This is a genomic window from Chondromyces crocatus (assembly GCF_001189295.1).
In the GTDB taxonomy this organism is placed as follows: domain Bacteria; phylum Myxococcota_A; class Polyangia; order Polyangiales; family Polyangiaceae; genus Chondromyces; species Chondromyces crocatus.
In genome coordinates, this window is the sequence record NZ_CP012159.1 from 2,989,632 (window position 1) to 3,047,302 (window position 57,671).

The 57,671-nt window shown below is 67.5% G+C and carries 46 protein-coding genes and 2 pseudogenes (2 of these 48 cut by a window edge); 22 read left to right on the forward strand and 26 right to left on the reverse strand.

Features of this window, described 5'->3' with window-relative positions:
- From CMC5_RS11125 to CMC5_RS11155, 6 genes are all read right to left on the reverse strand, one after another.
- A protein-coding gene (locus tag CMC5_RS11125) for a PAS domain-containing protein (RefSeq protein ID WP_050430379.1) crosses the window boundary here: on the reverse strand, nt 1-567 show its start. It extends 567 nt beyond the left edge of the window; 567 of the gene's 1,134 nt are visible here — the first part of the coding sequence; it begins with the start codon at nt 565-567; its stop codon lies beyond the left edge, outside the window.
- On the reverse strand, nt 560-1,717 hold the full coding sequence (locus CMC5_RS11130; RefSeq protein WP_156338448.1) for an STAS domain-containing protein: 1,158 nt from the start codon (nt 1,715-1,717) through the stop codon (nt 560-562). Before CMC5_RS11130 ends, CMC5_RS11125 begins: the two co-directional genes overlap by 8 nt.
- A complete protein-coding gene (locus CMC5_RS11135; RefSeq protein ID WP_050430381.1) occupies nt 1,710-2,843 on the reverse strand; it encodes an STAS domain-containing protein in 1,134 nt (377 codons plus the stop codon). Before CMC5_RS11135 ends, CMC5_RS11130 begins: the two co-directional genes overlap by 8 nt.
- A 257-nt stretch (nt 2,844-3,100) precedes the next feature.
- Entirely contained in the window at nt 3,101-3,493 is a 393-nt protein-coding gene (locus tag CMC5_RS11145) for a hypothetical protein (RefSeq protein WP_050430383.1), read from the reverse strand.
- Nucleotides 3,494-3,899: 406 nt separating this feature from the next.
- Nucleotides 3,900-5,093 carry an NAD(P)/FAD-dependent oxidoreductase gene (locus CMC5_RS11150; protein ID WP_050430384.1) on the reverse strand — a complete coding sequence of 398 codons (1,194 nt, stop codon included), beginning with the start codon at nt 5,091-5,093 and terminating at the stop codon, nt 3,900-3,902.
- Nucleotides 5,093-7,126 (reverse strand): LodA/GoxA family CTQ-dependent oxidase, encoded by a 2,034-nt coding sequence (locus CMC5_RS11155; protein WP_050430385.1) that lies wholly within the window; start codon nt 7,124-7,126, stop codon nt 5,093-5,095. Before CMC5_RS11155 ends, CMC5_RS11150 begins: the two co-directional genes overlap by 1 nt.
- 274 nt (nt 7,127-7,400) lie before the next feature.
- On the opposite strand from CMC5_RS11155, the gene CMC5_RS11160 reads away from it, so the two are divergent.
- Entirely contained in the window at nt 7,401-8,084 is a 684-nt protein-coding gene (locus CMC5_RS11160) for a hypothetical protein (RefSeq protein WP_050430386.1), read from the forward strand.
- A gap of 785 nt (nt 8,085-8,869) precedes the next feature.
- On the opposite strand, the gene CMC5_RS11165 is transcribed toward CMC5_RS11160, so the two are convergent.
- Both CMC5_RS11165 and CMC5_RS11170 read right to left on the reverse strand, forming a co-directional pair.
- Nucleotides 8,870-9,619 (reverse strand): lectin, encoded by a 750-nt coding sequence (locus CMC5_RS11165; RefSeq protein ID WP_050430387.1) that lies wholly within the window; start codon nt 9,617-9,619, stop codon nt 8,870-8,872.
- A gap of 379 nt (nt 9,620-9,998) precedes the next feature.
- A complete protein-coding gene (locus CMC5_RS11170; RefSeq protein WP_050430388.1) occupies nt 9,999-10,499 on the reverse strand; it encodes a zinc ribbon domain-containing protein in 501 nt (166 codons plus the stop codon).
- Between the two features lie 147 nt (nt 10,500-10,646).
- Between CMC5_RS11170 and CMC5_RS11175 the strand changes: the two genes are divergently transcribed.
- From CMC5_RS11175 to CMC5_RS11190, 3 genes are all read left to right on the forward strand, one after another.
- Nucleotides 10,647-11,018: a Uma2 family endonuclease gene (locus CMC5_RS11175; protein WP_281180882.1), complete on the forward strand. Its 372-nt coding sequence runs from the start codon at nt 10,647-10,649 to the stop codon at nt 11,016-11,018.
- Between the two features lie 311 nt (nt 11,019-11,329).
- Nucleotides 11,330-12,553, forward strand: a complete 1,224-nt coding sequence (locus CMC5_RS42320; RefSeq protein ID WP_082362387.1) for a glycoside hydrolase family 19 protein — start codon at nt 11,330-11,332, stop codon at nt 12,551-12,553.
- Between the two features lie 67 nt (nt 12,554-12,620).
- Complete coding sequence (locus tag CMC5_RS11190) at nt 12,621-13,022, forward strand: hypothetical protein (protein ID WP_050430391.1); 402 nt, start codon at nt 12,621-12,623, stop codon at nt 13,020-13,022.
- A gap of 82 nt (nt 13,023-13,104) precedes the next feature.
- Here CMC5_RS11190 and CMC5_RS11195 read toward each other — a convergent pair whose 3' ends face one another.
- Complete coding sequence (locus CMC5_RS11195) at nt 13,105-14,193, reverse strand: Gfo/Idh/MocA family protein (protein ID WP_050430392.1); 1,089 nt, start codon at nt 14,191-14,193, stop codon at nt 13,105-13,107.
- A gap of 113 nt (nt 14,194-14,306) precedes the next feature.
- Between CMC5_RS11195 and CMC5_RS11200 the strand changes: the two genes are divergently transcribed.
- On the forward strand, nt 14,307-15,254 hold the full coding sequence (locus CMC5_RS11200) for a LysR family transcriptional regulator (RefSeq protein WP_050430393.1): 948 nt from the start codon (nt 14,307-14,309) through the stop codon (nt 15,252-15,254).
- A 205-nt stretch (nt 15,255-15,459) separates the two neighbouring features.
- Nucleotides 15,460-16,881: a hypothetical protein gene (locus tag CMC5_RS11205; RefSeq protein WP_218920253.1), complete on the forward strand. Its 1,422-nt coding sequence runs from the start codon at nt 15,460-15,462 to the stop codon at nt 16,879-16,881.
- Nucleotides 16,882-17,049: 168 nt separating this feature from the next.
- Here the strand turns inward: CMC5_RS11205 and CMC5_RS11210 are convergent, their stop codons facing one another.
- The 4 genes from CMC5_RS11210 to CMC5_RS44250 all read right to left on the reverse strand — a co-directional run bounded on the left by CMC5_RS11210 (nt 17,050) and on the right by CMC5_RS44250 (nt 20,987).
- Nucleotides 17,050-18,072 (reverse strand): hypothetical protein, encoded by a 1,023-nt coding sequence (locus CMC5_RS11210; RefSeq protein WP_050430395.1) that lies wholly within the window; start codon nt 18,070-18,072, stop codon nt 17,050-17,052.
- A 231-nt stretch (nt 18,073-18,303) separates the two neighbouring features.
- Nucleotides 18,304-19,038: a hypothetical protein gene (locus CMC5_RS11215; RefSeq protein WP_050430396.1), complete on the reverse strand. Its 735-nt coding sequence runs from the start codon at nt 19,036-19,038 to the stop codon at nt 18,304-18,306.
- Nucleotides 19,039-19,829: 791 nt separating this feature from the next.
- Nucleotides 19,830-20,567, reverse strand: a complete 738-nt coding sequence (locus tag CMC5_RS11220) for a hypothetical protein (protein WP_156338450.1) — start codon at nt 20,565-20,567, stop codon at nt 19,830-19,832.
- A gap of 156 nt (nt 20,568-20,723) precedes the next feature.
- On the reverse strand, nt 20,724-20,987 hold the full coding sequence (locus tag CMC5_RS44250; protein WP_156338451.1) for a hypothetical protein: 264 nt from the start codon (nt 20,985-20,987) through the stop codon (nt 20,724-20,726).
- A gap of 60 nt (nt 20,988-21,047) precedes the next feature.
- On the opposite strand from CMC5_RS44250, the gene CMC5_RS11225 reads away from it, so the two are divergent.
- The 3 genes from CMC5_RS11225 to CMC5_RS11235 all read left to right on the forward strand — a co-directional run bounded on the left by CMC5_RS11225 (nt 21,048) and on the right by CMC5_RS11235 (nt 25,597).
- A complete protein-coding gene (locus CMC5_RS11225) occupies nt 21,048-22,184 on the forward strand; it encodes a hypothetical protein (RefSeq protein ID WP_169796511.1) in 1,137 nt (378 codons plus the stop codon).
- Between the two features lie 68 nt (nt 22,185-22,252).
- A complete protein-coding gene (locus tag CMC5_RS11230; protein WP_050430399.1) occupies nt 22,253-23,701 on the forward strand; it encodes an FHA and sigma-54 interaction domain-containing protein in 1,449 nt (482 codons plus the stop codon).
- Between the two features lie 327 nt (nt 23,702-24,028).
- Nucleotides 24,029-25,597 (forward strand): glycosyl hydrolase family 18 protein, encoded by a 1,569-nt coding sequence (locus tag CMC5_RS11235; RefSeq protein WP_050430400.1) that lies wholly within the window; start codon nt 24,029-24,031, stop codon nt 25,595-25,597.
- Between the two features lie 27 nt (nt 25,598-25,624).
- Here CMC5_RS11235 and CMC5_RS11240 read toward each other — a convergent pair whose 3' ends face one another.
- A complete protein-coding gene (locus tag CMC5_RS11240; RefSeq protein ID WP_050430401.1) occupies nt 25,625-26,299 on the reverse strand; it encodes an oxidoreductase in 675 nt (224 codons plus the stop codon).
- Between the two features lie 301 nt (nt 26,300-26,600).
- Here CMC5_RS11240 and CMC5_RS11245 point away from each other — a divergent pair, with 301 nt between their 5' ends.
- Nucleotides 26,601-28,592 carry a sensor histidine kinase gene (locus CMC5_RS11245; RefSeq protein WP_050430402.1) on the forward strand — a complete coding sequence of 664 codons (1,992 nt, stop codon included), beginning with the start codon at nt 26,601-26,603 and terminating at the stop codon, nt 28,590-28,592.
- A 698-nt stretch (nt 28,593-29,290) separates the two neighbouring features.
- Here the strand turns inward: CMC5_RS11245 and CMC5_RS44255 are convergent.
- The gene (locus CMC5_RS44255; protein ID WP_156338453.1) at nt 29,291-29,938 is read right to left on the reverse strand and encodes a hypothetical protein; all 648 of its coding nucleotides are present in this window, start codon (nt 29,936-29,938) and stop codon (nt 29,291-29,293) included.
- Nucleotides 29,939-30,996: 1,058 nt separating this feature from the next.
- On the opposite strand from CMC5_RS44255, the gene CMC5_RS11255 reads away from it, so the two are divergent.
- The 3 genes from CMC5_RS11255 to CMC5_RS11265 are packed head-to-tail and all read left to right on the forward strand — an operon-like array spanning nt 30,997 to nt 34,948.
- Nucleotides 30,997-32,172, forward strand: a complete 1,176-nt coding sequence (locus CMC5_RS11255; RefSeq protein WP_050430404.1) for a hypothetical protein — start codon at nt 30,997-30,999, stop codon at nt 32,170-32,172.
- Complete coding sequence (locus CMC5_RS11260; protein WP_050430405.1) at nt 32,169-33,602, forward strand: hypothetical protein; 1,434 nt, start codon at nt 32,169-32,171, stop codon at nt 33,600-33,602. Before CMC5_RS11255 ends, CMC5_RS11260 begins: the two co-directional genes overlap by 4 nt.
- Nucleotides 33,599-34,948: an AAA family ATPase gene (locus tag CMC5_RS11265; protein WP_050430406.1), complete on the forward strand. Its 1,350-nt coding sequence runs from the start codon at nt 33,599-33,601 to the stop codon at nt 34,946-34,948. Before CMC5_RS11260 ends, CMC5_RS11265 begins: the two co-directional genes overlap by 4 nt.
- Before the next feature lie 56 nt (nt 34,949-35,004).
- Here CMC5_RS11265 and CMC5_RS11270 read toward each other — a convergent pair whose 3' ends face one another.
- The gene (locus CMC5_RS11270; protein WP_082362388.1) at nt 35,005-36,033 is read right to left on the reverse strand and encodes an extracellular catalytic domain type 1 short-chain-length polyhydroxyalkanoate depolymerase; all 1,029 of its coding nucleotides are present in this window, start codon (nt 36,031-36,033) and stop codon (nt 35,005-35,007) included.
- A gap of 194 nt (nt 36,034-36,227) precedes the next feature.
- On the opposite strand from CMC5_RS11270, the gene CMC5_RS11275 reads away from it, so the two are divergent.
- On the forward strand, nt 36,228-37,058 hold the full coding sequence (locus CMC5_RS11275; protein ID WP_050430408.1) for a sigma-70 family RNA polymerase sigma factor: 831 nt from the start codon (nt 36,228-36,230) through the stop codon (nt 37,056-37,058).
- Nucleotides 37,059-37,102: 44 nt separating this feature from the next.
- On the opposite strand, the gene CMC5_RS11280 is transcribed toward CMC5_RS11275, so the two are convergent.
- Nucleotides 37,103-38,377, reverse strand: a complete 1,275-nt coding sequence (locus CMC5_RS11280; RefSeq protein ID WP_063796255.1) for an MBL fold metallo-hydrolase — start codon at nt 38,375-38,377, stop codon at nt 37,103-37,105.
- Between the two features lie 328 nt (nt 38,378-38,705).
- Between CMC5_RS11280 and CMC5_RS11290 the strand changes: the two genes are divergently transcribed.
- The 4 genes from CMC5_RS11290 (at nt 38,706) to CMC5_RS11305 (ending at nt 41,820) form a co-directional block, all read left to right on the forward strand.
- A complete protein-coding gene (locus CMC5_RS11290) occupies nt 38,706-39,542 on the forward strand; it encodes a sulfite exporter TauE/SafE family protein (RefSeq protein WP_050435848.1) in 837 nt (278 codons plus the stop codon).
- The gene (locus CMC5_RS11295; protein WP_050430410.1) at nt 39,535-39,966 is read left to right on the forward strand and encodes a YeeE/YedE family protein; all 432 of its coding nucleotides are present in this window, start codon (nt 39,535-39,537) and stop codon (nt 39,964-39,966) included. Before CMC5_RS11290 ends, CMC5_RS11295 begins: the two co-directional genes overlap by 8 nt.
- A gap of 68 nt (nt 39,967-40,034) precedes the next feature.
- Entirely contained in the window at nt 40,035-40,499 is a 465-nt protein-coding gene (locus CMC5_RS11300; protein WP_179955519.1) for a YeeE/YedE family protein, read from the forward strand.
- A gap of 4 nt (nt 40,500-40,503) precedes the next feature.
- On the forward strand, nt 40,504-41,820 hold the full coding sequence (locus tag CMC5_RS11305) for a porin family protein (protein ID WP_156338454.1): 1,317 nt from the start codon (nt 40,504-40,506) through the stop codon (nt 41,818-41,820).
- A gap of 51 nt (nt 41,821-41,871) precedes the next feature.
- Here the strand turns inward: CMC5_RS11305 and CMC5_RS11310 are convergent, their stop codons facing one another.
- A complete protein-coding gene (locus CMC5_RS11310) occupies nt 41,872-42,987 on the reverse strand; it encodes a hypothetical protein (protein WP_218920254.1) in 1,116 nt (371 codons plus the stop codon).
- Between the two features lie 211 nt (nt 42,988-43,198).
- The gene (locus tag CMC5_RS11315) at nt 43,199-44,455 is read right to left on the reverse strand and encodes an NHL repeat-containing protein (RefSeq protein ID WP_050430413.1); all 1,257 of its coding nucleotides are present in this window, start codon (nt 44,453-44,455) and stop codon (nt 43,199-43,201) included.
- 93 nt (nt 44,456-44,548) lie between these two features.
- On the opposite strand from CMC5_RS11315, the gene abc-f reads away from it, so the two are divergent.
- The gene (gene abc-f, locus CMC5_RS11320; RefSeq protein WP_050430414.1) at nt 44,549-46,570 is read left to right on the forward strand and encodes a ribosomal protection-like ABC-F family protein; all 2,022 of its coding nucleotides are present in this window, start codon (nt 44,549-44,551) and stop codon (nt 46,568-46,570) included.
- A 575-nt stretch (nt 46,571-47,145) separates the two neighbouring features.
- On the opposite strand, the gene CMC5_RS45750 is transcribed toward abc-f, so the two are convergent.
- Complete coding sequence (locus CMC5_RS45750) at nt 47,146-47,406, reverse strand: transposase (protein WP_169796512.1); 261 nt, start codon at nt 47,404-47,406, stop codon at nt 47,146-47,148.
- Nucleotides 47,407-47,612: 206 nt separating this feature from the next.
- Nucleotides 47,613-47,777 (reverse strand): annotated as a pseudogene (locus tag CMC5_RS49105) (IS630 family transposase); the annotation flags it as partial.
- A gap of 506 nt (nt 47,778-48,283) precedes the next feature.
- Here CMC5_RS49105 and CMC5_RS42335 point away from each other — a divergent pair.
- Nucleotides 48,284-49,603 carry a winged helix DNA-binding protein gene (locus CMC5_RS42335; RefSeq protein ID WP_082362391.1) on the forward strand — a complete coding sequence of 440 codons (1,320 nt, stop codon included), beginning with the start codon at nt 48,284-48,286 and terminating at the stop codon, nt 49,601-49,603.
- Between the two features lie 104 nt (nt 49,604-49,707).
- Nucleotides 49,708-50,724 carry a zinc-dependent alcohol dehydrogenase family protein gene (locus tag CMC5_RS11340; protein ID WP_050430418.1) on the forward strand — a complete coding sequence of 339 codons (1,017 nt, stop codon included), beginning with the start codon at nt 49,708-49,710 and terminating at the stop codon, nt 50,722-50,724.
- Nucleotides 50,725-50,759: 35 nt separating this feature from the next.
- Here CMC5_RS11340 and CMC5_RS11345 read toward each other — a convergent pair whose 3' ends face one another.
- The 4 genes and pseudogenes from CMC5_RS11345 to CMC5_RS49115 form a co-directional block, all read right to left on the reverse strand.
- Nucleotides 50,760-51,293, reverse strand: coding sequence for a hypothetical protein (locus tag CMC5_RS11345; protein WP_050430419.1), 534 nt, complete (start codon nt 51,291-51,293; stop codon nt 50,760-50,762).
- Between the two features lie 123 nt (nt 51,294-51,416).
- Nucleotides 51,417-52,226 (reverse strand): SIR2 family NAD-dependent protein deacylase, encoded by an 810-nt coding sequence (locus CMC5_RS11350; protein ID WP_050430420.1) that lies wholly within the window; start codon nt 52,224-52,226, stop codon nt 51,417-51,419.
- 1 nt (nt 52,227) lies between these two features.
- A complete protein-coding gene (locus tag CMC5_RS49110) occupies nt 52,228-52,797 on the reverse strand; it encodes a WGR domain-containing protein (protein WP_425394832.1) in 570 nt (189 codons plus the stop codon).
- Nucleotides 52,786-53,832: pseudogene (locus tag CMC5_RS49115) on the reverse strand (DNA ligase); the annotation flags it as partial. The pseudogene CMC5_RS49115 and the gene CMC5_RS49110, both read right to left, overlap by 12 nt.
- Nucleotides 53,833-54,285: 453 nt before the next feature.
- On the opposite strand from CMC5_RS49115, the gene CMC5_RS11360 reads away from it, so the two are divergent.
- On the forward strand, nt 54,286-54,966 hold the full coding sequence (locus CMC5_RS11360; protein ID WP_156338457.1) for an NHL repeat-containing protein: 681 nt from the start codon (nt 54,286-54,288) through the stop codon (nt 54,964-54,966).
- 160 nt (nt 54,967-55,126) lie between these two features.
- Here the strand turns inward: CMC5_RS11360 and CMC5_RS11365 are convergent, their stop codons facing one another.
- A protein-coding gene (locus CMC5_RS11365; RefSeq protein WP_050430422.1) for a protein kinase domain-containing protein crosses the window boundary here: on the reverse strand, nt 55,127-57,671 show its 3' portion. 1,391 nt of this gene lie beyond the right edge of the window; only the last 2,545 of its 3,936 coding nucleotides appear in the window; its start codon lies off the right edge, out of view — the gene reads right to left on this strand; its stop codon occupies nt 55,127-55,129.

A 57,671-nucleotide genomic window follows, 5' to 3' on the forward strand; every position in this document is an offset into this window, starting at 1 on the left:
GCCGGTGAGCGAGCGCCGGACATGGCTCGTGACGCCCTCGACGTGGCCATAGAGGTCGAGAATGTTCTTGCCGGTCAGGGTGTGGCGGTCGATGCCGATTGCGCCGAGCAGCCGGCCGTCGTTGTAGATGAACCGGCCCTCCGGATCGAGTACCCAGACGCTGGAGGGGAGGTAGTCGACCATGGCGTCGAAGAGCCGTGCCGTGATGCTCGAGGTGCCGGAGACGGTCCTGGGCCAGAAGCAGCCGTGGATGGTGTCTCCCTGCGGAGCGCGGGCGGCGTGGCACGACAGTGACCGATAGGGCCCGCGCGCGTTGCGGAGCCGGAGGTCGAACCGCGCTGGTGCCGTGCTGTTGCGCGTCTTCGTGAGCGCGTCGGACAGCGTCTCCTGGTCGTCGGGGTGGGCGAGCGCGGCGAGCGTGAGTGGCGCTCCCCGTTCGGCGCCGAGGCTGTGACGGAGGGATCGGCTCATCGACAGGAGCTCGCCGTCGACGCTGGCGATGAAGAGCAGATCGGGGGACGTCTCGAACACGGTGTTCATGGAGTCGGTCGGGCTGGGGTCAGCCATGAGGGAGCCTCCTCGAGCGGTTGGGGGCGAGCGCCGGGGCCATCTGCCGGATGCAGTGGGCGAGGGCCGTGCGCAGGTTGCGGTGGGTGACGATCTGGGAGAGGTCGGCGCCGAGGGCGACGATGGTCTGCGCGACGGTGGGGCGGATGCCGGCGACGATGCCCTCGGCCCCGAGGAGGCGGACGGCGCTGATCAGCCGGATGAGGTAGCCGGCCACCCGGGTGTCGACGACCTCGACGCCGGTGAGGTCGAGGATGGCGAAGCGCGTGCCGCGCTGGCTGATGTGGGTGAGTACGCTCTGCAGGACGTCGGCGGTGCGGATGCTGTCGAGGACACCGAGCATGGGGAGGGTGAGCACGCCGTCCCAGACCTCGATGATGGGCGTGGAGAGGCGGCGGATGACCTCCTGCTGCTGCTCGATCTCGGCGAGGCGCTGACGCATCTCCCGCTCGACCCGTGACATGGCGGAGACGTCGAGGGTGAACCCGAGCACCAGGCTCAGCTTCCCCTGGGCGTCGTGAAGGGGGATGATCCAGTTCTCCCAGGTATAGCCGCCGTGCTCGTTGAAGTAATGGACGGGCTCACCGGCGAGGGCGCGCTTCACGTTGACGGTGACCCCGTCGATGGCGCCATGGAGGGCGAGCATGTTCTGGCCGAGGAAGCTGCCGCGCTCGTAGCCATTGGAGAGGAGGAGCTGGCCGTCGTTGTAGATGTAGTCGCCCGCTGGATCGAGCGCCCACACCGCGGCGGGGAGGTAGTCGAGCATGGCGTCGAAGAGCCGCTCCTTGATGCGCCGGGGTCTCGGGTCTGGCCTGGTCCGGAGGTGCCCGTGGATGGTGTCTCCACCGGGCGTGCTGGCGGCGTGGCACGATAATGGGCGGTATACCCCGCGCGCGTCGCGGAGGCGGAGATCGAACTGCACGGGCTTCTGGCTGCGGCGCAGATGCGAGAGCGCGATGGAGAGCGCGGCCCGGTCGCCGGGATGAGCGAGTGCGGTGAGGGGCAGATCGTTCGCGGGGGCGAGGTCGAGGGTGTCGCGGAGCCCTCGGCTGACGGCGCGGAGTCGCCCGTCGCCAGCAGCGACGAACAGCATGTCCGGGGAGCTGCCGAGGAAGGCGTCGAGTAAATCGGTTGGCGCGGGGTCACTCATGGGGGGACCTCCTCGGCTGGGACGCCGGGCGTGGGGTCATCTGGCGAATGCAGTAGGTGAGGGCGGCGCGCAGGTTGCGGTGGGTGACGATCTGGGACAGGTCGGCGCCGACGGCGACCATGGTCTGGGCGACCGTGGGCCGGATGCCGGAGACGATGCCCTCCGCGCCGAGCAAGCGAATGGCGCTGACGAGCCGGATGATGTAGCCGGCGACGCCGGTGTCGATCATCTCCACGCCCGTGAGATCGAGGATGGCGAAGCTGGCGTGGTCCTGCTCGATGCGGGCGAGGAGCTGCTGCATGACGTCCGCAGTGCGGGAGCTGTCGAGGATGCCGAGCATGGGCAGCGTGAGCACGCCATCCCAGACCTCGATGATGGGGGTGGAGAGCTGGCGAATGATCTCGCGCTGTTGCTCGATCTCCGCAATGCGCTCGCGCAGGGACACCTGGGTCTCGTGGACGCGGGTGATATCCATGCTGAAGCCGAGCGTCATGAACTGTCGCCCGTCGTCGTCGTGAATGGGCACCATCCAGTTGTCGCAGTGGACGCCCATCATCTCGCTGAGGTAATGCGTCGCTCTTCCGGCAAGGGCCTCTCGGACGTGGGTCCGGACGACGTCGGCATCTCCATGGAGTGCGAAGACGTTTTGTCCCACGTACTGGCGCGGCGCGAGCCCCATCGACTGGGTGGTCGCGCCCTCTTGGAGGAGGAACTTCCCCTCTTCATCGAGGGCCCAGATGCCCACGGGGAGGTGGGCGGCGATTGCATCGAACAGCGCCTCTTTGCAGACGGGATCCGCCTCGACGAGGTGCTGGTGCAAGCTGCCGTGAATGGTCGGGCCCTCGTCGGGGCGCGCCATGCGGCACGAGAGATGCCTGGAATGCCCATCGGCTTCCCGGAATCGCGCGCGCAGGGTGACAGGCTCGCTGGATGTCTGAACCCGGGCCCAGGCGGCGTCGAAAACGCCCTGGTCGTCCGGGTGGATGAACGTACGGAGTGGCTGACCTGGTGTGTCGTCGACGCCCAAGGTGTTCTTTAACGCGGTGCTCGTGCGCTCCAACCGGCCATCCAGGTTGGTGATGAACAGCATGGCCGGGCAAACCGAGAAGAATTCCTCGACCGACATGGCGGTTTCCCCTTCACCCCCCCACGGACATCTGGTGCGTGTTCTCGCACCGACGTATTCAAGCTATCAGCAGGGGGGCGTGCTGGGGAAGACGTCGCTCACGTGCAGGACGAGGTCATGGCGTCCATGAGAGAGGCGGTGGGTAGGGTCGAAGAGCTCGGGGGGCTCGATGTCTGGGGCACGCCTACATCGCGCGGGCGCCATGGGGGCGCTGGCCGTGCCGTCGACCATCGCGCACCACCTGAAGAGACACGTGCTCACTTGCTCGGCCAGAAGAGTGCCATGCGTGCGTGGCCGGACTGATAGTCGCACATCGAGAAATGCGCATAGGCGGCCTGAGTACGGGTGAGCTTCTCGGCCGTCTTGCCGTCGAGCATGTCGACGATGGCCTGGAAGTGCGCGTCATATTCGCTGTTGTTCTCGAAGGAGAGCACCTTGCTGCTCCAGGCACCGGACGCTTGAAAAGGGGGAGGCGCCGTCGTCTCCTCGTCGTAGAAGACGACGCCTTTCGAGGACGCTCCCTTCTGATCGGCCATGCCCGTCTTCGCCGTGGCGGCCTGGTGCGGGAGCAGTCCATTGAGTTCGTTCAGCAGGGCGGCTGCGACGTTGCGGCTATCGGAATCGGAATGGTAACGGTATGCCCAGGCCATGGAATGTAGCTCCTTTGTCGTTGTGGTTCAGCCGCTCGACGCAGCTGGAGTCCGGTGCGGCGAAGTGCACGGTCCGTTCCTGCGCCCTGGTTCTCCTGGCGAGAGAGCGCGAGGTCACTGCGGCAGCGCGCGCCGCTTGATGTTGGTGGGGTGGCACCCCTTCGATGTCGGTGCGGTTCATCGGGCGTGAGGACCTTGCGTCTTCGAGGGACGCGGCGCGTCCTGGTGGGAGACAGCAATCGGCCGTGCGGGCCTGCAGCAGGGGAACGCACCCCCGCCGCCCCGCCGTGCAAAGCTCGTCGGGACCCCATCACCGTGCGATTCACGCGGGAAATCAGGCATGCCTCGCCGCTTCGGGCCTGCCGTCATGACGTCAGGAAGCGGGCGAGATCGTCGGCCGTATGGTTCAGGGGAGGCAGGGGTCGAGCGTCGGAGGCAGGGTCGTCGACGTGACGCTGCTGCGGGCTTCGATGGGATCCAGGCAGTAGAGAGGCATGCGCCGGCGCTCCCAGAAGGGAGCGCCAGGGAATCGATGCTCGGTGCGGTAGTGCTGGCGCTGGAGATCGAGGTAAGCGCCGTAAGCATTCTGGAGAACGGCGACGTAGGTGGGCAGGGCGTCGGGGCGGTGAGCGAGGTGGTCGGCGATGGCGTGTCCGGCGTAGTACCCCGACCCCATCGCAGACCCGATCCCGTGGGACGACAGGGGATCGTAGGCCGCCGCAGCGTCGCCCACGGCGAGCCAACCCGCTCCGGTGACGCTGGTGAGGCGCGACGTTTCGGCCCGCTGTGGCTGTGGCGGCGTTGCGAGGCGGTATCCGTGGCCCTCGATGCGTTCGCGTGTCTCTGGCGCCTCTCGGAGCGCGCGCAGGAAGGCTTCACGAGCGGCATCGGCCTCACCGTGGGCGAGACCACGGTCCATGAGGTCCGCGTCGGTCATGAAGGCGACCGCGAGCGCGCCGTCGGCGAGCAGGGCGGAGTACCACCAGCCGTCCGGGGTCGCCTCCACGAGTGTGTACGTGTCCGTGGTCGGCGTGGGGCTTTCGAGACGGGCGGCGACGCCGACGAGGCGGTCGTAACGCACCCGCTGCACACCGAGGCGCCGGGCGACGCTCGCCGCGCGGCCCGTGGCGTCGGCCACGAAGTCGGTGGTCTCGGTGATCCGTGCACCGCCTGGGTCGGTGAGCTCCAGATGAAAGCGTTCTCCCTCGCGTATGCAGCGGTCGAGCCGTGTCCCCCAGCGAAAATCGACGCCGGCAGCCTGCGCGCGCTCCGCGAGGCGCGCCTCGAACAGGCGGCGGTCCACGTGCCACCCATCGCCACGGACGCCCGCGAAGAAGGGTCGCTCCCCGGGCCGGGGTGATCCCCACACGAAGCGGTGTCCACGCGACCGGAGGTGCCCGTCCTGGGTGAGGAGCTGCTCCAGGCCGAGCCGAGCCAGGAGCAGGGTGACGCTGGGGGGAAGGCACTCGCCTGCCTTCGTGGAAGGGCCGAGACGCCCCTCCAGCACGATGGCGCGCACGCCGCGCCGAGCGAGGACGAGGGCGGCCACGGTGCCCGCTGGACCACCCCCCACGATGACGGCGCGGCGTGCGCTGTTCATCAGACGTTCCCGCGGTCGCGGCGGCGCCGAAGGGGGTTGCCGATGATCTCTGCAGGCTCCACCGCGGCGGCCTTGTGGCGTGCGGGGAGAATGGCCGCGCGAAGGGCAGGGGGTGCTCCCCGGGAGACGCTGGTGCTCTCGGCCTTCTGCACCTGGCTCCAGGTGGGATCGTTGACCTCGAACGAGTCGTCACGGCCGAGCTCGACCCACATCTGCTGACCCAGACCGAGACTTGCTCCGTCGGAGGGGGCGTCGACCGCGGTGACGATGCCCATCTTGTCCCACTCCGCGACCATGTGCGCGCGGCGCTCCTGGCTCCCCGTGTCGATGTCGCGCAGCCAGAACTGGCGGTAGGCGAGGTGCTTCATGCGCTGGAGGAGAGGCTGGTTCGCGTCGAGGACGCGGTGGTACGCCTTCACGCTGAGGACCTCGTTCGGGACGCGCGAGGACCAGAAGGAGGGGAGCGCGAGGTAGGTCGAGAGGTCGTAGCCGGCAAGGCAGCTTGCTTCATCGGTCTGCCACGGGACGCCTTGCCAGCGCGTGAGGCTGCCAGGGCCGGCGCCGTCCGTGGGGCCGCCCTTGCCGAGCGCCACCGCCGGGGTGAGGACGGGGCCGAAGTCGTCCTTGGGCATCTGTCCTTCCGGCAGCACGTTGAGGCGGTACGCGAGCGAGGTCTTGTCGTGAACGTTTCTGGGCTGCCACATCGTCGGCACCCGCAGGGTCCAGGTAAGTTCGATCCCGGGGTGGAAGGGGCCGCCCAGGCAGTCCTCCAGGTGCGCCCGATCGATGGCGGCGGGGCGGTCAGCGAGGTCGATGTCGTCGAGGGAGGTGATCTTGGACGGGCCGTCTCCGGTCACGAAATCCCCCTTGGCCCACCGATCGAGCCACTCGTACTGGGTGGTGGTCAGCCCGAGATCGGCGATGTCGGTGCCGCGGAACTCGCCGTAGCCGTCGCCGTAGAAGGGCGGCAGGGCGTCCGGCCGCTGCTCGGGGCGCGCCTCGGGGACCGGGATCTGGGGGCTGCGGAACCACGCGGCCCACTGCTGCCTGAGCTTCTCGTTCTTCGCGTCGGGGCTCGAGAGCTTGTCGAGCAGCGCCTTGCTGGTGAGATCGCTCGGGGAGCCTGCGCCGAAGAGGATGTAGAGCCCGTGGTTCACCCACTGGTTGTCGACGAGGCGCGCGAAGAGGGGGTAGATGTGCTGCCAGAAGACGATCTGAGGCTCCGGCGTGACCCAGCCCTGGCGCAGGTAGAGGTCGTGGACCACGTCCCACATGGTCGTCACGGGGAAGATTCCTGGCGCGTAGTTCGGTGGCGCCACCGCGACCATCGCCGGTTCGGCGTCGTAGTCCTTTCCGCCGACGGTGATCGTGGCCCGTACCGTCCCGTCGGACGTGTCGTCGTACCAGCCCTCGTTGTTGGCGAACGTGCTCGGGAGCTCGCCGTACACCGAGCCCGCCTGACCGCGGCCACCGAGGAAGAGCAGCCGCCCCTGAGCGTCGGTGCGTAGCTCGCCGAGGTAGACCTGCACGACGTCCTGGGGGGCATCCGGGAAGCGGATGAAACCGGAGGCGAACTGGTACGCGCGGCCCGAGACGCCGTTGCCGGTGATGGTGCGGGGACCGGGATCGATGGCGAGCTGCCTGCGCTGATCCCCCTGGATCGCGTCGTTGCGGTGGGTGGTGTCCAGGGCTTCCGCCCCGATGTCCATCGCGTTGTAGAACCTGTACCAGGCCGACTTGCGGTTCACGACGTGGACGCGCCAGGTGATCTGGGCATCGGCCGAGGTGATTTCCTGGACCACGTTGCCGTCGGCGTCGTAGCCGTAGACGCGAAAGCGAGCTACCCCTCGCTTGAGCTGACCATCGGGGGTCTTGAAGCCGCCTTCGGGGGCCGCGGCCACGCCGGGGACCTCGGAGGTGATGTAGTAACCCTCCTCGCCGGGGGCAGCATCGGCTGGCGCGGGGGCGCTGCCGACGCGGGCGATGCCGAGCGCGGGGTGGATGGCGTATCGAACAATCGGTGCATGTGCCATGGGACTCCTTTGGGCGTTGCCGCCGAGGGGCGTCCCGTCAGCACGCGACATGCCATGGCATTGCGGATGGCATGCTCGGCTCGTGCGATGGAGAGGGGGCGAAGGTGCCGTTGCATCACCTGGATGGCGTCACCAGGCCATCCTCGGGACATGCAAGCGGAGGCTCGCAGTGGCCCAGGTCGTGCAATGCCTCGACCTGCGAGAACCCATCGTCGGCCTGAGCGACATCGCCCATGGCGCGACGAGCCATCGTGAACCGTCGAGGAGAATACCCATGCAACCGCAAAACGCTGCGCTCGGGACCGACGAGCAACCGACTCAGCATGCATTCGTCGTGTTCGGCTATGAGCACTCGTACCTGGCGCACTCCGCCATGTTCCAGATGCAGCCCCATGCGTATCAAGCCATTCAGGAGCTGTACCTGGAGCCCGTGCCCGACGCGAGAGCTTACCTGGAGGAGTTTCGTCGGCAGAGCCCACAGACGCTTCTTCTGGGGCTCTCGCTGGAGACGAAGGTGCTCTATGATCTGCTCCGCGATCGGTTTCAGATGCAGCTCTACAAAGAGTCGATCGACGACAAGAACAAGCTCATGGTCGTGACGGCTGTCCCGGGGCGCCTGATGTATTACTTGCCGCTGCACGCCGATGGGCCGGATTACCCCCGGGAGCTGACCTATTTCATCTATGGCCGTGGCGTCGAGACCTTCATGTCGCACGTGATCACGAGGCGTCCCAACTTCCATCACGAAGTGACGCTCGCCGGGACTCCTCCTGGAATCAGCGCCGCGGATCTGGAGCGAGGCGTGGTGGTGACCATCCCCGGGATCCCGGACGGCTTCCATTCGACCGATCCGCTCCCCGAAGCCATTTATCCCATCATTCTTCCGGGAGGGAGTAAGTCCTTCGTGCAGATCTTCCGCCGCGACCGCTTCACGTACCAGGCGCTCAACGGTTCCTGAGCCCGTCGAAGAGGTCGTCCCCGCCTTCCTGCGCTAGCTTGCCCTCCTTCATGCATCGAGCCGCGGACGCTGAGCCCTGACCGGCTCGACGAGGACGCCGCACACGCACGCCTGGCTTGCCGTCTGGTTCGTCCAGTTCAATGCACGTGGCCACCCGGGTGACCCTTCGGCGGGAGCGAAGCCAGCTCCTGCTCCACATGTCCGGAGAGCTGCCGAGGAAGGTGCAGAGACAATCGGCTGGAGCGGACTGCGTTCGACGACACGCGGGGACGACCTACGGAAAAGACCGTCGCCTTCGCGTCGATGCCTCGCGATCCATTGCGTTCGACCAAGGTGCGGCGGTCTTCTCTCAGCTGTCGATCCAATTGGGTGGTGAAAGCATGGCCGGGCGAACCGAGAAGAATTCCTCGATCGACATGGTGGCTTTCCCTTCACACTCCACGGGCATCTGGTGCGCGTTCGCGTATCGACGTATTCAAGCTATCAGCAGGGGAGGAGGGTGGGGAAGAGGATGAGGTGCAGCCCGGGCATCGTGATAGGAGGCCGATGAAAGGCACTGGGAGCCGTCCGAAGGCAGATGGGGAACTGCCTTGGTGAAGACATCAGCGAGGACCAGAGGAGTCGTCTGATCTCCCGCCTGCGCCTACCCTTCACGACCGGATGGATGTGGGAACGGTGAAGCTCGCGCCGAGCATCGTTGCTGGAGCGATACACGCACCTCGGGATGTCGCAATGGCGACACCATGGCAGCAGCGCCGAGGCTCGGGGGCGCTATAGCGCCAGTGTCACCCACGCGGGCGTTGCATCACCTGTTCGAACACGCTGTTCAGAATCGTTCCGCTGTTGAATGTCATGCCCCACCGCTCCATTTCCAGCGAGCTGCGGTGACGGGTCACCTTTTTGTTACGGAAGTCCCGGACTTCGAGCTTGTAATCGAAGGTGATGCCACCGACCCTGGTCGTCGTACCCGTGGCATTGATGTGCGCAATGTGGAGCGTCTCGACACGCTGCGAGACATAGTGCTGATTCGCCGTCGATCCCAGATCCGAGATCCAGTCGCCCAGGTATTTCGTGAGCTGGTCCGGGTTGAGATGGCCACCGCTGAGCCTTCCGAGCGCCAACCCGACCGAAATGAAGACGTTTCGGATGAGATGAAGCTGAGTCTCCTCCCTCACGTCCAGGACCCTGTCGTAATCGACGGCGAAGATGTTGTTCTGCCGGACCCACTGGGCATTGGCCATGATGACCGAGACCTTGTCCATCCAGGCCTGGGGGTCCCTGACGATCTGGAACTCGTGCTCCTTCGTCGCCCCCGCCCTGGCCGCGGTGATGTTGTGAGGTGTCCCGCGTGGTGACAGCTCTCTCTGGAACGTTGCCAGCGCGTCGGCGACGTACCCTCTGCATGCGTCGGGGCTCGCCAGCTCGCACGTGAGCCCGATGTTTCCCAGGCCGCGCGACATGCGTTGAACATCCACCTGGGTGGACCTGGGGGGGGCGAGACCAATCTGGAAGTCGAATGCACCGCCGAAGCTCATGTTGTTTCCTCTTTCGTGTAGAGACGTCGTTTCATCGATGGAACGACGTGGCGTCGCATGAGCATGGGATGTGCCATGGTGTCGGTTGTCACATGTTGCCGCGTGGCGTGCTGCGCGACGAGGCCGCTGGCAGACACTCCAGCAGCGTTCTGCGTCACGGAGGGACACGGCGCTTGCTGATGGGAAGCAGCGGACGGCTGCGTCCGGGAGTGTCCTCCACGAGGTGACGCTCGCCGCGCCTTCTCCAGCCGTCAGGTATCCGTGTGGTGTCGGGATGACCTTCCCCCGAATTCCGGACGAGAACCCCTTCCCACCTTCCTCGTGCGCCCGGCCTGCTCTGAGCCGGCTCGGTCCAGTCGGGTGGTTCTTTGCTCCAGGCTCAATGCACGTGGCCACCCCCCGGGTGACCCTTCGGCGGGAGCGAGGCCAGCTCTTGCTCCACCATGGCCCGGAAGCTCTCGTGGTCTCCTGCAGCGCTCTTCGCGATCTCGAGGGAGCGCTCGAAGTGATGCCTGGCGAGCGGCGCATTGCCCTGTCGCTTGTGGAGCGCACCGAGGTTGTACTGGACGGCGAAGTGGCCCGGGCGAATGCTCTGCGCCCGCTCCATGGCCTGGATGGCGGCCGAGAAGTCGTGCAGCGAGGTGAGGCTGTCGGCGAGGAAGAAGTAGGCGTCGAACAGCTCCGGGTCCTCCGCGATCACCTGGCGAAAGAGTACGATCGCGGCGATGTGGTTCGCGGCCTGGTGGAGTGTCCTCGCGCCGGAGAGCAAGGCCTGAACGTGGTGGGTCGAGGGCTGATGGCGCTGGTTGGAGCGGCCGCAGTAAGAGCAGCTCGGATCGCGGGGGGAGACGGGGGCGCCGCAGAACGTGCAGGTGACCATGACGGGGTGCAGTCTTCGGACGTGGCCTGGTAAGTCAAGGCGCGTCCACGCTCGCGCTCGCCAGAAGGTGCCAGTGACGCCGCTCCCGGTTTCGAGCTGGGACCTCCGTTCTCTCGAGGTCGTGGTGGCCCAGGTGGCTGGTGGATCCTGGACGAACCCGCGCTTCACCTCGGATCCGACGTGCTCGTGCCGGACCTTGCCGGATGGCGCCGTGAGCGTATGCCAGCGCTGCCCGAGGCGGCCTACTTCACGCTGCCGCCCGACTGGGTATGCGAGATCCTGTCCCCCTCCACCGCCGCCCACGACAGGTACGGGAAGCTCCCCGTCTACGCGAAGGCTGACATCCCCTGGGCGTGGCTCATCGACCCCACGGAGCGCGCCCTGGAGGTGCATCACCTCAGCCCACGGGGGCGCTGGGAGGCGGAGCTGGTCATCCGGGGTGACGTCAGCGTGCGCGCCGCGCCTTTCGATGCCATCGAGCTGGACCTCGCCGCCCTCTGGCCCGACGCGAAGCGCTGATCGACGAGGCGCGCGCGCTGGGCCGTCGCACCGACGACGAGGTGGTGCCTGGGGCGCGCTTCACGAGTTCGGGGGCGATCTCCGAGATCGCCCCCTGGTGATTTGTCAGATCGCCTCGGCACCTGCGAAGCCACCTGGCGCGCGGACCTCCCTCTCGAAAACAGCCTGAAATCGCGTGATCGGCGCTCTTCTGGGCGTTGGCCCGCTCTCTGCAATCGAGCCCTTCCGGTCCGCAACGCTGCGCTGAAGCGCCTCCTCCGAGGCCGCCAGCGCGACCTCATCACCCATCGAACGGAAAAGGAAGGCTCCCCATGTCGCGCAAACTCACCATTCCGGGCTCTCTGCTCTCGCTCCTCTTCGCTGCCGCCGCCGTGAACGCGGGCGGGTGCGTGGTGGACCCCTCGGTCGACGAAGACTTCGAGGACTTCGAGAGCCAGGAGTCCGCCGTGTGTGCGGGCGCCCCGAACTGGAGTGAGAACGTCGCTTATGGCGTGGGGACCGTGGTCCAGTTCGGAGGCAAGTCGTACCGCTGCGCGCAAGCCCATACGAGCCTCGCGGGCTGGACGCCGGCGGCGGTGCCGGCGCTCTGGCAGGAGACCGGGACCTGCTCCGGCAGCAGCTCCACCACGACGAGCAGCAGCAGCAGCGGCGGCGGCACTGGCTCCGGCGGCGCGGGCGGTGGCGGCGGCGGATCGTGCAACTACCCGGCATGGCAGCAGGGCCGGATGTACTACCCGGGTGACATCGTGCGCTTCAACGGCTCGCTCTACATCGCCGAGCACGAGAACCCTGGCTACGACCCCACGATCAGCACCTGGTTCTGGGACCCCTACACCTGCTCGGGTGGGACCGGCGGTGGTGGCGGCGGCAGCGGCGGGAGCGGGGGCAGTGGCGGCGGCGGCAATGGCGGCTCCGGGCTCGCTGGCGTCCTCTCGCAGAACGACTTCAACGCCATGTTCCCGAACCGGAACCCCTTCTACACGTACAACGCCCTCGTCGCGGCGGCGGCGACGTTCCCGGCCTTCGCGAACACGGGCAGCCTGGAAACGCGGAAGCGCGAGGTGGCAGCATTCCTCGCCAACGTGTCGCACGAGACGGGAGCGCTCGTGTACATCGAGGAGATCCAGAAGGGCGACTACTGCGACACCTCCTGGGGTCCTCCGGGGTGCAGCTGCGCGCCCGGCAAGCGGTACTTCGGGCGCGGACCGATCCAGCTCTCGTGGAACGGGAACTACTGCGCTGCCGGGAACGCGCTGAACCTGCCGCTCCAGAGCGATCCGGATCTCTTGTCGCGGGACGCGAACGCGGCGTGGAGGACGGGCCTCTGGTTCTGGACCACCCAGAACGGCGCTGGCACCATGACCGCGCACAGCGCGATGGTGAACAGCCGCGGGTTCGGCGAGACGATCCGGACCATCAACGGCGCGCTGGAGTGCAATGGCCGGAACCCGGGCCAGGTCCAGAGCCGGATCAACACGTACCAGAACTTCACCAACCGCCTCGGCGTGTCGCCCGGGAACAACCTGGGCTGCTGAGCCGAGCCCGGTGGTAGACTCCTGGCCGCGAGACGTCGCGAAGGGCCTTGCGGCCAGGAGAACGAGCATGTCCGAAGACGCGGATGAAGCGCGTGCGCTGATCGAGACGTACAGGAAGATCCTCGTCGGCGCGCACAAGAGCTGGGTGCTTTTCGAGTGCGGCACGTGCGTGATCCTGATGGACCCCCAGGGCGACCTGGGTGAGCAAGCGAAGCTTCTCCTCGCGCAGTGGGGCCCCGTCCAGGTGGGGACAGCCTCGGCCGACTTCTCCGTCGTCGAGCTGGAAGCGCACCCCGGGTGGGTGGTCACCTGCCACCACCCGGATGTTCTCAACTACGTCAGCCACGAGGACGAGGACCCTGGGGCGTCCGATCTCCTGGTCGGCATGGCCGGGCGCAGCTACCGCGGTGCCGACGCGGCGTCCTTGCGCATCATCCACGTCGAGGACAAGCGCGCCATGGCGACCTAGTCGACGGACGTCGGCAGGCCCGTCTTGCTCGACGGCGAAGCACGAGCCCCAGCTCCCAGGTGCATTCCGTGTGTCGACGGGGTCACCTCGATGGCGACAAGGACCGACTTTCGATGGCGTCGAGCAGCGCGTGCAGACGCACGGCGTCGTGGAAGCTGGGGGTGTGCTGGGTTCCATCGATCATATCGCGAGCGAAGGCCGCGTAGAGGTTTCCGAGTTCGCGCACGCTGCCGCGCAGGTTGCTGCTCGAGAGCCACTGCAGCCGTTCCGGGATCGGCAACGCGACGAGCGACCCCTGCCCGTGGCGCGCTCCCGCGAGTTCGCCATCGTGGGTTGCGCCAAACGCTTGGTCGTACGTGAGCCGCAGATCGCCATCAGCGCCGGTGATGTCGATGCGAACGCCGTAGCCGCTGCGCTTGCCACCCTCGACGTGCGCCGAGATCACGCCTCCACGGGCGAGCGTGCCGCTGAGCAGCATCTGATCGGGCGCCGTAGACTCCACGTTCTCGCCACTCTCGGTGAGCGTGACCCACGGAAACTGACTGGTCACAACGCTGGAGAACGCGTCGAGTCCTCCCACCGCCGTGAGTATCAAGTCCAGGTAGTGGCCGCCGTAGATGGAGAAGACGCTCGAGAAGTTCTCGCCGGGGATGGTGAATCCAAGCACGCTCGCTCGGCGCTGCGCGAACGTGGGTTCGGTCACGTGCAGGTGCACCGAGCGGACCGTTCCCACGTACCCCTCGGCGATGAGTTCGCGCAGATGGCGACTGCTGCCGGCCATGCGGCGCTGCAACCCGACGACATGGCGCACGCCGGCCCGTTCGGCCGACGCCAGCAGTTGCTCCGAGTCGGCGAGGCGCGTGGTGAGTGGCCACTCGCAGTAGACGTGCTTGCCAGCATCCAGCGCCGCTCGCGTCACGGCGAGGTGATCCGGTGCGCGGTTGTTGACCACCACCAGATCGACGTCGTCACGACCAATGAGCTCGGTTGCATCCGAGCATGCATGCGGGATGGCGAACCTGGCCGCTGCCTCCCGCGCCGTGACCGGCCGTGAGGTCGCGACGGCGACGAGCTCGAACTCGGGTACTTCACGAAGCGCTGGCACGTGACCGTTGCGGGCCCACTCACCGGCGCCAACCAGACCCACACGAATTTTCGATGACTTGCTCAAGGTGTTCTCCTCGCGAACGACTGCGAAGTCGGCTTCGACCAGGAGTACGTAAGGCCTCTCCGATTCGAGAAAAACGACTCGGAGTTTCGTTCATTACGGAGCAAAATTCGCGAATGAGCCCCCAGCCCACGTCGACGGCGTTGCGCCGAAGCCAGAGCTTGAGCGCCATCGAAGTGGTTCTGCAGGTGGCAGAGACGCTCAGCTTCGTCGAGGCTGGACGCCGTCTTGGCCTCTCTGCGTCCGCGGTGGGCAAGAGCATCCGGACGCTCGAGGAGCGTTTCGGCGTGCGGCTGTTCTACCGCACGACGCGGCAGGTCTCGCTGACCGAGGATGGTGCGCGGTTCCTCGTGCGCTGCGAAAGGATCCTCGCTGAACTCGAAGGTGCGGAACTCGAGCTGTCACGCCGACATGCGGCGCCCCGAGGGCGCCTGCGCGTGGCATTGCCGACGGCGAGTGCGTTCTTCTCGCCGCTGCTCGCCGATTTTGCGCGCGAGTATCCTGAGATCGCGCTCGACGTGGAGCTGGGAGATCGCCTCGTCGATCTCGTCCACGAAGGCTTCGACGTCGCGATTCGAACCGGAGAGCCCGACGACTCGCGCTTGTCGTCACGCAAGCTCGCTTCCTTTCGCCACGTCATCGTCGCGGCGCCGACGTACTTCGATTCGAACCCCATACCGAAGAATCCATCCGATCTCGGTACGCATCGCCTGCTGCTCTACAAGAAGCCGCACACCGGGAAGATTGAGCCGTGGCCCGTAGGCTCGATGACGACGTCGATCGGGCTCGGAGCGCGAGGCGGCATCATCGCCAACAACATCGACGCGCTCGTCAGGATGGCCCTTGCGGGTCAAGGACTCTGTTCGGTTCCCGACTACTTCGTGCATCGAGAACTCGAAGATGGCCGTCTCGTGCGCGTACTCAAGAGCAGCACGAGAGGCACCACCACGTTTCGACTGCTCTGGCCGACGAAGGCCCAGCAGGCGCCCAAGGTGCGCGCCTTCGTCGACTTCTTCGCTGCGCGGCTGCCACCGGGTCGGTCGGCCGAGCCACGGCACGAGTGAGACGTCTCCTGCACGTGACCACTCATGGCGACTGAATCGCTCGCTATCGCGCGCTCCGTGGGTATCGAGGACGAGCGCACGTCGACCCAGATGACGCGTCGCTTCCCCTGGGCTACCAGCGCGACCGATGCTTCCGCCGCTGCGACCGCTGCTCCGCCCTCTTGTCCCGTGCCACGGAAGCCTTCAGCCTGAGCTCCTGCTCTCGGTGACCCTGCTGCTGGTCTCCGCCTGCTCGTCGACGCCCGACCCGCCCCCCGCTCACCCACGGACGCCCTGGGGCTCGCCGTGGATGCCGGCAGGAGGCACCTCCTTTCCTGCGTCCGGCGCGCCTGGTGCTGCCACGGCGCCTCTTGCGTCCGGTTCGCCTGGGACCTCCGCGGGGGTCGTCGTCCCCCCTCGCCAGCGTGAGAAGGTCGCCGTCCTGCCTCTCGACGAGGATCGCCTGTTCCGCGCCGAGCGCGCCGAGCTGCGGCAGATCCTTGCCTGGCGGCTTGCGACCACGGCGCCCGATGTCGAGGTCCTTCCCCTCACGGAGGTCGACGCGAAGCTCCGTCCGGTCTCGCCCAGGACTGGCGCGCGCTGCGCCATCGGCGCACCCCTGCACCGCACCCTCCAGAACCTCGGCTGGATCACCACCGAGGTGACCGTGATCCATGGCATCGCGGACATGGACCGGGAGAGCGACCCCCGCCCCGATGAAGAAGTCTGGATCCGTCTCCTGGGGGCGAAGGGCCACGTGCCGAACGCCTTCTGGGCGGGCCGCTTGAACGTGGCGCTCCCGCTCCCTGACCGCTACCGAGCGGCGTTCGCCACGCTCGAACGGAAGGACGAGGAACTCGCCCTGCTCGGCATGCTCTCCGCCAGGGACCGCGAGACGGGCGCGTTGCGCGAGGGCTCCCTCCGCCTCTGCGAGCCCACCGGCTTCGGTGGGTGCGAGCCTGCGACGGCCGCCTGGAGAGATCGCCTCCCGGAGCTACCGATCTGCTTCTCGGGTCAGGACGACGTGGTGACCGAGGTGCTCGTCTCCGGTGACGGGCCGATGCCCCGCTGCGAGCGCACCGGCCTCGACGCCCCGGAGGGGACGGCGGGGCAACAGGAAGCGTGCATCTGCCGTGCGCTCTCGGCCTCGTCCGCGATGCGCGTCCGCCCGGGCCGCCGGATCGTGGCGCTCCACCACGAGGCCCGCGATCTCGTCGGCAAGCCGCGCCCTCGCCTGCGCGTGGTCGAGGCGGACGACAACCTCTTCAGTCAGACCGCGTGGGACTCCAACCGCACCATCCAAGGCGGCAAGGGGACCTCCCACGCCGTGCGTCACCTCGAGGTCGCCGGCCTCGACGCCCTCGCTGCCCCCCTGGCACGCTGTGCCGCCCCCCCCGGGAGCGTGTTCATCGCCGATCTCGAGCTGCGCGAGGACGGCAGCGTCAGCGCGTCCCGTCTGGTCTCCGGCGCGGATGGCAAGCAGGACGCCATCTGCATCGAGGCCGCGCTCCAGCACGGAGCGTTCTCCTGCACCGACGACGGCAAAGCTGCACAGCTGCGCATCGCGATCGCCTGGCCCGGCACCTCCCCGGCGTCGCCTGCGCCCACCGGGAGTTCTCCGAAGGCCAACGTCGGGACGAGGCCCTGACGGGGCCACGGCAGCGCGGAAGGTGCCGAAGAAGGCACGGTGGCCGAAGTCGAAGGTGTCCACGCCACGTTCGAGGGAAACGTCGAGCGCCGGGGCGAAGCCACCCAGGTCGACGAGTCCGGCATCGGCGGGCTCTGGGACGTCGGGCTGGACGAGCTGTGGTGTGGATCAGGGCGCGCTGTTGGCCTGCGTGCGGCGGCTACCCTGCGAGAACGGAAGATCGAAGGGACTCTCCTGGACCGCCGCATACGTCGCGGGAAGCGGACGAGGAGGAGGGTGGCCGATGCCGTCCTCGGTGCGGTAGCGCGTGTGAGCCAGTGGCCCCTCGTCACTGAGGAGAGAGGCCAGCTCGGGATCCGTCAGCGCGTCCTGAACACGGATCGGCTGGTCATCGAGCAGCATGGTGCTGCTGAGCAGCCGAACGCCGTGACTGTAGTCGGCGTACCAGTCGCCATGCTTGGTGCTGAGCTGCTGGATGGGCTTCGCCTCGCGGTGGTGCCAGCCGTAGATGGCGACGCGGTGAGGTCGGGCATCGAGGCGGTTGGTGAGCACGATGTCCTTCTTGTGACCAGCCACCAGCCCGTGGACGGCCAGCTTGTCGAGCTGCTTGTCGATGATCCGGCTATGACGCGCGAACTCTTCCATCCGGACCATGCGATCGCCGACGGGCATGGGGTAAGGCGTGAGCTTCGTCGGAGCGAGCCGATAGATGATGTCGACGAGCTTGGACGTGGGCAGGACGCAGCCGAACCGATCGGCGACGAGCTGCGCAGTGACGGGGCTCATGGGGACGCGCATGGCATCGCCGTCGTCCCCGACGGCGAGGTAGTCGGGCATGACCCACAGCGAGACGGAATGGGTATGCCCGGATCGCGATTCCGCTTTGTAATCGAGGCGGACCATCTTCCGGTGGCTCTCGGGCAAATTGCCTCGACGGAGCTCTTCCAGGATGGCGCTCTCGCGCCTCGACTCGTCCGTGTTGACGATGTCGCGCCAGAACTGGCTACCCCCAGGCGCCCGGTCTGGGCGCGGCGGAATGATGCCCAGGTCGAGCTTTCGCTCGGGAATCGGGACGCTGGGCCGCTGCAATACCGTCGCGAGCAGATGGCTCGGTGGTTTGCAGGCGCCGACCACGCAGAAGAGCAGCGTGGCAGCGCCGAGAATGCACGGAAGCGGTGCAGCGCGTCGCAATGGTTCGACCCCCCCCAGGCTCGATGGGCTGCGAAACGTAGCGCAGGGAGAGGGTAGCGCGCGGAGTGCGAGCGGTCCAAGCCGCAGGCCTGAATCTCCGTGGTTTCGCGATGGCAGGCGCCACCCGAATTCATCGGGTATGACGGAGACGTCGTCGTGCTGGCCGCGAGTGGGGGCGGGGACGGCGCGCTGCGTGGACCCGTGCTGAACGCGCAGGCCCCAGGCAGGGAGCTACTTGGTCACGTCGAAACGGCCGACGACGAGCTGACGCCCGCCGCTACCGCTGGTGTTCGGGTAGTACGTCGCTCCCGGGGAAGTGCTCCAGGTGTGACCAGCATAGGCGCCGCTCACGGGGTCGACGTCGATGAAGATATAGCCGGCGCCGACACCCTGGGCGCTGACGGGGGGCGACGTGGAGACGGCCAGATAGCGGGTGTCCGAGCTGCCATGAGGAGAGCTGGTCGAGTCGATGATCGCGACGATGTAGCGCTCGGTCCCGTTGGGCAGGATGACGAAGTAATTGATGTCAGCGATGACGAAGATCGTTCCGGTCGGGGCACCGTTCAACATCAGGTATTTGGTGGCGATGATGTCGCCAGGCAGGACGTCGAGAGCATTCGTGACGCGCCAGAACTTGGTTTCGGTCACGATCGCGTCGTAATAAGCCTGGGCAGCGGGATTGTACGAGTCCCACCATTGGAAGCGGTGGGTCGAGGTCACGGTCGGGTATGCGTGCGCCAGGCTGAGCGTGAACGCGCAGGCGCCATTCGTGACGGCAGTCCCGGCGATCCAGTCGATGGCGCAGGGTGAACCCCACGTGTTGTTGGCAGGAGTGAGGCTGTTGACGAGCGCTTCGAGTTCGCTCAGATGATCAGTTGGCGTAATGGGTTGTGCCTGGCTGGTGGCGGAGAATGTCAGAACGATTGCGGCAGTGAGGGACGACAGTGACGATGCAAGATGTGGCATGATGGATGACCTCCAATCGAGAGTCGGTGACACAGAGACACCAGATGGCTGAGGGGCGTCAAAAGCGATGCTCGAGGCGATGCTCGGAGTGAGCGCGTGGTCGAATGTACGGTTGATGGTCGTACGTGGGCATGTTCGCATCGTGGGCACTGTAGGCGTCTCACTGTAGGCATTTCCTGGGACGGGTAACGGGGAAAACGGCATTCTCCTCAATCATCCTCTGCCCATGGCTCGAGGGATCGAGGGAACAGTGCATGACGTATGCCTTGGCCTGTCCACCATGGGATTGCCCTGCATTGTTCTCGCTGATGCCGGTATCGTTGGTGGTCCCCTTGCAAAGCGGCGCGGGCGCCATGGTGCTCGCAGCGCTCTGGGGGCGCACGCGCGCCGTGGTCCCGCGCGCTGGCTGGTTGAAGGCGCTGCTCCTCCTCGCCTTGCCCTGGTATGCGCCTGCGCTCAGTGCGTGTGGCGTGGGGAATCCTGACCGACGATGCCTTCGCGATGAGCGCGCAAGGTCCCTCGGAACGGCCGCCATGCCATGCATCGCCGTTCGTGCTCCTCGGGGTGGACGCCGCCGGGCGTGTGATTCTCCGCTTTCGAGATCGGAAACGGGCGGTGTGAAGGGAGATGCGCGACCCTTGCGTCCGCGGGATGACGCGAGAGCGAGGGTTACTCAGAGGTGCGCAGGGTCAGGGGACGAACGAACGTCCCCCGGATCTCTGGAAGAAACGCTCTGTTCACGAAGTGGAAACGACGAGCAGAGGCCGGGGAGGATCACCCCAGCGCTCGAATCAGGGCTTGAGCTCGTCGAAGCGGCCGACGACGAGCTGGCGCCCGCCGCTCCCGCTGGTGTTCGGGTAATACGTCGCGCCCGTGGAGGTGCTCCACGTGTGGCCGGCATAGGTGCCGCTCACGGGATCGAAGTCGAGGAAAATCTCGCCGGTGCCGATACCCTGGACGTGGACGGGAGGCGACGAGGAGACGGCCTGATAGCGGCTGTCCGAGCTGCCATGGGGAGAGCTGGTCGAGTCGACGATATCGACCCGGTAGCGCTCGTTCCCGCTGGGCAGGGTGAGCTCGTGATTGATCTCGGCGACGACGAAGATCGTTCCGGTCGTGGAGCTGCCCGAGCCAGCGTACTTGGTGGCGACGATGTCACCGGGCAGGACATCGAGCACATCCGTGATGGACCAGAACTTCTTTTCGAGCCCGATCTGATCGTAATAGACCGGAGCACCGGGATTCGACGCGCCCCACCATTGGAGGCGTACGGTCGACGTCACGGTCGGGTACGCGTGCGCCAGGCTGAGCGTGAAGGCGCAGGCGCCATTCGTCACTGCGGTCCCAGCGAGCCAGTCGATGGCGCAGGGCGATCCCCACGTGTTGTTGGCAGGGGTGAGGACACTGACGAGTGCCTCGAGGTCGTCCAGGTGATCCGTGGGCGTAGTGGGTTGCGCCTGGCTGGTGGCGGAGAAGGTGAGTGCAACGGCGGCGGTGAGGGTCGACAGCGTCAATGCAAGCTTTGCCATGATGGGTAACCTCCAATCGAGAGTCGGTGGCACAGAAAGACCAAATGGCTGAGGGGGCGTCAAGAGGCGATGCTCGGGGCGATGCTCGAAGTGCGCGCGTGGTCGAATGTACGATTGATGGTCGCATTGGATTTTGAGCGCTGTGGCGTGGTCGCTTCAGGCAAAACATTGACAATTATCGCCGGGTTGAAATAAGGTCCCACCTCGATGGACAAAGGGTTGCGGGCATTCTTCGTGAATGTGAATGGCGCCCTCGATGATTCCGATCCCCGCCGTGCCTTCATGGGCATGTTCGCATTGTGTGGCGCTGTAGGCGTCGCGCTGTGGGCGCTCTTCGGGACCGGTAGCGGAGAAAACGGCATTTTCCTCAATCATCACCTGCCCATGGCTCAATGGATCAATGGACAGGGCATACGGCATGTCCTGACCTATCCATTGTGGGGTTACCCTGCATTGCTCGCACTGGTGCCGCGATGGTCGGTGGTTCCATTGCAGATCGGGCTGGGCGCCATGGCGCTCGCAGCGATCTGGGTGCGCACACGCGCCGTGATCCCGCGCGCTGGCTGGTTGAAGGTGCTGCTCCTCCTCGCCTTGCCCTGGCACGCGCTTGCGCTCAGTCAGTGGTCGATGGCGCCGGCCATGAGCCTGGGCGTTCTGGGGGTGGTGGGGTTCGAGCGGGCGCTGCGGACCTCGCGCGCCGGGCAGGCCGTGATGGCTGGCGTGGCGTTCGGTGCCGCGCTCAACGTGCGCTCGGAGCTGCTGCTGTGGACCGTGGGGTGCATCGTCTGCGGGGTACAGTTCGCGATGCGCGCCGAACGAAGCCGCCGCACGTGGAAGCCTCTGCTGACCTTCGTGGCGACGGTCGCGCTCTGCCTCGCGCCCTGGGCGCTCTGGTACCGCGCGCACACGGGCCGCACCTCGCTCGTGTCCTCGAACGGAGGGATGGTCGCGTATCTGTCGCTGGGACAGCTCCCCGGCAACCCCTGGGGGATCGTCGCGGACGACGCCTTCGCGGTGGCCTTCTTGCGTGCGCGCGCGGACGGCGTGGATCCGGTCTCGGATGCGGGTGACCAGCGCTTCGCCGCCGCGTTCCGCGACGCCATCCGCGAGCACCCTGGCGCGTTTGCGCGCAAGATCCTCCACAACGGCCGCAACGCCGTGCTCGGCGGGTTCCATGTCGGGGAAGTGCCGCTCGACGCCGACGAGCGGGTCGCGCTCGACGTGGTGAAAGAGCGCATCAAGCTGGCGGCGGGGTTGAACCCGAACCAGGCGGAGATCGCGCAGTACAAAGCGCAGGGCGTGTGGGAGAACGCGCGCCTCTCGGGGCGTGGCGTGTTCGCCGTCGCATTCCAGGCGTCGGGGGTGCTGCTGGGGGCCTTGTTCCTCGGGATGATGGGCGTGGGCCTGTGCGCGGCGCTGCCCCGCTGGCGCAAGGAGCCGTGGCTGGTGCTGCTGGCCAGCGTGGTGGTGCTCCAGCTCGCGTCGGTGGCGTTGTTCCAGTACCAGCCGCGGCACGTGAACGTCCTCTCCGTGGTGGGGGCGCCCTTCGTGGTCCTGGGGGTGGACGCCGCCGGGCGCCTGATTCGCCGCGTCGCCGCCCGGAAACGAGCGGTGTGAGGGGGTGTGATGCGTGACCCTTGCATCGTCTGGGTGACGCCGGCAGCGAGGTTTGCTCAGATGCGCGCATGCCCAGGTGGACTGCCGAGGACGCCGCCACCACCACCGAGCTGTCGTCTTCGGTGGCGTCCTCTCTCGACGAGACGTTTGCTGTCTCCGTGATCTCCGGCCCCGACGAGGGGCGCCGGGTGATCGTGGCGCCGAGCCTCCCCGCGCGCGTGTTGATGGGGACGAGCCCGGCCTGCGACATCGTGCTGACCGATCGGATGGTGTCGCGACGCCACGCCGCCCTGGAGCTGTCGCGCTCGCGCCTGCGCGTGACCGATCTCGGCTCGACGAACGGCACCTACGTGCAAGGCCTCCTCGTCGGTGACGCGTACCTCCGCGGCGGCGAGATGATCCGCCTCGGCGAGACGGTGCTGCGGGTGGAGGCGCTCGGCGCCATCCCCGTCCCCGAGCTGCCGAACGCCGCCCGCTTCGGCAAGCTCGTGGGGGCGAGCGAAGAGATGCGGCGCCTGTACCCCCTGTGCGACCGGCTGGCGGCGTCTGCGGTACCGGTGATCATCGAAGGCGAGACGGGTACGGGCAAGGAAGTGCTCGCCGAAGCGCTCCACGAGCAGGGGCCGCGGGCGGCGAAGCCGTTCGTGGTGTTCGACTGCACGGCCGTGCCCCCGACCCTGGTGGAGTCCGCGCTGTTCGGCCACGAGCGCGGCGCGTTCACCGGGGCGAGCGAGACCCGGCGTGGCGTGTTCGAAGAGGCGCATGGCGGCACCTTGCTGCTCGACGAGATCGGCGATCTCGAGCTGGCCCTCCAGGCGAAGCTCCTGCGCGCGATCCAGCGCTCCGAGATCCAGCGCGTCGGCTCCGCCAAGTGGATCAAGGTGGACATCCGCGTGCTGGCGGCGACGCGCCGCGATCTGGAGCGCGAGATCCAGGCCGGCCGGTTCCGCGACGATCTCTTCTTCCGCCTGGCCGTCGCGCGGATCGAGCTGCCCCCGCTCCGGCGCCGGCGAGGCGACGTCACGGTGCTGGCCCACCACTTCTGGCAGGAACTGGCCGGGCGCACCACGCCCTTCCCCGAGGGCTTCGCGGCGCGGCTCGAGGACTACGACTGGCCCGGCAACGTGCGCGAGCTCTACAACGCCGTGGCCCGTCGCGTGGCCCTGGGCGAGGCCGCGCCCATCGAGACCACCCGCTCGGCCGTTGGAGGGCCTCCCTCGGGCCGCACCCCGGGGCACAGCCAGCCCCCTCCCAGCTCGCTGGGCGGAGGAGGCGGCGCGTGGCCCAGCGGGCCGGAGTCGGGCTCCACGGCGGACGTCGTCGAGGAGACCCTCGCCCTCGACCTGCCGCTCGCCCGGGCGCGGGAGCGGGTCGTCGAGGAGTTCGAGCGACGCTACGTGCAGCGCGTGCTCGCCCAGCACGGCGGCAACGTGCGCAACGCGGCAGCGGCCTCGGGCATCGCCCGGCGCTACTTCCAGATCCTCCGCGCGCGTCGGGTCCCTGGCGGCGATCCCTGAAGCTCACGAGGGGTCCGCCGCTGTCCCCTCATCCCTGAAGCCCACGACGGGGTCCGTCGCTGTCCCCTCATCCCTGAAGCCCACGACGGGGCCCGTCGCTGTCCCGTCGTGGGTCACGTCGACGGCCGCAGCGACCCCAGCCTGCCGAGGCACCTGGGCGATCCCCGGAGGCGGTGGGGGGCGATCTGACAAATCCAGGGCGATCTGCCAGATCGCCCGTATCCGACCGACGTGGCGCAAAAAGGCGGGATTCTGGCCTGCCCGCGCGTCGGCACACCCATTGCGAAGAGGCTCTCTCAACCAACTTCACCCTGAGGAGAGCCGGTCATGAAGCACGTCGCGTCCATCGCCATCCCCCTGTTCGCTGCTGCAAGCCTGGTCGCCTGTGTCAGCGACGTCGACTCCGGAGACCCGTCGGAGCTGGGGGTCCGTGATCTCAGCGCTGACGTCTGCTCGGGCGCAGCTGCGTGGGGATCCGACGTTGCCTATGCCGTGGGCGCGGTCGTCACGTACCAGGGCAAGACCTATCAGTGCCTGCAAGGGCACACCTCGCTGTCCGACTGGACCCCGGCGGCCGTGCCTGCGCTCTGGCAGGAGACGACCTGCGAAGGAACGGGAAGCACGACCAGCACCACCTCCTCTACCTCGGGCAGCGGCGCCGGCGGCAGCGGCGGTGACGGTGCGGGCGGCAGCGGCGGCGCGGGCGGCTCGGGTGGTTCCGGCGGCTCCGGCGGTGGCGGCGGCGGTGGCTCCGCGCGGCACGTGGTCGGCTACTTCGTGGAGTGGGGCGTCTACGGCCGCAACTACCACGTCAAGAACATCGACACGAGCGGCTCCGCCAGCAAGCTCACCCACATCAATTACGCCTTCAGCAACGTCGTCAACAACGCCTGCCAGCTCGGCGACACCTACGCCGACTACGACCGCTTCTACAGCGCCGGCGAGAGCGTCGACGGCGTGGCCGACACCTGGGACAACGGCGTCCTCCGAGGCAACTTCAACCAGCTCCGCAAGCTGAAGCAGAAGTACCCCCACCTCAAGGTCCTCATCTCCCTCGGTGGCTGGAGCTGGTCCGGCAACTTCTCCACCGCCGCCTTGCCCGCCAACCGCGCCAACTTCGTGCGCTCCTGCGTCGACCTCTTCATCAAGGACAACCGCTGGGCCGGCCTCTTCGACGGCATCGACGTCGACTGGGAGTACCCCGGATCGTGCGGCGACACCTGCAACTACCGCCCGGAGGACACGCAGAACTTCACCGCCCTCCTCGCCGAGTTCCGGAGCCAGCTCAACGCCGTGCGCCCTGGCCTGGAGCTGACCATCGCGGCTCCCGCCGGCATCGACAAGATCGCCAAGATCGAGGTGGGCAACATCCACCAGCACCTCGATTTCATCAACATCATGACCTACGACATGCACGGCGCCTGGGAGAACACGACGAACTTCCACTCCCCGCTGTTCAACGCCAACGCGAACCCCGCCAAGGCCTTGAAGTACAGCACCGACGAGGCCGTCGCCGAGTGGCTCGCTGGCGGCACCCCCGCCCGCAAGCTCGTCGTCGGCGTCCCCTTCTACGGCCGCGGCTGGACCGGCGTGGCTGGTGGCAACCAGGGCCTCTGGCAGACGGCGACCGGCGGCGCCCCTGGCGCCTACGAGCTGGGCATCGAGGACTACAAGGTCCTGAAGGCCAAGAACCACCCCGGCTTCACCCACCCCGAGTCGAAGGCCTACTGGACGTTCAACGGCACCGAGTTCTGGAGCTACGACACCCCCGCCTCGATGAACGTGAAGATGGACTACATCAAGACCAGGAACCTCGGCGGCGCGATGTTCTGGGAGCTGAGCGGCGACACCCCGAACGGCGAACTGATCCAGGCGGTGCACGGCGGCCTGCAGTGACCTGCTGACCTACGCCCCCGCGCGCCTTCAGTTCCGCGGTGCAGCCGCGAACGCCACGATCTCCTCGTACTGGTACACGTGCCGCCCCGGCTTCCCCCGCCTCGCCGCCTCGCTCATCGCGGCGGCGACGCTCGACGCCTCGATGGGTCGATAGCGCTTCAGAGGCCCCAGCATGATCCCCTGTACCCCGCGCATCACCGCGCCACCGATCGCCTCCGCGGGGCGGTGCGTCCCGCGCTCCCCGAGGAGCATGCTGGGCTGGAAGATGTGGACGCTCGCGAACGGCACCGCCGCGACGTCCCGCTCCACCTCCCCCTTCACCCGCAGGTAGAACGTCACGCTCCCCGCGTCGGCCCCCACCGAAGAGACCAGGAGGAACTGCTGCGCCCCCGCCTTCGACGAGAGCTCTGCCAGCGCGAGCGGCGCGTCGTGGTCGACCTTGCGGAACGCCGCCTCGGAGCCCGCCTGCTTCATCGTGGTCCCGAGCGCACAGAAGACATCGGTGACGCCCTCGAACGCCTCGGCCGAGAGCGCGCCGAAATCGACGACCCGCTGCTCCAGGCGCGGATGCGTGTCCGGCAAGGTGCGGCGGCCCAGGGAGATCACCCGATCGTACCCACCTCCGTCGAGGAGCTGCCGGAGGAGGTGCCCACCGATGAGACCGGTGGCCCCTGCGAGGAGTGCGATGCGCTGCGCCGCCATGAACGCGGCGTCGCACGGCTGGAGGTGCGCGTCGAGCCTGGAGAGGACGGCAAGAGCGCGTCGACGACGGCGGCCTCACCCGGAGCGGGCCGTCGTGGGCGCGCAAGGCAGGGCAGGCGATCCCCTGGAGCCCCCGTCACGGACACCCACCCTGCGAGCAGGGCATCGCGCACCGGATCAAGGGGGACGATGCGACGGCGGGCCCACACACGAGCGACGCCAGCGCTACGGAGCCACACCACGAAAATTCAGGCGGTCCCCGAAGACCGGTGCAAGGCCGAATGAATAACATTCCACGCCCATGACGTGGGCATCCGAAGCGGCGGCACTGGAGCGTCCAGACGCCTCGACCGACGATCCGCTGAGCGTTCCGGCGCTCCGCGTTCAGCGCCTCCAGCAGGTGGCCGCGGCCCTCTCCGCGGCGAGCGGCGCCGAGGACGTGGCCGCGATCCTCGTGCAGTCCGCCGTGGCCACGCTCGGCGCACGTGGCGGCGTGATCGGCGTGAAGAGCGACGACGGTCGAGCCATGACGCTCCTGGGCGCCCTGGGGCTCGAGCCCGAAGCCCGCGCGCGCTGGGCGGGAGGGCACCGCGAAGCGCCCTCGCCCCTGTCCCTGGTGGTCCGGACTGGCGAGCCAATCTGGGCCGAGTCGGTCGTGAAGGCACCCATCTGGGCGACGACCATGGCGACGCTGGAGGCCGAAGCGCTGGTCTGCGTGCCCCTGCGCGGGCAAGGCGGCGCCCTGGGGGCCCTCGGCCTGGTCTTCGACCGCCCACACCCTTTCAGCCCTGGCGAGCGCGCGTTCCTCCTCGCGCTGGAGCGCGCTGGCCGGCGGGAACTGGAGCAGGCGTGGACGCGCGAGGCCCGCGAAGCCCGCGGAGAGCACGGCGTCTGCGAACCGGGGAGCCGAGAGAGCCCCGCCAGCACAGCGACGCTGCCGCACCCCCTGGGCGACGACGCTGCGGCTCGTCTCCGGCGGCTCCAGCGCGTCATCGCCGTGCTCGCTGGCGTGCGCAGCCTCTCCGAAGTGGCGGGCTGGGTGGCGCGGGAAGCCCTGGAGAGCCTGGGCGCCCTGGCCACGGTGGCGCTGGTCGCGCCCGAAGGGGCAGGCGGCGCGGCCGGCGGCATGGGCACCGCAGGCATCCTGGGCGTCGCCGGCGAGGCGCCCGAAGTAGAGCGCGTGCGTGACGCGCTGCTCTCCCGCTACGCCCAGGAAGTCTTCGAGACCCGCGCCCCCCTGTGGCCCCGCTCGGAGCGTGGTGGCCACAGCGACCCGCAGCGCGCCGCCGCGCGAGGCCGTCCCAGAGGTCGAGCGCCATCGAGCCGAGCGCCGTCGAGCCGAGCGCCATCGAGCCGAGCGCCGTCGAGCCGTCGCGCCCGCCTGGAGCACCTCGCCTGCGTTCCCTGGCTGGTCGACGGGCAGCCCGTCGGCGCGCTGGGCATCTGGCTCGCGCATCCCGGCGTGATCGGCGACGACGAGCAGGTCTTCGTGAACGCGCTGGTCGGGCTGGGCGCGAGCGCCGTGGCGCGCTTGCGCCTCGAGGAAGCGGCCCAGGAGGCCAGGGCCCGCGTGGAAGCCGTGGAGCGCGAGGCCGCCATGGCGAGCCACATGCGCGACCAGCTCCTCCGCATGGTCTCTCACGAACTGCGTTCCCCCCTCACCGTGATCCTCGGCTGGTCACAGATGCTCGAGGCCGGCGTCGTGCGCCAGGAGCTGGTGCCCCGCGCCATCGAGATGATCGACCGCAATGCCCGCGAACAGGCCCGCCTCGTCGACGAGCTGGTGGACGTCTCGCGCGCCATGAGCGGCAGGCTGACCCTGGAGCGCGCCCCGCTGGCCCTCGACGCCGTCGTCTCGCGCGCATGCGCCGAGCTCACGGTCGAAGCGCGCGCCCGGAACGTCGCCCTCTCCGTGACCCTGCCCCCGTCCGCACCCGCCATGATCCTCGCGGACACGCACCGGGCGGAGCAGATCATCGGCCACCTCCTCGAGCATGCACTGAAATGCACCCCCTCGGGCGGAGCCATCCGCGTCCAGCTCGCCGTGGTCGATCAGCAGGTGTCGCTCGACGTGAGCGACACCGGCCATGGAATCGAGCCCGACCAGCTCCCCTATGTCTTCGACCCATTCCATCCCGCAGCGCGACACGACGCACGGCGGCAAGGTGGACTGGGACTGGGGCTCGCCGTCGTGCGTCATTTGGTGGAAGCTCACGAGGGCTCGATCCACGTCGAAAGCCCCGGGATCGGACGTGGCACCACCTTCCGGGTAGAGTTTCCACGGATCGTTTGACCCCCTCGTGACGTGGACACGCATGGAGCAGGGCTGACCCGAGCCGCGTCGAAGGCCGACCCGGTCGGGGTCGAGGGCACGCGCCTCAGGGGGGGCCGGACTTTGCTATGCTGCTCCATCTGATAACGTCGGCAGTGTTTTCAGGGTAAATCATCCATAGACGGCGCGCCCTGGGGGGGGCGCTCGGTGGTGGGGCCGGCGGGTACGTCGGCCTCTGTCGTTGGGAACGCCGTCCAGGTCTCCAGGAAGCTCCGCGCGATGGCCCGTCGCGTTCCTCGGTGCTCCTCGGGGCCCTGCGTATCTTCGCGTAGCTCGTCCGCTCGGAGGACGGGGCCGCCAGCTGCGCCGAACCAGCATCCATGGCCAATGCGTACGAATTCAATCTGAGCGACTGGATCGTGCTGACAGAGACCGCGCCCATCCGAAGGGCGCCCCGATCGCGGGGCCGGCGGTCCTCGCTGCGCCGCCGGCGATTCGCCGAGTACCGCCCTGCAGCCTGCTGCCGTTGAGCGGGGCGCCAGGAACACCTCCTGAGCGTTTGCCCTACGTCGTCGTCCATTGTCGGTCGACGCGACGTGGGGTGATCCGCCCGACGCGACCAGGCGGATCGTCAGGTTTCCTCGGCGACCCGCCCACGCCTCCGCGCGCAACTTCCGAGCCAGGGCAGCGTCGCCCCTGACAATCTCGAGGCCTGCGGGTCATGAAACCTGCGAGCCCGTGACAGGAGGAACCTCGGGAAGTCGAAGCCACGGCTCCTTCCTCGGGTAACTGCCGAGCATCGCAAAGGAAACGGCATTCCCGGAGGAGCTGAAGGCGGCCTCGGGGGAGGCAACGTCGCTACCGTGCCAGTGAACGGCGATCTCGTGACGTCGATCGGCGACCTCGTGACGTCGATCGGCGATCACGTGCCAGTGAACGGCAATCACGTGACGTCGATCGGCGACCTCGTGCCAGTGAACGGCAATCACGTGACGTCGATCGGCGACCTCGTGCCAGTGAACGGCAATCACGTGACGTCGATCGGCAACCTCGTGCCAGTGAACGGCGATCACGTGCCAGTGAACGGCAATCACGTGACGTCGATCGGCAACCTCGTGCCAGTGAACGGCGATCACGTGCCAGTGAACGGCAATCACGTGACGTCGATCGGCGATCACGTGCCAGTGAACGGCGACCTCGTGCCAGTGAACGGCGACCTCGTGCCAGTGAACGGCGATCACGTGCCAGTGAACGGCGATCACGTGACGTCGATCGGCAACCTCGTGCCAGTGAACGGCGATCACGTGACGTCGATCGGCAACCTCGTGCCAGTGAACGGCGATCACGTGCCAGTGAACGGCGATCACGTGACGTCGATCGGCAACCGCGTGGCAACGAACGGCGACCGCCTGAAGTCCGACCTCCTTCTCCGTACGAGGAGTCCGCCTCTACGTCCTCGTCAAAGCGACGGCCTGGAGGCTAGGGGGCACGCGCATTCGCCACGCGCATCCGCAGACGGACTCGGACTGGATCTCGGATGCACGTGGACCACAGCTCGGCGAAGAAGCGTCAATGACGCGCGCGTCATTGAACGTGGCGATCAAAGTCGCAGACGCAGCAGCGGAGTGTCTCCAGTCCGACCAGGGATGCGGTTCGATCCGATTTCATGCATCTGGATCCGTGCGAGCGGGTCTGGACGATCGAGGCCCACGCTCCGTCTCGTGCAGGAGGCACGCTGTACCATACGGTCGACGCCGTTGCCCTGGATGCTCTGTACGCACGAAGCGACCTCGATCCTCGTGGAAGACGCACTCCCTCGGTGAAGACCGCCATCCAGCGGATGGCATGAGACGGCGCAGAGCCCAGGAAGACGGAGAGGCGTTCTCCATTGCCAGGCGGCTCGGCATCAGCGCCTCTCGCAACCCGTGAATGTCATCCCCTTTGGGCACGAGCCGGGCGTCGCAGGGAAGACAGCCGTGTTCACCAGCTCTTCTGAAGCGCATCCCGGATGTATCACGCGGAGAAGGCGATTCGATCGTCGGTGGCGACCGCTCGGGAAGCCGTCGGCTCTCACGGAGAGGCGCCCCGGCGAAAAGACTCAGGAATGGGAACGTCGGTTCGTAGTCCTCGTTACGTTTGAGCTGTGCGCTTCGTGCGTTGCCTCGTGCAGTCACAGCGGCTTGCCTGGCGCCATGGGGTCGGGAAGGCATTGCGGAGAAAGCATTTCGGGTATCAACTCCGCTACTTGGAGTGAGGAGCGATTCTGAATGCGTGCGGGGGCATCGAGCACGGCGACCTGGTGTCTGGAGGCAGCGGAACGCGATGCCTCGCGGGTCGGTCGTCGTCCCCATCGGTCGCAGCGTGCTCGCGCGATGGGTCGAAACAGGGAAGCCGTCGGAGGGGCCCGAGGCCCGAGGGGGACCGAATGCCGAAGAAACAGAAGAGTGCTGCCGATCGCGTCGTCGCCCTCGCGGGAAACGCGCCGCGCCGACGAGCCAACGTGCGCGAGCTGGCGAGGTATGCGGCGACCAGCAACTGCAACATGGCCGTGACGGGCTTCGCGGCTCGCGTGGACTTCGACCAGTTGCTCCAAGGTACGGCGTTTGCGGCGCCCTTTGGCCAATCTCCCTTCGCCTTCCGTCGCGGAAACCGTTTCGAGGAACTGCTACGACGCGACGAACACGCGCCCATCCTCGCACTCCTGAAGGAGAACCTGAGCTACGACACCACGAACGCGAAGGTCGCGAATCTGCGAGAAGGGCAAATTCGAGGCAAGGGCGGTCTGGCTCAGCGCGCCGCGGCGACGGGAGAACTCGTCAAACAGATCCTGGCGGGATCGAGAACCGCTCCGAATCTCATCGACGGTGCTGTGTTCGAGCGCGAGGTGGGCGGTGTGCTCGCGCATTTCGAAGCGGATGCGGTCGCCGCACGATTCGCGCAACCCATCCATGTCGGCGAGATCAAGTCATTTCCAACGATCGACGGCCAGGCCGACCCCGACAAGCTCGGCGCGGCCGTCGCGCAGGTGTCCGTTTACATCGTCTTGCTGCGCGCGCTCGTGGAACGCGTGGGCGGCAACCCGGAGATCGTGTCTGCGGAGGCGCTCCTCATCACCGCCAAGAACACGGGACTTCAGCCGACCCTGTGCGTGAAACCCGTGGGTCGCGAGGTCGATCGGGCCGCCCGGATTCTCGACCAGGCGCCCACCGTCGACGAGGTGGCAGCATCGATCCCGGAGAGCGCACCCAGCTTCTCGTCCGTGGCGGCTGGTGAGGAAGCTGCTCGGCTCGATGCACTGGCAAAGATCGCAGACGTCGTCGGCACCGACTATCGCCCAGGGTGCCTCGCCTCGTGCGGGCTCTCTCGCTTCTGTCGAGAGCGAGCTCACCACGATGGCAACCCCAACCGGCTAGGGGGGCAGCTCGTGCGACTGTTGCCTGGCATCGCTTCCCTGGATCGCGCAGGAGAGCTCAGCCGCGGCGCGCCCCCTTCGTCGGATGAGACGGCCGTTGCCGAGCAACTCGTACGCGCGGCTCGGCTTCGCGACCATCTCGGGCTGACTCGTCCTCTGCCCGTGACCACCAGAGGAGTTGGCCGATGAGCTACTTGCAAGCCCTGCTCGTGGCCGATGCAAGACGCCTTCGCCGTGCACAGCGGTCAGCAACCCACCGACACCGGCACCTCACCAAACGCCCACTCGGTCTGCTCCTGTGGCAACTCGGCGCCGAGCCCTTCACCGCCGCCGCGGTTGCATGGGGCTTCGGTCCGGATCAGCGGAAGATCGCGGTGCCTGGCGAACCCCGTGATCGCGAACTCGCATTCCGGGCGCTCACGATCGTCGCACGTGATTTCAATGCGTGGTTCGAAGGGACCGGGCGTGACGAGCCACCGCAGATCGTCGTCGCAAATCGTGCAACGCTCGCGCTCCTCGCCCGACTGGGACGACGTCTGGCGTACCTGCCGACGACGGGGGCGGTGCCCGCGGATCCCGAACTCGTCCGGTTCGGACGCCACCTTCGGTTCCTCGCCGACCGCGCGCGTCATCCTGGCCAGCAGCTCGTCGTCGTGCTCACCGACCTGCTCGCTTCTCACTGGGTCACGGAACTTTCGGCTCTGGAGATGCAGCAGCTCCCCGCTCTGGACGCTGCGATCGAGCCTCCGAGAGGGCAAAGCGCGCACGAGGCAGCACGGGAGGCGGAGCGAACCGAGATAGGCCCCGTCCCTGCCGCCGAGGAGGATGGAAAGGTCGACGACCTGCTGTCGGCCTTCAATGCGCAACGAGGAAGGAAGACGGAGGAGAAGGTCGTCGCCCCACTCCGCAAGCCCATCGAGTCTCACTACGGTCGACTGGTCGACCGCGGATGGCCCTTTCTCTGGCGCTGCCTCGAGCGCGAGAGAGGCTACCCCGAAGCCGCCCACGTCGGGCGGCGCTGGAAGGACGATCTGGGGGCACTCGATCGACACCTCGACTGGGTGGTCACGAAGGGGGGCCATCAGCGGACGCGACAGACGAACGCGCAGGCGGCGTGGACGCTACGAGCGGCGGAGGACGCCGTGAGGCTGCTCGAGGCCGAGGAGGCCATCGACGATCCTCTGCGGATGCTCCCGACGCTTCTTGCAAACCAGGGTCTCGTGGGCAAGGTGCGTCGCGTCGACCGTGAAAACTACGAGCAAGGACCGAAGCGGCAGGTCCGACGACCCCTCGTCGAACTCGAGACGGCCGAGCGCTGCGTACTCCCCACGGAGAAGGAACTCTGGTGGACCCGTACGGCAGACAAGCGCGAATACGTCATCACCGAGGTACGGCATATCGCGAAGGAGAGTCGATCGATCGTGGTGCTGCAGCTCGAGACAAGTGCCGAGCAGGAGCTTCCAACCGTAGGCGAGACGGCGATTTTCTCCGTGCATCACCTGGGAAGCAGTCCGCCGCTCAAGATGCCCAAAAAAGCGCCGTGGACTCACCGAGAGCCCGAGCAGGAGGACGTGCTGCCCGCGCTCGACGGCGCGACGGACGAGGGGAGGTGGGAATGACTACGTACAACGAGAGCGTGGTCGAGCAGGCGAAAGCCACGGTCGATGCTGCCATCGAGGCGGTGCTCACGGCGCCTCCGAACCGGGCTGTCGTGGGGGCCGCACCCGCGGGCGCGGGGAAGTCGTATGCCATCGGAACCGCCGTCCAGGCCGCGCGACGGGCGGGCCTTCGCGTCGCTGTCGCGACACCGACGAACGACCAGGCCTTCTCGCTCGTATCGGCACTCGCAGACCGCATGCCGAAGGAGAAGATAACGTTCATTCCAGCCAGCTCGGTCGAACTCCCGGTCGACTCACGACGGGGGAATGTGATCGAACGCAAGGCCCGTGATGCGAACTCGGACAAGATCCTCGTCGGTACACTCAACAAACTCGGTGATGCACACGCACGTGAGGATCTCACGCCGGTCGACATCCTCCTGATCGACGAGGCGTACCAGGCGAACTCCGTGCATTACTACCTCGTTGGCGATCTCGCTCCCCGACATCTCCTGATGGGCGACAGTGGACAGCTCGCGCCTTTCACCACGGCGCCCGAGGCTGACCGGTGGCGTGGACTGCGCGAAGATCCACTCATGACCGCCGTGGAGGTCGTACGACGGAATCACCCCTCGACGCCGGTGCACAGGCTCCCGATCACACGGCGTCTCGACCCGCGAGCCGTCCCGGTGGCAAGTGCATTCTACCCGGACCACCCCTTCGATGCGGCTGTGTTGCCCGGTGTGCGGCACCTGCGACTCCAGGCGGCCGCTGGTGGCAGGGCGAATGCCGTCGAGGATGCCGCGCTCGAACGCGCCGCGACCGCCGGATGGGCCCACGTCGAATTGCCGAGCGGCGCGGTCATCACGGCGGATCCGGCGACGGCCTCGCTCCTGGTCCGACTCGCTGCCCGTCTCTTCCGTCGAACCCCCAAGGTCCAGTGTGAGAATGGGCAGAAGGCCCGTGATCTCCAGCCGTTCGACGTCGCAATCGTGGTGAGTCACAACGATCAGAAGGATCTGCTTCGGGCTGAGCTGTCGGCTGCCCGCCTCGAAGGGATTCGTGTCGACACGGCCAACAAGCTCCAGGGCCTCACGTTCGAGGTCATCCTCGCCTGGCATCCCCTGGCAGGTCTCATGGACGTCGACGAGTTCCACCTGGATCCAGGGCGTCTCTGCGTGATGCTCACACGACACCGGCATGCGTGCATCGTGGTGGGTCGCGCTGCCGATCGCGAACTCGTGCAAGGCATTCCGCCAGCAACACCATCCTATGTGGGCTGGGACATGAACCCTTCGCTCGATGGCTGGTATGTGCACGAGGCCGTGTTTCGTCGTCTCGAAGCGCATCGAATCAAGGCGAGTTAGCGCTCTGCGAAGGCGCAGGGATCGCAGCTGTGCGGTGTCCTCTGCTCGTCAGAGGATCAGGGCAGCGGGTTCTCGGCGAAGAAGCGCCAGGCGGCTTCGCTCGCCGAGAAGGTCTGGCTCTGGGCGCCGTCTCCGGGACAGTTGACGACGTTGGCCTTCGGGTCACCTCCAGGCCAGCTATGGCCACCACCCTCGATGGAGCAGAGCACGACCGGAGCCTCACAGCCGCCATGGGCCATGCAGCGGCCATTGCCTTCCGTGAAGACCTCGGTGGAGCTGGCGTCACACCCGTTGCGCGTGCGCCAGCCCTCCATGGTGTCTGGCACCGAGATGAAGGACGCGCCCGAGGGGCCGCAGCCGACCCCGCCTTCCCAGGGCACGTGTCGGTCGTCGGTTCCCTGGATCTGCATCACGGGGACCCGGCGTGCGGGCTGGCAGTCCGTCACGCCGATGGTGCCGGCCACGGGGGCGATGGCGGCGATGCGCTCCGACAGCTCGCATGCCAGACGGTGCGACATGATGGCGCCGTTCGACATGCCCGTCGCGAACACCCGGCGGCGATCGATGCAGAGTTCACCTTCGAGGTGATCGAGCAATGCGCTCATGAAGGCGACGTCGTCGACGCCATCCTGCACGGCGCGACCGCAGCAGAGGCCCCCGTTCCAGGTGGCGAGCATGCCGGTGCCGTCCGGGTAGACGGTGACGAATCCCTCGCGATCCGCGATGAGGTCCATGCGTGAGGACCTGGTCTGGAACTGCTCGCCGCTGCCTCCGCCGCCGTGGAGCATGAGGATGACCGGCGTGGGGCGGTCGGCGATGTAGCCGGGTGGCACGTGGACGCGAAAGCTGCGTGAGCCCGAAGCCTCGATCGAGCCCAGCGTCGTGCCGGGTGGGTAGGTCGTCTCGGTGGTGCTGCAGCCAGGACTCGGTGAGTCCAGGTCGTCGGGCGGCGTGGACGTGGTGGTGCTGGTCCCCGGGGAGCTGCTGTCCGGTGCTCCGCTGGACGAGCCGCTGCATCCGGAAGCGACGGCGCCGAGGAGCGCGATGGAGAGCAGGCACATGGACGTGGGACGCGCTGTTGGCATGGCTGAGGCTCATGCTATCCCGCCCGAGAGGCGCTGCCTACGCGCCAGGGTGCGGGCTAGCGCCACGAGCGAGGGGGGCTCGGCGTGCGGTGCGGGGGGGCCGGTCTCGATGGGAAGAGCGCCACCAGCGCGGTGCCCATGGTATCGGTGAGCTGCACGCCTGGCCTCTCGGGGCACCACCTGGAAAGACGATCATGGACGACGAGACCGATGCCGCACTCCTCGCGGCCGCTCGCGCCGGTGATGATGCCGCGCTCGAGGCGTTGCTCCAGCGCCATCAGGCGCAGGTGTACCGCTTCGGCATGAAGATGTGCCGCGATCCAGAGGATGCGCAGGACGTCTTGCAGGAGACGCTGCTCGCCATGGCGCGGGGCGTGCGCGATTTCCGGGGCACCTCGTCCCTGTCGACGTGGCTCTACACGATCGCGCGGAGCTTCTGCCTCAAGAAGCGGCGTCGGAGCAAGTTCGCCCCCGACGAGCACTCGCTCGACACGGATGCGGCGCCCGAGGCGTCTCGCCTGGCCGACCCGTCGCGCGCTCCCGATGAGGCGCTCGCTGGCAAGCAGATCGAACATGCACTTGAACGGGCGATCGGTGCGCTCGATCCGATGTACCGCGAGGTGCTCCTCCTGCGCGACGTCGAGGGGCTGACGGCGCCAGAGGTGGCGGAGGTGCTCGGGCTCAGCACGCAGGCCGTCAAGAGCCGGCTGCACCGCGCTCGCCTCTCGGTCCGGGAGAGCATCGCACCCTGGCTCGGGATCCCGAGCCAGGCCGCGCCGGAGCCGGGGACGTGCCCTGACGTGCTCACCCTGTTCTCGCAGCATCTCGAAGGCGAGATCCGGGCGGAGGTATGCGCCGAGATGGAGCGTCATCTCGAAGGGTGTCCACGCTGCCGCGGCGCCTGTGACTCGATCAAGCGCACGCTCGCGCTCTGTCGCACCTCGGGCCCGACCGTCGAGGTCCCCGCAGCCGTCCAGGCGTCGGTCAAGGCCGCGCTACGGAGCTTTCTCGCAGGAAATCGCTGAGCTGACGCCCGACCCGGCGCCTCTCGTGGTGGCGCTGAGACTCCCTAGGCCGAGGCGCTTCCGTACTCCACGGGCAAGCGGGCCTCGTTCCACGCCAGCATGCCGCCGGCCAGATTCATCGTGCGGCGGAAGCCGGCTGCCGTGAGCGCTGTGGCAGCCTGTTCAGAGCGCCGACCCGAGCGACAGATGAGCACCAGCTCGTCTTCTTTGCGCCAGCGCTCCGCGGCGGCGATGACGGTCGCGAGGGGCACCAGCTCGGCTCTGGCGATGTGCCCGAGTTCTCCGGTGAATTCACTCGGCTCGCGCACATCGACGAGGCGGATCTCCTCGCCGTGCTTGAACACCTGCGCGGGCAGGACGTCGCGGAACCCAGCGGGGTTGGGCTGGGCCGACTCGTAGAGCGTGGTCATCGCGTCCCCTCTCCCTTCCGTGTCAGTGGTCTCGTCATCGTCGTCCGTCGTCGGCCTGGCGTCGAGCGGGATGGACAGGTAGCGACGCCCGTTCGCGCGTGGCTTCGGCAGCATCCCGGCGTCGACGTTGACCTGGACGCTCGGGTAGAGCAGGCGTGGCGGTGCCAGCGTGGCATCGCGCTGGGTCCGGAGCTTCACGAACGCCTCTCGCGGGGTGCTGGCGCAGAGCTGGACGTTCCTCTTCTTCGAGGCGCCGATCGTCGTCTCGTACCGGAGCGGTCGGCCATTCGGCTGATAGTCGTGGCCGACGAAGACCCGGGTGGTGTCGGGCAAGGCGTAGAGACGATCGTGGACCGAGGTGAACAGCGCGTCGGCGCTCCCGCTCGGGAAGTCGCAGCGGCCCGTACCGTAGTCCTCGATGAACAGGGCGTCGCCGGTGAAGATCGCGTCCCCGAACCGGTAGGTGACGCAGGCTGGGGTGTGTCCGGGGGTGGCGATGACCTCGAAGGCGAGCGTCCCCGCGACGACCTTCTCCCCGTCCTCGAACAGGCGGTCGAACTGGCTCCCGTCCACCGGGAACGAGGGCGGCAGGTCGAAGACGTCGCGAAAGATCTTCTGGACCTCGCGGATGCGCATGCCGATGCCGACCTTCGCCTGGAAGCGCCGTTTCAGGTACTGGCTGCCGCTCAGGTGGTCGGCGTGGGCGTGCGTCTCGAGCACGTCGTGGAGCCGGAGCCCTTTCGTCTGCAGAAAGGACGAGACGATCTCGAGCGACATGGTCGTCGTCGCGGATGCGAGGGGATCGTAGTCGAGCACGGGATCGATCACGACCGCATCCCGACTCTCCGGGTCGTAGACGACGTAGGTGAGCGTGGAGGTGGCGGGGTCGAAGAAGGGTTCGATCTTCATGAGGGGTCCTCGACCGTGAGAGCCAGGCCAGCGGGATTGGGTTCGCGAGGCTCGAAAAAAAATCGTTCGGCCTCGCCGAACCCTTTCCAGCGCCGCTGGCTCCCATCGGCGAGATGTGGAACCGACGCCTCGTCCCCGATGGGGTCGACGGGCACGCCCTCCGTGCGCTCGTCGTCCTGCTGGCACCCGCACCCTCGCAGGTCACTCCTGGGTCACCATGGGCCGCCGCCGTGCCCCTGCAGGTCGCTTCTGTGCCCCCGCAGGTCGCTCCTGTGCCCCCGCAGGTCGCCACCGTGTCCTCACAGGTCGAGGCGAGAGGGTGATCTCCATGGCCGTCCTCGTCGCCGTGGCCCTGTCGCTGCTCATCGGAGGCTTGCTCGGGCTGCTCGGTGGTGGCGGCGCGATCCTGACGGTCCCCGTGCTCGTGTACGTCGTCGAGGTCGAGCCCGCGGCCGCCGTCGCCATGTCGCTCTTCTTCGTGGGAACGACGAGCCTCGTCGGCGCTGGGGTCCAGGCGCGAGCGGGCCGGGTGCGGTGGAAGATCGGAGCCATCTTCGGGGCTGCCGCGATGGCGGGCGCCTTCGCCGGTGGTCGTCTCGCGCACCTCGTCCCCGCGACGATGCTGCTCGTCGTGTTCGCGGCCGTGATGCTCGTGACGGCGCTCTCGATGCTCGAAGGTCGCGCTGAACGCGCCACGGGATCACGCCCGCTCGCGGTGGTGCAGCTCCTCTCGCTGGGCGCAGCGGTCGGCGTCGTGTCCGGCTTCGTGGGGGCAGGCGGCGGCTTCCTGATCGTCCCTGCGCTCACCCTCGTGGGCGGCCTCGCCATGCAGGAGGCGGTGGGAACGTCCCTCTTCGTGATCGCGCTCCAGTCCTTCGCCGGGCTGGCGGGTCACATCGGTCACGTGACGGTCGACTGGCGCCTCGCGCTCCTCATGACGGCGGCTGCGGTGGTGGGGATGGTCGCTGGCTCCTTCTCCGGAGCGAAATTGTCGGCTGATGCCCTGCGGCGCGCTTTCGCATGGCTCGTCCTCGCGATGGGCCTGTTCGTCCTCGGCAAGCAGCTCCCTCTCCCCTGGATGGTTTTCGTGGGGGCAGCCGTGCTCTCCGCCGCCCTCGTCATCACGAGAAAGACAACCCGTACCCCAGGCCGTCGACATGCATGACTTCTCCCCGGGCTCGGCCCTGATCGGCGGCGCGCTGATCGGCCTCTCCGCCTCGCTCTTTCTCCTCGCTCACGGGCGTATCGCCGGGATCAGCGGCCTGTTCGGTGGGCTCCTGCGCCGCACGACCGAGGGGCGCGCTCTCCGCGTCGCCTTCCTCGGGGGGTTGCTCGTGGGCGGAGCCGTCCTGCGGTTCGTCTTTCCCGCCGCCTTCGACACCACCTGGACGCCGACGCTCCCGCTCGCGCTCGTCGCCGGGTTTCTCGTCGGCTTCGGCACGCAGCTCGGGAACGGCTGCACGAGCGGGCATGGCATCTGCGGGGTCAGCCGGCTGTCGGCGCGTTCCCTCGTTGCGACGGGCACGTTCATGGCCACCGGCTTTGCGACGGTGTTCGTGGCTCGGCACCTCCTGGGAGGTGGTCGATGAAGGGCGGGGGGACGAGGAAGGGGAGTGGAGCGATGAAGGGCGGGGGGACGAGGAAGGGGAGTGGAGCGATGAAGGCGCTCGCGGCGAGCTTTGCGGCTGGCGGGCTGTTCGCGCTCGGTCTCGGCATCTCCGGGATGACGAGGCCCTCCAAGGTGGTCGGCTTCCTCGACCTCGCGGGGGCGTGGGACGCGAGCCTCGCGTTCGTGATGCTCGGCGGGGTCGCGGTGTACGCCGCGCTGTACGGGCGGATCGTCCGGCGTCCCGCGCCGCTGTTCGACCGCCGCTTCCACCTGCCGACCCGCAAGGACATCGACGTGCGCCTGGTGCTCGGCGCTGCCCTGTTCGGCATCGGCTGGGCCCTCGGCGGGTTCTGCCCGGGTCCAGGGCTGGTCTCGGCTGCGGGGGGCGTGTGGCCTGCCGTCGTGTTCGTCGTCGGCATGACGGTGGGCACGAAGGTGGAACACCTCGTCACCGGCGCGCTGACGTGTACGCCGCCCGCTGGCGCTGGTGGAGCCGAGGTCCCCCCGAGGTGACGTGGTGCGCCGTCGCTCGAAGCTGGAGACGCGCCATGCCTTCGGCGCACGTCGCACCGCAGGCGCGCTCGCGTTCCTGCTCGCGGTGGCGTCGACCCCGAGCGCTTCGTCGGCGCAGAGTTTCCAGGAGCCAGCGCCCGGTGGTGTTGGCGTGTCTGGTGCAGCCGCTGGGGATGCGGCGTCCCTCGCTGCCACGCCAGGGCCCACGGCACCTTCCGCAGCCGCTGGGAACACGGTCCTCGCTGCCATGCCTCGTGTCACGGCGTTGCCGGCTCGGGATGACGGCCGATCCTCACCGGGAGCTGCTCCCCTCGTCACGGCGTCACTCCGTGACGGCTTCGGTATCCGATCCGCGAATGGCGCCCACGGGCTGCGGCTCGGGGCGGTGCTCGCCGTGCGCACGAGCCTGGACCTACCCCAGGGCGGTGAGGGCGCCCTGCACAGTGACGTCCATCTTGCGCGCCTTCTCCTCGGCGGCCACCTCTTCGGGCAGCACCTCCGCTACGCGGTGAGCGCCGAACTCTCCCGTGAGCCTCTGCTCCGGGACCTCGAGGTCGTGTTCGTGTGGCGACCCGAGCTGCAAGCCCGCGTCGGCCGGTTTCGCACGCCCTTCAGCCGCCAGTTCCTCGTCCCTCGCCCCGCGCTCCAGCTCCCGGATCGCTCCATCGTCAGCGACTTCTTTCGCGCGGGCCGCGAGACGGGCGTCTCGCTGGAAGGCCAGCTTGCCGAGGGTCGTGCCGAGTACCGCGCGGGGATCTTCAGCGGTGATGGCATCGACGGTCCCGGCCTCCTGGCCATGACGCGGCTCGCCGTCGCCCCGCTCGGCGCCGTCGCCTACGACGAGACGCTCGCGCGCACGCCTGGCGAGGTGCGCTTCGCCATCGGCGTGGGCGCGTACCACCACGTCGTCCCCACCGCGCAGGAGACCTCCTCGGACTCTGCGAGCGAGCGGACGGCGGGGGGACTCGATGCCGTGGTTCGCGCCGGGCCGATCACGGTGTCGGCCGAAGGGTTCATCGATCGTCGGCGGTCGCCACGCACGCCTGATCGGATCGGGGTCGGTGCGTTCGCGCAAGCGGGCGTCTTCGTCGTCCCGGGGACGTTCGAGGTCGCAGGCCGCTTCAGCTGGCTCGCACCGGACGTCGGGACGTGTTCTTCCCCCTCGATCGAGCGCTACGAAGTGGGGACGACCTACCACGTCACGAGCGGCGGCCTGAAGTTGCAGTCCCGCCTCGCTCACAACCAGGTCACCCCGGAGATGCGCGACCCACTCCTGGTGACCGGGCAGGAGGTACATCTCCAGGTGCTGCTTTCGTTTTGATGTCACATGTCGGGGGCAGGTGCGCGCCCGGTCACGGCAGCGCGCATCTCGTCACGGCAGCTCGCACCCGTTCAGCTTGGCCATCATCCACCAGAACGCGCGGGCCTTGACCTCGCTGCTCTCCTGGGTGGCGTGCGTCCACTGGTAATCGGTGTTCCCTGGGGTCTTCACGCTGTAGCGCGGGTGCTGCATCGGGATCTCGGCGCCTTCGGCGGTGGCCGTATTGCGCTTGCCGTCGTGCCAGACGTCGAGGTCTTCGAAGTCGAAGAGCACCTTGTTGTTCGCCTGGCAGTAGGCGCGGATCTGCTGGTTGCGCTCGGTTCGGTTTCGCCCGTTGTAGGTGTCGTCTCCAGGGCCGGTCATGTAGATGAACGTCACCTTCGGGAACTCGCGTTCGAGGGCGCTGAGTGTGTTGAGGTACTGCTGGATCTGCTGCTCGGACTGCTGCGAGATCTCGTAGGACCAGGCCCACATGCTGTACCGGATCTCGGGGCGGGACTTGAGGAGCGTGCGGAGATTGTCGACGCCGGCCTCGGTCGCCCAGTAATGCTCCGCCTTGATGGCGTTGTCCTTGAGCATCCCGTCCCACATGCGCAAAGCGCCGCCCGCAGCAGGGGCCGAGGCGTAGCCGACGGCGAGGTTGAGGGCGGGCTTCGACTCCTTGAGGCTCTTGGCTCCCGCGAGGATCTGCGCGCCGTGCGAGCGGTGCCCGTACTGGATGACGTTGCTCGACGAGGTGAGCGCCTGGATGCACTTGGCGGGGATGCGATCGACGTCGGTGTGGCGGTGGTCGAAGATGCGCGCACCGGCCGCCTGAGGTGCGCCTCCAGGGGTTGCTGCACCCGGTTTTCCGCTGTCCGGGGTCGTCGCTGCCGTTCCTGCCGCGTTCGCCATGTGCGGCGGCGGTGTCGCGCCCGGAGGCGGCCCGTCTTCTCCAGGGGCCGGCGGTCTGTCGCGTGCGGCGCTTTGCCCAGGGGCGTCTCCTGGCTGAGGCGAAGCGGGGGGCTCCTGGCGCGAGCCGAAGCCGTTGGCCGAGGAGCTGTCCGGAGGAGGTGGCACCCGCCGTGAATCCTGACAGCCCACCGCGAGGGAGAGCGTCAACAAGGCGGGGAGGAGGGATCGCGCAGCGCGGAAACCAGCCATCATGGAGTCGAACACTGTACGCACCCTGGCGGCTCGCGCAATCACGGGAGGCCGTGAGGCGAGGGGGCCATCCCGGCAGCGAGGCATCGCATCAGGACGTCTCAGCGCGGTGTCGACATGGTCCGATGAGGTCCGATGAGGCCCGATGCGCCTGGCCTGCGGTCATGTGGCGCGCGGCCCGATGCGACTGGCTCGCGATGGGTGGCAACCGAGGCGCGTGCCCCGGCCGGATGCATCAAGGAAGGATGTCGGCGCCGTAGACGCGGAGCGAGTTCGTCGTGAAGACGTTGACCTCTCCGGTGTCGGGGTGGAACGTGCCGACCTTGCCGTTGCAGTTGAGGATGAACAAGCGATCGCCAGCCGGAGCGAGGCCGTAGACGCAGCCGAGGCCGTCGCCGCCGAGGACGGTGCTCTGGCCGGTGGCGAGATTGAACTCCACCAGCGTGCTGCCGCAGCCGCTGTCGGTGGAGATGAACATGCGGTTGCCGAGGAACGCGAGGTCGCCGCTGGAGGTGTGGCCAGGAGGCAGCGAGCCCACCACCTGGGAGGCCCCGGTGTTGGGATGCAGGCGGTAAATGAGATCGCCGGCTGCGTAGAGCATGCCGTCAGGACCCGCGCCGAGGGAGTTGGCGCTGAGGAAGTCGTGGGTGGCGATGACCTGGGTCGTGTACGGGGCGAGTTCGACGAAGTGGGTGGTGACCGCGAACCAGCGGCCGTTCATCACGGCGATGTCGAGGAAAGGCAGGCCCGCGTTATGAGCGAGGATGACCGGTGGGGTCGCCGCGTACGGCGCGACGTCGACGAGGTTGCCCTGGTTGTCGGCGACGAGGAGATGCACATCCGGGCCAGCGCAGCCCGGCGGGAGGACGTGAGCGCAGGTGTCGTTCGACTCCTGGCACGTGCTGGTGCCACAGCCGAGGCCGAGGGAGCAGGCCGGGGGGCCGGCGACGCAGCCGATGGCGGTGTCGCAGCGCTCGACGCCATCGCAGAAGAGGTTGTTGTTGCAGCGGCCGTCGCACGCCTCGTGGAGGCACATGGCGGCATCGTCGTCACAGACGTCGATGGTGCAGGCGATGCCGTCGTCGCAGAGGGTCGCGGAGGCGTCCTCGTGGAGGCAGCCGACGAACGGGTCGCAACGGTCCAGGGTGCAGAAGCGGCCGTCGTCGCAGAGATCGTTCGCCGAGGTGTGGACGCAGTTCCCCATCTGGCAGAGGTCGATGGTGCAGGCGATGCCGTCGTCGCAGTCGCTGTCGTCGCGGCAGGTCGGCCCGGTGGAGGTCGAAGGGCCCCCGCCCCCGCCGACGCCGCCAGCGCCACCGAGCCCGGAGGTGCTGGTGGGGCCCCCGGCGCCGAAGCCCGAGGAGTCGTCCTCGGTCAGGAGGCTGGTGCGGGCGCCGCAGCTCGTGATCACGGCGGCAGCGAGCGCAGCGACGCCGAAGAAGCACGCGGTGCGCTGGGCGTTCGGGCAGGCGGGGCGGCGCGGTGGAGGCACGTGGCGAGCATCACCGGGAGCGTCCGCCGCTGCAAGCCGGGCGGTGGCGGGGCTCCCGTGGCGGAGCGTGAAGCCTGCTAGAGTCGGCGCGCGATGATCGTCACTTCTCAGCTCGGCAAGTCCTACGGGGATCGGACCCTGTTCGAGGACGTCTCTCTCAAGCTGAACCCGGGGGCGCGCTACGGGCTCGTCGGGGCGAACGGGTCGGGCAAGTCGACGTTGATGCGGATCCTGTCCGGGGACGAGCCCGCGACGGAGGGGAGCTTCAGCATCCCGCGGGAGGCGCGGCTGGGGGTGCTGCGGCAGGACCACTTCCTGAGCGACGAGGAGTGCATCCTCGACCTGGCCATGCGCGGGGACGTGGTGGTGTGGGAGGCCCTCCGTGAGCAGGAGGCCATCGAGCAGGGGCGTGGCGATCCGGGGCGCGTGGCGGAGCTGGAGGAGCGGATCCGGTCGCATGACGGGTACACGCTGAAGGCGCGTGCGACGGCGATCCTGGAGGGGCTCGGCATCCCGCTGGAGGCGCACGAGCGCCCACTCGGCACGCTGTCGGGTGGCTTCAAGCTGCGGGTGCTGCTGGCGCAGGTGCTGATCGGGGGGCCCGACGTGCTGCTCCTCGACGAGCCGACCAACCACCTGGACATCCTGTCGATCCGCTGGCTGGAGCGGTTCCTGAGCGCGCACACGGGCTGCGTGGTGGTGATCTCCCACGACCAGCGGTTCCTGGAGAACGTGGCGACGCACATCCTCGACGTCGATTACGGGACGGTCATCCTCTACACGGGCAGCTTCGCAGCGTTCGTGGTGGAGAAGCGGGCGGAGCTGGAGCGGAAGAAGGTCGAGATCGAGCGGGCCGAGGCGGAGATCGCCCACAAGCAGGCGTTCGTCGACCGGTTCCGTTACAAGGCCACGAAGGCGCGCCAGGCGCAGAGCCGGCTGAAGCAGATCGAGAAGATCGAGGTGGCCGAGCTGCCGGAGACGTCGAGGCGAGCGCCGCACTTCCGGTTCGTGCAGGCCCGGCCGAGCGGGAGGGATGTGCTGCTGGCCGAGGGGATCTCCAAGGCTTACGGCGACAAGCGGGTGCTGTCGAAGGTGGGGTTGCTGGCGCGGCGTGGAGAGCGCGTGGCGGTGATCGGGCCGAACGGTATCGGGAAGTCGACGCTGCTGCGCATCCTGGCGGGGCGGCTCGCGGCGGATGCGGGCGATGTCGCGTGGGGGCACGAGGTGCGGCTGGGGTACTTCGCGCAGGACCACCGAGAGGTGCTGGACGATCCGACGGCGACGCCGCTCCAGATCCTGCGGGCCGCGCTGCCTACGGAGCCGGAGAGCGGTGTGCGAGGGCGGCTGGGGCGCATGCTGTTCTCGGGCGACGACGTGAACAAGCGGGTGGGAAGCCTGTCCGGGGGGGAGGCGGCGCGGCTGTTGTTCTGCCGGATCATGGCCGATGAGCCGAATGTGCTGCTGCTGGACGAGCCGACCAACCACCTGGACCTGGAGTCGATCGAGGCGCTGGCCGAGGGGCTGAGCAAGTACGAGGGGACGACGCTCTTCGTGAGCCACGATCGGTGGTTCGTGTCGCGGCTGGCGACGCGAATCCTGGAGGTGACGCCCGCGGGGCCGAACGACTTCCTGGGGACGTACGAGGAGTACCTCGCGCGGTGCGGCGATGATCACCTCGACTCGAACGCGGTGGTGCTGAAGGCGAAGAAGGCGCGGGCAGAGGGGCGGGTCGAGGGGAATGGGAGCGGGAGCGGAGGGGCTTCAGGGGGCGGGGGTGAGGTGAAGGGGGGAGCGGCAGCCGGGGGCGGGGCTGCTGGCGCGAGCACGGCCGGGGGGCTGCAAGGAGGGTCGTGGGAGGAGCAGAAGCGCCGTCGGAACCGGCAGAAGGAGCTGCCGGCGCGGCGGGACAAGGTGATTGCGGCGATCGATGTGGCGGAGGGGCGCAAGAAGGAGATCGAAGCGCTCTACTGCAGCGAGGGGTTCTTCGAGCGCACGAGCAAGGACGCGCTGGCGGCGCTGGAGAAGGAGCAGGCGGGGCTCGATGGGCAGATCCTGGCGCTAACGGAGGAGTGGGAGGCGATCGAGCAGGAGATTGCAGCGATCGGGGAGGGGTGAGGAAGGTGGAGCTGATACCCTCTGCGTTTCAAGCTACATAGCGGGTGTCGAAACTAATGATAGCTCCGCATGGGCAGGCGGACCAGCTGCGACGGGCGATGGCATAGCTCGTTAGGCAGCAGAACCGTTGTAGAGGTAACTGGTGGCATCTATGACGTCCGACCCTGTGTGGGCACCGACTCTCCCCTCAATACCCGTCGCTCCGCCTGGTCGAGCACACGCTCGGCTGCCAGGACGTGATAGCGCAGCTGCTCCACCAAGCCGTTGACCTCGGTTTGCGCCTTCTCGTTGCAGGCAGCTTGGGCATCGGTCGTTTCAGCCAAAGTCAGGCTGCATAACACGGCAAGTGCGCGCGTCACTGTCCTCGGAACTTCCACCGGAAGGGGCGAGCATCGTGCTCATTCCAGTGACGTACGAAGTCGCGCACCAGCTGCCGGCTGAAGGGAAGGAGGCATGCTTGAGCACGCGCCGAGTCAGGATGCTGAACCAAAGCTCGATCTGGTTGACCCATGAGGCGTGCAGGGTGTGTAGACGAATCGGAAGCGCCTACCGTATCGGTAATTGAAAGCTTGCCATCAGTCACCATGATGGATGTTGAGGTTGTCCCAGATGACCACCACATCCCCCTCTGGGTAATGCCTGGCCACCTCGTCCATAAATGCGAGCAGGTCTGCCGCGGTACGAGTAGGTCCACATCGCGCCACCACCTTGCCCGTCTGAACATTGAAGGCTCCGAGCAGCGCACGGGTGCCATGGCATTGGTGCTCGAACTCCTTGCGGCCACCGTCACGACGGCGCGCCGGCTGTAGTGGGTAACGGGCTTCGAGGGCCTGCATCCCCGTCTTCTCATCGATGCAGAGCACCGTGGTCCCTGGAGGTTGCTCCAGGTAGAGCTTACAGATAGCGTCAACCTTGGGCCGGAACTCTTGATCTGGGCTGTGCAGCCAAAGTCGGACCCGATGCGGCCGGAGTGCTGCACTTGGAGGATGCGCCATACCTCGGTACGACTCAGCTGCACTCCCTGCTCCCGCTGCAGAGCCTCGGTGAGGCGCCTGAGTGTCCATACATGCTCGAAGCGGACCTTGTGCTCATCAGGACGGCTACACGCCAGCTTGATCAGCTCGTAGTGCGTGGCCGCGCTGATGCGCGCTGGACGCCCCACTCGATCCAGGTCCTGCAGCCGCACGCTATCGGGTAGGGCGGCCATCCGGTCGCGCCACTTGCGTACAGTCTTGATGCACACCCCAGCTCGCGCTTGATGTGCTCGTTGCTGTGGCCTTCGTCAGCCAGAAGCACAATCCGGGCTCGCTGGACTTATCGTTGCGATGCGCTCGGCGAGCGGGCCAGCTGCAACAGGCGCTGGCGTAGCTCGTCAGGCAGCAGGATCGGCGTAGCTGCAACCCGTGGTATCTACGGCGTCTGACCAGCCGTCCAGCAATGGACTCAAAAGCCGTCGAAACACTTCGCGATAAGGCAATCGCGATATCTGCAATCTGCAACGTATGCAGGAAGAGCGAGCCTCGGCCCTGCAACGCTGTCTCTCGTGCTCCCATCCTGTTGCCAAAAGCCGAGGGCTGGGCTTCTTCAGATCCATGGACGAACTTGGGGAACCGAGTACTAGCTATCACTGATGCGTAAAATTGATATTGGAACTCATATGTGCTATGAGTGTTATTGTACCGGTGTTAGTGTGAATATGGTGAGGTGGTTGGTATGAATTTCTACTCCGGATGGGGATTTCGTGAAAGTCCGTTTCAAGTGTCCGCGCTCGCGGCCACAGATGAGGGGAGCCGGCTGTTCGTGGGACGCCTTGATTCTAGGCAAAAGCTCGAGATGCGCCTCGCTTCGGGAGACCGAATTGTGACTATTGAAGGTGTTAATGGCGTTGGTAAGACCAGTTTGGTGAATGTTGTTGCGTATCTGGCTTATAAAAAACATGTCGATGGTCGTGGTGGGCCTTTGTTGATTCCATGCGTCAAAGCATTTCAGTTGGATGCCGATAAAGAAAAGTCCGAGCTGGTGGCGGAGGTATACCAAGAGGTTGCGCAGTCTCTAATTCACTACGCGGAAGGGCTTCGAGCTGGTAAATTGGCAGATGGTATCAAGCCGGACGGTGCTCTTGCCAAATGGCTCAATTCGCCCTTGATAAGTAGTCGGACAGGGTCTGTCTCTCTTGGTCTGCCAACGATGGGTGGAGGCGGGGTCGGAATAGGAGTCGGAGGGAGTTTCAATACAACCGAAGGTTTTCGGGGCTCAGGTATTCAGAAGCTTATTAAAGACACGCTTGGTGTCATTTTTGCTGAGGCTGGCTCGGGGGGAGTTGTGTGCGTGCTCGACAATCTTGAACTCCTCCAGACTTCAGATGCCGTCCGTAAACAAGTCGAAGTTTTGCGTGATGAGCTGCTTACGGTGCCCGGGTTTCGTTGGGTCCTATGCGGTGCACCCGGTATTGTTCACGGTGTAGTCTCGTCTCCTAGGCTTCAAGGCATGCTCTATGATCCACTCGAAATTGCCGGTATCGAGCTTAAATCCTTGGAGGATGTTTTGAGTAGTAGATTGTCGGTGTTCGGTCAGTCTCAGGCTTATCTTCCAATTGGAACAATGGATTTTGTGTCGCTTTGTGATATCCTTAAAGGTAATCTAAGGGCCGTGCTAGGTATGGCGGATGATTACTGCCTTTGGGTGGCGGAGTCGGGGGAGCGTCCTGTGACAGATATTGACAAATCAAATTTGTTTAAGCAATGGTTGGACGATGAAATTGAAAAATATTTCAAATCGGCTGAATCTGAAGTGACGCAAACGGCATGGGGCGTGTTTGATAAGGCAGTGACAAAGGATGGAGGGTTTTCGCCGAGCTCGTTTGCTGAATTTGGATTTAAAAACCTTCAGGCCTTGCGTCCATACGTGAAGGATCTAGAGCGAGCAGGCCTTCTAGTTAGTACTACGGATGAGATTGATAAGCGAAGAAAGACAGTGTCTGTTACGCCTAAGGGTTGGCTTGTGAGTGAGGCACGTATTCGGTCTCAGAAATAATTGTGACTTGGAGTCAAAGGGCAGTCATTCATTTGGTTTTTGGTATCAGCGCGTCTAGAGGCTCATAAGGACACCTCAACCCATCGCGGACCAGGAGACGTCGCATGAAGGCTTATGAGATCGTGACAGCGGGTGGACCGGGCGAGTGGAAGCAGGTGGAGCGGCCGGAGCCCACACCGGGTCCGGGCCAAGCGCTGGTCCGCATCCGCGCGGTGTCGCTAAACTACCGTGACCTGCTCCTCGTGAGCGGGCGCTACCCGCAGCCGATCACCCGGCCGATCCTCCCGCTCTCCGACGGAGCGGGCGAGGTGGTCGCGGTGGGCGAGGGCGTGACGCGGGTGAAGGTGGGCGATCGGGTGATCCCGACCTTCTTCCAGACCCTGACGGACGGGACGGTGAGCATGGCCGAAGGGGGCACCAAGGCCCTCGGCGGAGGCGACAGGGACGGGGTGCTGGCGGAGCTGGTCGTCCTCGATGCGGAAGGGCTGGTGCATCTGCCCGAGCAGATGAGCTTCGAGGAGGGGGCGACGTTGCCCTGCGCGGCCGTGACGGCGTGGAATGCGCTGGTGCCGCAGGGGGGGCTCGTGGCGGGGCAGACGGTGCTCGCACAGGGGACGGGCGGGGTGTCGATCTTCGCGCTCCAGTTTGCGCACGCGCTGGGGGCGAAGGTGATCATCACCTCGAGCCAGGACGAGAAGCTCGCGAAGGCGAAGGCGCTCGGTGCGGACGGGACGATCAACTACCGGAAGCATCCCGACTGGGAGAAGGCCGTGCTGGAGCTGACGGGCGGCGAGGGGGTCGATCACGTCATCGAGGTCGGGGGCGTGGAGACGCTTCCCAGGGCGATCACGGCGACGCGCGCCGGGGGGCACCTCGCGCTGATCGGGCTGCTGAGCGGTAGCTTCGGGGCGCCGGATCCGGCAGCGGTCGAGGTGAAGAAGCTGAAGGTGGAGCTGGTGTTCGTGGGGAGCCGGGTGATGTTCGAGGCGATGAACCAGGTGATCACCACGCACGGGATCCGGCCGGTGATCGACCGGGTGTTCCCGTTCGAGCAGGCGGTGGAGGCGCTGCGCTACCTGGAGTCGGGGGCGCACTTCGGGAAGATCGTCATCACGGTCTGAGCCGACGCCTCGCGGCCTTCGCTTCGTCGCTCCGCCTACCGCGCCGTGGCTCGGCTCTCTGCGGCCTTCAGCACGGCGCTCCCCCAGGGGACCTCGCGCGCCATGTCGTCGGCACTGCCGAAGCCGTAGTAGCGCTTCGGTCCTCGGAGGGGGTCCTGGAGATCCAGGCACAGGCTGAAGGGGGGCTTCTCGTCGCAGTCCCGCACGGTGAACTTGCTCTCGGCGGACTTGCGGTCGTGCAGGAAGGTCAGCGCGACCTTGTCGCCCTGGCGCTCGAACTCGAACACCTCGAAGGCGGAGCGGAAGGCGGAGCCCTTCTCGAAGATGCCGATGCCGCCGGGGAGGAAGATCGCGATCTGCACCTCGTCCCGGGGCTTCTCGGGGTAGGTGTCGAACCAGACGCGCCCGAGGATGGCGCGTGGGCTTCCGGCGTCGCTGGCCTCGGTGGTGGTGTCACCGCCGAGCGTCTTGGCGAGGAGCGCGCCCGCGCCGAGCAAGACGACCAGGACCAGCGAGCACAGGGCGGTGAGGGGATGGCGTGCAGCGAGGGTGAGCAGTCGGCGGCGCATGGGGGGAGCGTAGCGCTGCTGCTCTCGCTGCGGAATTGGGAGCTGGCGGGAGGAACGAACGTCGGGGGGCGGGAGGAGCGGGATGGGGTAGGGGGGGCCGTCCGGTTCGTGTCCGACCTGCCGTCAGGCCAGCCGCACGCCGAGGAGTGACGGGAGGACCTCGCCGGCCTTGCCCTTGAAGAAGGCGCTGCACTCGTTGTTCACGGCGCTCGGCTCGACGTTGACCTCCGCGACGACGGCACCCAGCCGGCGCGCGATGGGGACGTAGCCTGCGGCGGGGTAGACGACCGCGGAGGTGCCGATCACCAGCATCAGATCGCAGCCGTCCACGGCCTCCTCCGCGGCGTCCAGATCGGCCCGCGAGAGCCGCTCGCCGAACCAGACGATGTGGGGCCGAATGACGCCGCCGCAGTGACACTGGGGGAGGTCGGTGGTCTCGAAGCGGCGCGCCACGAACTCGGGGTCGGGGGAGCCGCTCCCCTCGAAGGCGGGGGTGATGGGGACCGTGTGGTTCCACGTCACCTCCGCGCACTGGAGGCAGCGCACCTGCCAGAGGGAGCCGTGCAGGCGCACCACCCGCTCGGAGCCGGCTGCCTCGTGCAAGCCGTCGACGTTCTGGGTGATGAGGGTGAAGGTGCGGCCAGCCTCGCGGAACCGCGCTTCCAGCCTCGCCAGCGCCAGGTGACCTTCGTTGGGCTTGCACGTGTGCGCCACGGCGCGGCGGTGGTTGTAGAACTCCCACACCAGACCTGGATCGCGCTGCCAGGCTTCCGGGCTGGCGAGATCCGTCGCCTTGTAGCGCCGCCACAGCCCACCTGCATCGCGGAACGTGGGGACGCCCGACTCCGCAGAGACACCTGCGCCGGTGAGCACGGTGATCTTGCGGGCCTGGCGCAGCTTGTCCTGGAACTCCTTCCGGTTCAGTTTCTTCATGTCAACGCTCCACGTACCCCTTGCCCGTCTTCTCGTCGACGAGCTTTGCCGCCTCGCGGCGAGCGGCTTCCTCGCTGGCGGCTTCCTTGGTCTTGGACTGACCCGTGGTGCCGAGGCGGCCGTAGCGCACCGTGTACTGGCGGTTGGACACCTCGATTTCCCAGAACTTGGATGAGGTGCCGTCCGTGAACTCGAAGCGACGGGTGGAGCTGCTGGCTGCTGGCGTCGTGGGTTGCGACGAGGTCCCCGCGGGCGTGCCGGCAGAGGTGGGGGTGGTGCTGGTGGTGGGCGTTGCGCTTCCAGCACTCGCGGTGCTCGCGGAGCTGTCGGTGCTCGCGGAGCTGTCGGCGCTGGCTGAGCCGTCGGCGCTGGCTGAGCTGTCAGTGGTCGTTGCGCTCTCGGTACTCGCTGTGCTTGCGGTCTCGTCGAGGCTGTTCTTTTTGGTGTCTGCGCTCGCGCCAGGAGTCGCGCGGGCGGCCTTGCCTCCTTCGGCGAGTGTGTCGCTCGGAGGGTGGGGGACGGCGCGTCGCAGCTCGGCGTTGTCGGGGGGCCAGCGGATGTCGTCGCGCACGGCGACGTAGGAGGGGAACCGAGGCACGCCGGCGTCGGACAGCTCCTGGTAGCGGAACGTCACGATCGCGCCGCGTGGGGGCGGGGACGCGCGCTCCTTGTCCGAGAAGCCGGTCCCGACCGAGAAGCGGGTACCGTCGGGCAGCTCCACGAGGAGGGCACCAAGGCGGCCGGCGTGTCGCCCGGCGCCGGCTTGATGGTCGATGACCAGTGCTTCGGCGTCGAAGAAGCTCTTCACCTTGAGGAGTGTGATCGAGCGCCCAGGTTCGTAGCGAGAGCCTGGCTTGCGTAGCATCAAGCCCTCGCCTCCGAGGGCCTCCACGCGCGACAGCTCGGTGCGCAGGTGGGGGAGATCACGGCAGAGTTCGTGGTCGTGGGCCCTGGCGTGGGGGGCGCTCTGCGTGGCGAAGAGCTGCTTCAGGTGCTCGACGCGGTCTTCGAAGGGCGCGTCGAGGGCGGGCGCGTCGAACACCACGAAAGCGATCTCCTTCCAGTGATCGCTCTGGTCCTGGCGTCGGACGATGCTGATGGTCCGCTGGAATCGCTTGCGGCCACCCCAGAGTTCGCCGTCGAGAGGCGTGTCGGGCAGGCCTGAGGTGAACCAGGGCGGGGCGTGGTAGCGGTTGCCCAGCCGGGAGATGAAGGCCTTGCCGTCCCAGTAGGCCCGGACGCCATCGAGCTTCTCGCTCATCCACCAGCCGGAGAGATCCTGGGCATTGTCCCATGGATTCGCCAGGAGGAGCGGCGGCGCTTGCGCGGAGGAGGCGCTCGCTGCGGCCCGTCCGCCCGAGGCGCGTGACGCGCTGGTCGCGCTGGTGCTCGACGTGCCCGGGGTCGGAGCGCCGACCCGCGTGAGCTCCGCGGCCTCGCCGCGCAGGGCCTTCAGATGCTTGCAGGTTCGCTTGTCGATGGCGTGCGACTGATTGCGCCAGGCCGGGCACGTGCAGGAGTACACCTCGCCCACGTTGCGCAGCAGGTAGCGGGACGAGCCCGAGCCCTGCACCTCGATCGACTCTCCATCCTCCAGATCGGCCATGAGGTCTCCAGCGCGCGGGGCGATGCGCCCGTCCGCGGCACCCGCAGGAGACCACCATTGAAGGCGATTCGCCACGGTCTGTTCTGTGACGAAAATTGTGATTTGTTCGTGGCGCGTCTGTAGGCTCAAGCACTGGGAGGTGCCTTCATGGCATGTGGTGATTCTCGTCGCCGCGGGCTCCGCTCGCGAGTGTGGATCTCCTGGTTGGCCGCCGTCTGTGCGGCATTGTCGGCGCAGGGTCTCGGCTGCGCAGGAGGAGTCAGTACGGGGTTCGATGTCGCAGGGGAGGGGGGATCCGGGGGAAATGGGGGAAGCACGGCGAATGCCGGAGGGGGGAATGATGAAGGAGGGGGTGGGGGAGATCTGCTGGATCCCGGTTCCATTGGTGATGAGCCGGGGGATGGCTGCTCAGATGCGGCGCGATCCATCTACCTTCTAGGGCAGAGTGACACCTTGTATCGGTTCGATCCCGGTACCCTGGCGTTGACGACCATCGGGACCCTCGATTGTCCGCGGAGCGGCGGGCCTTCGTCGGCCTTTTCGATGGCGGTGGATCGCAAGGGGGTGGCGTGGGTCCTGTTCAGCAACCGCAAGCTCTATCAGGTGAATATCGAGACGGCGGCCTGTACGGCGACGGACTATCAGACCTATCAGCATCAGCTCAGCGTGTTCGGGATGGGGTTCGTCTCCAGAGGGGAGGGGAGTCAAGAGGAGACGCTCTACCTCGCCGATTACTTCGGGCGAGGGATAGCCTCCCTGGACACACAATCCCTGACGGTGGCCCCCATCGTCTCCTATGGGAACGAGCTGGGGTCGGCCGAGCTGACGGGGACCGGCGATGGGCGGCTCTTTGGCTTCTTCCGTGGCACGCCCGATTACATTGCCGAGGTGAACCCCGGTACGGGGCAGTTCCTCTCGAAGACGATACCCCCCGAGATCCAGATCGGTGCGGGGTGGGCATTCGCTCACTGGGGTGGGGACTTCTATCTGTTCACCAACCCGGGGGCAGATGGCACCAAGGTGGACAGGTACTCGCTGAACAGCGGCACGAAGACGACGGTGATGATGGGGATCCCCGACAACATCGTCGGCGCAGGGGTCTCGACCTGCGCTCCCCTGAAGCACCCGCAGTGACGTGACCTTCGGGTCGGGCCCTGCCTTCAACCTCGATCGACCTCGATTCCGGATGCCGGTGGACCCTGGCGCGTCGAAGAGACACACAGGACGCGCACGTCCCGTCCCGCGCCAGTCCAAGCGGATGAGCAGGGGGCCTCTGGAGAGCCAGAGGAAAGGCTCAGTCGCGGTAGAGAGCCGTGTTGTCCGGCACCTCGCGGAGGAAGCGCTCGCGCCAGTCCGGATCGCTGATCCGCGCCGCCCTCGCCTCCAGTCTGCGGCGGGCCTCGGCGCGCACGTGTTCCGCTTCGGTCAGCTCTCCTGCGGCGGCGAGGGCGTCGGCGCGTGCGCGCCAGACCAGGGACTCTCCTTCCTCCAGCCCGCCGGCGGCCTGGAGCTGGGCGAAGGCTTCGCCCGTGAGGCCCAGCGCTTCGGGCGCGCGTCGCTGCGCGAGGAGGGCCGATGCGAGCACGGCCAGCGCGAACGCGCGCAAGGGGGGGGCGACCACGAGCAGGTCCACGGCGGAGCGGGCCTCGTGCTCGGCGGCGGCGAGCTTGCCGGCGCGCAGGGCGATGCGCGCCAGGTAGGCGTGCGACATCCCCTGCATCCGGGCGACGCCCTGCTCGCGGAACGCTTCCAGGGCTTGCTGCTGCAAGCGTCGCGCTTCTTCGAGCTGGTTGGTCTGGGCCAGGGTCAGACCCAGGTTCTGGCGGACGACGGGGGCCAGGTCGAAGAGGCCCATCCGCTCGGCCTCGGTGAGCGCGGCGCGGAGCGCGCCTTCGGCGCCCTCGAAGTCGCCCAGCTCGGACAGCGTGTAGCCGAGGTTGCCCTGGATGGTGCAGGCGTTGCGCCGATCGCCGGTCTGCCCGAAGGCGAACAGCGCCGCCTCGAATCCGGCGAGGCCCGCCCCGGGATCGCCGCCCGCCATCGCGCGCAGCGCGTACGCCTGGTGGAGCACGCCGAGCGCCTGGCCGTCGACGGCAGGCGGATCCCCCGTCAAGCTCGTCCCCCGCTCGAGAAGGGCCTCCGCCGCCTCGAACCTGCCGCTGAACACCAGCTCGCTCGCGCAGAAGGCCAGGCACACCACCTGCGCGCTCAGCGCACCGGGTAGCGGGGGAACCTCGGTGGCGGGGACGATCCAGTCGTCCAGTCGCTCCGAGGCGCCTTGCTTGCTCGCCGCTGTCGCTCCGTGGGTCAGCGCGCGGTACCAGGCGGCGGACCCGCGTGACAGGAGCTGCGCTGCCTCGCGGGCGCTCGCTTCGGCTCGTGGAAGCTCGCCTCGCCACAGAAGCGCCTCGGCGGCGACGAGCTGGAGCTCGCCCAGCGTGGTCCCCGTCGCTCCGCACGCGATGCCTCGCTCGGCCCGGCGCAAGGCCGCTGCCAGGTCGTTGCCGCGCAGGGTGGCCTCGGCCGCCTCCACGAAATACGCGCCCGCCCGGTGGCGCTCGTCGCCACGCTCGAAGTGCTCCGCCAGTGCGATGGGCTCGCCCTTCCCTTCGCGCTCGAGCCAGGCGCCCGCCAGCCGGTGCCCGAGCTGCCGGTCCGCCTCGGTGAGCATGCTGTACGCCGCCTCGCGCTCCACCTCGTGGCGGAAGGCGTACAGCGGCTCGGTGGGCTTTCCGTCGCCCTTCGTGGGCCTGAGGCTTCCCTCGGCGACGGGCGTCCGCCGCACGATCAGCTCGCGCGCCACCAGATCATCCATCCGGTGTGCCGTGGTCGATCCCCCGAGCAACGCCTCGACGCCGCCCGTCCAGAAGCTATCTCCGAACACACTGGCTGCGCGAAGGATGCGCCGCGCCTCTGGATCGAGCGCGGAGAGGCGCGCCTGGGCCATGGCGAGCACCGTCTCCGGCAGCCGCTCACCTTGCCCCTCGGACACGGCGCGGATCAGCTCCTCGAGGTACAGGGCGTTGCCTCCCGAGCGCTCGATGATCGCTTGCGAGAGGTGGGCCGGGATCGCGTCGCCGAGCACGTCGCGCACCAGCCGCTCCGAGGCGCGACGGGGCAGGGGACCGAGGGCGATCGGCTCCACCTGCCGGCCCACCCACAGCTTGGGGAACTGCTTCTGCACCTCGGGCCGGGCCAGCGCGAACACCAGGAGGGGCTGGTCGGCCAGGTTGCGCAGCGCCGAGTCGAGCAGCGTCACCGTGGGGAGATCACCCCAGTGGAGATCCTCCAGCACCAGGATCACCGGCTGTGACGCGCACGCGGCGCGCAGGAGGTCCTCGGCGGCGCGGCGGATCTGGTCGCCCATCAGCACGGGGTCGCGCCGCGCCGTCTTGAGCTGCGGGCTCAGCTCCTCGGGGAAGGGCGTCCCGATCAGCTCACCCACGAAGCTGGCGATGCGCTGCGCTTCGATCGCAGGGAGTGCGCCCAGGCGTGAGAAGATCCGCCGACGTCGCTCCGCGAGCGACTCCTCCCCGCTGATCCCCAGCGCGTAGCGCATCGCGCGCGCCAGCAGGCCGAACGCCGCGCCGCCGCCCATCGGATCACCGCGCCCGAGCCACACCTCGATCGGCTCGCCGCGCTCCTTCAGCCGCTGGAGCAGCTCGTGGCGCAGGCGCGACTTGCCCGCGCCGGCCGGTCCGGTGACCAGCACGGCCGCTGCCGTAGGCGTGTCCGCGCAGTAGGCGAACGCCGCTTCGAGCTGCGCCAGCTCCCGCTCGCGTCCCAGGCAGCGCGTCGGCTTGCCGAGCAGGGCCCGCGAAGGCTCGGTTCCGTCGCGC

Coding starts and splice junctions, on each gene's coding strand:
- CMC5_RS11130 (WP_156338448.1), bottom strand. CDS start 1,717: ATGAGTGACCCCGCGCCAACCGATTTACTCGACGCCTTCCTCGGCAGC.
- CMC5_RS11135 (WP_050430381.1), bottom strand. CDS start 2,843: ATGTCGGTCGAGGAATTCTTCTCGGTTTGCCCGGCCATGCTGTTCATC.
- CMC5_RS11145 (WP_050430383.1), bottom strand. CDS start 3,493: ATGGCCTGGGCATACCGTTACCATTCCGATTCCGATAGCCGCAACGTC.
- CMC5_RS11150 (WP_050430384.1), bottom strand. CDS start 5,093: ATGAACAGCGCACGCCGCGCCGTCATCGTGGGGGGTGGTCCAGCGGGC.
- CMC5_RS11155 (WP_050430385.1), bottom strand. CDS start 7,126: ATGGCACATGCACCGATTGTTCGATACGCCATCCACCCCGCGCTCGGC.
- CMC5_RS11160 (WP_050430386.1), top strand. CDS start 7,401: ATGCAACCGCAAAACGCTGCGCTCGGGACCGACGAGCAACCGACTCAG.
- CMC5_RS11165 (WP_050430387.1), bottom strand. CDS start 9,619: ATGAGCTTCGGCGGTGCATTCGACTTCCAGATTGGTCTCGCCCCCCCC.
- CMC5_RS11170 (WP_050430388.1), bottom strand. CDS start 10,499: ATGGTCACCTGCACGTTCTGCGGCGCCCCCGTCTCCCCCCGCGATCCG.
- CMC5_RS42320 (WP_082362387.1), top strand. CDS start 11,330: ATGTCGCGCAAACTCACCATTCCGGGCTCTCTGCTCTCGCTCCTCTTC.
- CMC5_RS11190 (WP_050430391.1), top strand. CDS start 12,621: ATGTCCGAAGACGCGGATGAAGCGCGTGCGCTGATCGAGACGTACAGG.
- CMC5_RS11200 (WP_050430393.1), top strand. CDS start 14,307: ATGAGCCCCCAGCCCACGTCGACGGCGTTGCGCCGAAGCCAGAGCTTG.
- CMC5_RS11215 (WP_050430396.1), bottom strand. CDS start 19,038: ATGCCACATCTTGCATCGTCACTGTCGTCCCTCACTGCCGCAATCGTT.
- CMC5_RS11220 (WP_156338450.1), bottom strand. CDS start 20,567: ATGGCAAAGCTTGCATTGACGCTGTCGACCCTCACCGCCGCCGTTGCA.
- CMC5_RS44250 (WP_156338451.1), bottom strand. CDS start 20,987: ATGCCGTATGCCCTGTCCATTGATCCATTGAGCCATGGGCAGGTGATG.
- CMC5_RS11230 (WP_050430399.1), top strand. CDS start 22,253: ATGCCCAGGTGGACTGCCGAGGACGCCGCCACCACCACCGAGCTGTCG.
- CMC5_RS11235 (WP_050430400.1), top strand. CDS start 24,029: ATGAAGCACGTCGCGTCCATCGCCATCCCCCTGTTCGCTGCTGCAAGC.
- CMC5_RS11240 (WP_050430401.1), bottom strand. CDS start 26,299: ATGGCGGCGCAGCGCATCGCACTCCTCGCAGGGGCCACCGGTCTCATC.
- CMC5_RS11245 (WP_050430402.1), top strand. CDS start 26,601: ATGACGTGGGCATCCGAAGCGGCGGCACTGGAGCGTCCAGACGCCTCG.
- CMC5_RS11255 (WP_050430404.1), top strand. CDS start 30,997: ATGCCGAAGAAACAGAAGAGTGCTGCCGATCGCGTCGTCGCCCTCGCG.
- CMC5_RS11260 (WP_050430405.1), top strand. CDS start 32,169: ATGAGCTACTTGCAAGCCCTGCTCGTGGCCGATGCAAGACGCCTTCGC.
- CMC5_RS11265 (WP_050430406.1), top strand. CDS start 33,599: ATGACTACGTACAACGAGAGCGTGGTCGAGCAGGCGAAAGCCACGGTC.
- CMC5_RS11270 (WP_082362388.1), bottom strand. CDS start 36,033: ATGCCAACAGCGCGTCCCACGTCCATGTGCCTGCTCTCCATCGCGCTC.
- CMC5_RS11275 (WP_050430408.1), top strand. CDS start 36,228: ATGGACGACGAGACCGATGCCGCACTCCTCGCGGCCGCTCGCGCCGGT.
- CMC5_RS11280 (WP_063796255.1), bottom strand. CDS start 38,377: ATGAAGATCGAACCCTTCTTCGACCCCGCCACCTCCACGCTCACCTAC.
- CMC5_RS11290 (WP_050435848.1), top strand. CDS start 38,706: ATGGCCGTCCTCGTCGCCGTGGCCCTGTCGCTGCTCATCGGAGGCTTG.
- CMC5_RS11295 (WP_050430410.1), top strand. CDS start 39,535: ATGCATGACTTCTCCCCGGGCTCGGCCCTGATCGGCGGCGCGCTGATC.
- CMC5_RS11300 (WP_179955519.1), top strand. CDS start 40,035: ATGAAGGCGCTCGCGGCGAGCTTTGCGGCTGGCGGGCTGTTCGCGCTC.
- abc-f (WP_050430414.1), top strand. CDS start 44,549: ATGATCGTCACTTCTCAGCTCGGCAAGTCCTACGGGGATCGGACCCTG.
- CMC5_RS45750 (WP_169796512.1), bottom strand. CDS start 47,406: ATGCAGGCCCTCGAAGCCCGTTACCCACTACAGCCGGCGCGCCGTCGT.
- CMC5_RS42335 (WP_082362391.1), top strand. CDS start 48,284: ATGAATTTCTACTCCGGATGGGGATTTCGTGAAAGTCCGTTTCAAGTG.
- CMC5_RS11340 (WP_050430418.1), top strand. CDS start 49,708: ATGAAGGCTTATGAGATCGTGACAGCGGGTGGACCGGGCGAGTGGAAG.
- CMC5_RS11345 (WP_050430419.1), bottom strand. CDS start 51,293: ATGCGCCGCCGACTGCTCACCCTCGCTGCACGCCATCCCCTCACCGCC.
- CMC5_RS11350 (WP_050430420.1), bottom strand. CDS start 52,226: ATGAAGAAACTGAACCGGAAGGAGTTCCAGGACAAGCTGCGCCAGGCC.